This is a genomic window from Bordetella genomosp. 11, assembly GCF_002261215.1.
In the GTDB taxonomy this organism is placed as follows: domain Bacteria; phylum Pseudomonadota; class Gammaproteobacteria; order Burkholderiales; family Burkholderiaceae_B; genus Bordetella_C.
The window spans coordinates 114813-169689 of record NZ_NEVS01000001.1 but is presented as its reverse complement, the minus strand read 5'-3'; the positions used below and the strand labels follow the sequence as shown (position 1 = coordinate 169689).

General features: G+C 66.2%; 58 protein-coding genes and 1 tRNA gene (2 of these 59 only partly in view). 37 read left to right on the top strand and 22 right to left on the bottom strand.

Annotated features, from left to right (window positions below):
- The 12 genes from hisC to CAL28_RS00725 all read left to right on the top strand — a co-directional run.
- Window positions 1-725 carry the 3' portion of a histidinol-phosphate transaminase gene (hisC, locus tag CAL28_RS00780; protein ID WP_094839527.1) on the top strand. 406 nt of this gene lie to the left of the window's left edge, so only the last 725 of its 1131 coding nucleotides appear in the window; its start codon lies beyond the left edge, outside the window; its stop codon occupies window positions 723-725.
- An 81-nt stretch (window positions 726-806) separates the two neighbouring features.
- Window positions 807-1394 carry an imidazoleglycerol-phosphate dehydratase HisB gene (gene hisB / locus CAL28_RS00775; RefSeq protein ID WP_094839526.1) on the top strand — a complete coding sequence of 196 codons (588 nt, stop codon included), beginning with the start codon at window positions 807-809 and terminating at the stop codon, window positions 1392-1394.
- 34 nt (window positions 1395-1428) lie between these two features.
- Window positions 1429-2103, top strand: coding sequence for an imidazole glycerol phosphate synthase subunit HisH (gene hisH / locus CAL28_RS00770; RefSeq protein WP_094839525.1), 675 nt, complete (start codon window positions 1429-1431; stop codon window positions 2101-2103).
- A 90-nt stretch (window positions 2104-2193) separates the two neighbouring features.
- The gene (gene hisA / locus CAL28_RS00765; protein ID WP_094839524.1) at window positions 2194-2937 is read left to right on the top strand and encodes a 1-(5-phosphoribosyl)-5-[(5-phosphoribosylamino)methylideneamino]imidazole-4-carboxamide isomerase; all 744 of its coding nucleotides are present in this window, start codon (window positions 2194-2196) and stop codon (window positions 2935-2937) included.
- The gene (gene hisF / locus CAL28_RS00760; RefSeq protein WP_094839523.1) at window positions 2934-3737 is read left to right on the top strand and encodes an imidazole glycerol phosphate synthase subunit HisF; all 804 of its coding nucleotides are present in this window, start codon (window positions 2934-2936) and stop codon (window positions 3735-3737) included. The genes hisA and hisF overlap by 4 nt, the downstream gene beginning before the upstream one ends.
- Window positions 3738-4113: 376 nt before the next feature.
- Window positions 4114-4518 carry a phosphoribosyl-AMP cyclohydrolase gene (gene hisI, locus CAL28_RS00755; RefSeq protein ID WP_094839522.1) on the top strand — a complete coding sequence of 135 codons (405 nt, stop codon included), beginning with the start codon at window positions 4114-4116 and terminating at the stop codon, window positions 4516-4518.
- On the top strand, window positions 4515-4865 hold the full coding sequence (locus CAL28_RS00750; protein WP_094839521.1) for a phosphoribosyl-ATP diphosphatase: 351 nt from the start codon (window positions 4515-4517) through the stop codon (window positions 4863-4865). Before hisI ends, CAL28_RS00750 begins: the two co-directional genes overlap by 4 nt.
- A 32-nt stretch (window positions 4866-4897) precedes the next feature.
- On the top strand, window positions 4898-5266 hold the full coding sequence (locus tag CAL28_RS00745) for a histidine triad nucleotide-binding protein (RefSeq protein WP_094839520.1): 369 nt from the start codon (window positions 4898-4900) through the stop codon (window positions 5264-5266).
- Between the two features lie 15 nt (window positions 5267-5281).
- Window positions 5282-5515, top strand: coding sequence for a Sec-independent protein translocase subunit TatA (tatA, locus tag CAL28_RS00740; protein WP_094839519.1), 234 nt, complete (start codon window positions 5282-5284; stop codon window positions 5513-5515).
- A 119-nt stretch (window positions 5516-5634) separates the two neighbouring features.
- Window positions 5635-6375 carry a Sec-independent protein translocase protein TatB gene (gene tatB / locus CAL28_RS30255; RefSeq protein ID WP_094839518.1) on the top strand — a complete coding sequence of 247 codons (741 nt, stop codon included), beginning with the start codon at window positions 5635-5637 and terminating at the stop codon, window positions 6373-6375.
- A gap of 44 nt (window positions 6376-6419) precedes the next feature.
- Window positions 6420-7160 (top strand): twin-arginine translocase subunit TatC, encoded by a 741-nt coding sequence (gene tatC, locus CAL28_RS00730; protein WP_440588357.1) that lies wholly within the window; start codon window positions 6420-6422, stop codon window positions 7158-7160.
- A gap of 70 nt (window positions 7161-7230) precedes the next feature.
- Window positions 7231-7650, top strand: a complete 420-nt coding sequence (locus tag CAL28_RS00725; protein WP_094839516.1) for a helix-turn-helix domain-containing protein — start codon at window positions 7231-7233, stop codon at window positions 7648-7650.
- Here the strand turns inward: CAL28_RS00725 and CAL28_RS00720 are convergent.
- Complete coding sequence (locus CAL28_RS00720) at window positions 7616-8782, bottom strand: S1C family serine protease (protein ID WP_094839515.1); 1167 nt, start codon at window positions 8780-8782, stop codon at window positions 7616-7618. The genes CAL28_RS00725 and CAL28_RS00720 overlap by 35 nt on opposite strands.
- An 18-nt stretch (window positions 8783-8800) precedes the next feature.
- Between CAL28_RS00720 and CAL28_RS00715 the strand changes: the two genes are divergently transcribed.
- Window positions 8801-9577 (top strand): Nif3-like dinuclear metal center hexameric protein, encoded by a 777-nt coding sequence (locus tag CAL28_RS00715; RefSeq protein ID WP_094839514.1) that lies wholly within the window; start codon window positions 8801-8803, stop codon window positions 9575-9577.
- Window positions 9578-9612: 35 nt separating this feature from the next.
- Here the strand turns inward: CAL28_RS00715 and mscL are convergent, their stop codons facing one another.
- Window positions 9613-10071, bottom strand: coding sequence for a large conductance mechanosensitive channel protein MscL (gene mscL / locus CAL28_RS00710; RefSeq protein ID WP_094839513.1), 459 nt, complete (start codon window positions 10069-10071; stop codon window positions 9613-9615).
- Window positions 10072-10309: 238 nt separating this feature from the next.
- Between mscL and petA the strand changes: the two genes are divergently transcribed.
- From petA to CAL28_RS00680, 6 genes are all read left to right on the top strand, one after another.
- Complete coding sequence (gene petA / locus CAL28_RS00705; RefSeq protein WP_094839512.1) at window positions 10310-10930, top strand: ubiquinol-cytochrome c reductase iron-sulfur subunit; 621 nt, start codon at window positions 10310-10312, stop codon at window positions 10928-10930.
- Between the two features lie 60 nt (window positions 10931-10990).
- The gene (locus CAL28_RS00700; protein WP_094839511.1) at window positions 10991-12379 is read left to right on the top strand and encodes a cytochrome b; all 1389 of its coding nucleotides are present in this window, start codon (window positions 10991-10993) and stop codon (window positions 12377-12379) included.
- A gap of 19 nt (window positions 12380-12398) precedes the next feature.
- Window positions 12399-13253 carry a cytochrome c1 gene (locus CAL28_RS00695; RefSeq protein WP_176463828.1) on the top strand — a complete coding sequence of 285 codons (855 nt, stop codon included), beginning with the start codon at window positions 12399-12401 and terminating at the stop codon, window positions 13251-13253.
- Between the two features lie 128 nt (window positions 13254-13381).
- Window positions 13382-13993 (top strand): glutathione S-transferase N-terminal domain-containing protein, encoded by a 612-nt coding sequence (locus tag CAL28_RS00690; RefSeq protein ID WP_066342981.1) that lies wholly within the window; start codon window positions 13382-13384, stop codon window positions 13991-13993.
- A 10-nt stretch (window positions 13994-14003) separates the two neighbouring features.
- Window positions 14004-14465 (top strand): ClpXP protease specificity-enhancing factor, encoded by a 462-nt coding sequence (locus tag CAL28_RS00685; protein WP_094840544.1) that lies wholly within the window; start codon window positions 14004-14006, stop codon window positions 14463-14465.
- Window positions 14466-14581: 116 nt separating this feature from the next.
- Window positions 14582-14657: transfer RNA gene (locus CAL28_RS00680), tRNA-Thr, on the top strand.
- A gap of 307 nt (window positions 14658-14964) precedes the next feature.
- Here the strand turns inward: CAL28_RS00680 and CAL28_RS00675 are convergent.
- Window positions 14965-15738 (bottom strand): SDR family oxidoreductase, encoded by a 774-nt coding sequence (locus tag CAL28_RS00675; protein ID WP_094839509.1) that lies wholly within the window; start codon window positions 15736-15738, stop codon window positions 14965-14967.
- A 266-nt stretch (window positions 15739-16004) separates the two neighbouring features.
- On the opposite strand from CAL28_RS00675, the gene CAL28_RS00670 reads away from it, so the two are divergent.
- Window positions 16005-16886: a LysR family transcriptional regulator gene (locus CAL28_RS00670; RefSeq protein ID WP_094839508.1), complete on the top strand. Its 882-nt coding sequence runs from the start codon at window positions 16005-16007 to the stop codon at window positions 16884-16886.
- Window positions 16887-16955: 69 nt separating this feature from the next.
- Here the strand turns inward: CAL28_RS00670 and CAL28_RS00665 are convergent, their stop codons facing one another.
- Both CAL28_RS00665 and CAL28_RS00660 read right to left on the bottom strand, forming a co-directional pair.
- Complete coding sequence (locus CAL28_RS00665) at window positions 16956-18179, bottom strand: hypothetical protein (RefSeq protein WP_094839507.1); 1224 nt, start codon at window positions 18177-18179, stop codon at window positions 16956-16958.
- Between the two features lie 255 nt (window positions 18180-18434).
- Window positions 18435-18749, bottom strand: a complete 315-nt coding sequence (locus CAL28_RS00660) for a hypothetical protein (protein ID WP_094839506.1) — start codon at window positions 18747-18749, stop codon at window positions 18435-18437.
- Window positions 18750-19455: 706 nt separating this feature from the next.
- Here CAL28_RS00660 and CAL28_RS00655 point away from each other — a divergent pair.
- From CAL28_RS00655 to CAL28_RS00625, 7 genes are all read left to right on the top strand, one after another.
- A complete protein-coding gene (locus CAL28_RS00655) occupies window positions 19456-19824 on the top strand; it encodes a YkvA family protein (RefSeq protein ID WP_094840543.1) in 369 nt (122 codons plus the stop codon).
- Window positions 19824-21362, top strand: coding sequence for a DUF2868 domain-containing protein (locus CAL28_RS00650; RefSeq protein ID WP_094839505.1), 1539 nt, complete (start codon window positions 19824-19826; stop codon window positions 21360-21362). Before CAL28_RS00655 ends, CAL28_RS00650 begins: the two co-directional genes overlap by 1 nt.
- Window positions 21355-22716 (top strand): GTPase/DUF3482 domain-containing protein, encoded by a 1362-nt coding sequence (locus tag CAL28_RS00645; RefSeq protein WP_094839504.1) that lies wholly within the window; start codon window positions 21355-21357, stop codon window positions 22714-22716. The genes CAL28_RS00650 and CAL28_RS00645 overlap by 8 nt, the downstream gene beginning before the upstream one ends.
- A 176-nt stretch (window positions 22717-22892) precedes the next feature.
- Window positions 22893-24497, top strand: coding sequence for an ABC transporter substrate-binding protein (locus tag CAL28_RS00640; protein WP_094839503.1), 1605 nt, complete (start codon window positions 22893-22895; stop codon window positions 24495-24497).
- A gap of 13 nt (window positions 24498-24510) precedes the next feature.
- Complete coding sequence (locus tag CAL28_RS00635; protein WP_094839502.1) at window positions 24511-25482, top strand: ABC transporter permease; 972 nt, start codon at window positions 24511-24513, stop codon at window positions 25480-25482.
- A gap of 97 nt (window positions 25483-25579) precedes the next feature.
- Window positions 25580-26494, top strand: coding sequence for an ABC transporter permease (locus CAL28_RS00630; RefSeq protein ID WP_094840542.1), 915 nt, complete (start codon window positions 25580-25582; stop codon window positions 26492-26494).
- Window positions 26495-26505: 11 nt separating this feature from the next.
- Window positions 26506-28263, top strand: a complete 1758-nt coding sequence (locus tag CAL28_RS00625; RefSeq protein ID WP_094839501.1) for a dipeptide ABC transporter ATP-binding protein — start codon at window positions 26506-26508, stop codon at window positions 28261-28263.
- Here the strand turns inward: CAL28_RS00625 and CAL28_RS00620 are convergent.
- A complete protein-coding gene (locus tag CAL28_RS00620) occupies window positions 28260-29858 on the bottom strand; it encodes a YdgA family protein (protein WP_094839500.1) in 1599 nt (532 codons plus the stop codon). The two genes, CAL28_RS00625 and CAL28_RS00620, sit on opposite strands and share 4 nt — an antisense overlap.
- 294 nt (window positions 29859-30152) lie before the next feature.
- Here CAL28_RS00620 and CAL28_RS00615 point away from each other — a divergent pair, with 294 nt between their 5' ends.
- From CAL28_RS00615 to CAL28_RS00600, 4 genes are all read left to right on the top strand, one after another.
- Complete coding sequence (locus CAL28_RS00615) at window positions 30153-31727, top strand: DEAD/DEAH box helicase (RefSeq protein ID WP_176463827.1); 1575 nt, start codon at window positions 30153-30155, stop codon at window positions 31725-31727.
- Between the two features lie 102 nt (window positions 31728-31829).
- A complete protein-coding gene (locus CAL28_RS00610) occupies window positions 31830-32459 on the top strand; it encodes a LysE family transporter (RefSeq protein ID WP_094839499.1) in 630 nt (209 codons plus the stop codon).
- A gap of 39 nt (window positions 32460-32498) precedes the next feature.
- The gene (locus tag CAL28_RS00605) at window positions 32499-34112 is read left to right on the top strand and encodes a peptide chain release factor 3 (RefSeq protein WP_094839498.1); all 1614 of its coding nucleotides are present in this window, start codon (window positions 32499-32501) and stop codon (window positions 34110-34112) included.
- 11 nt (window positions 34113-34123) lie between these two features.
- Window positions 34124-34813 carry a hypothetical protein gene (locus CAL28_RS00600; RefSeq protein ID WP_094839497.1) on the top strand — a complete coding sequence of 230 codons (690 nt, stop codon included), beginning with the start codon at window positions 34124-34126 and terminating at the stop codon, window positions 34811-34813.
- A gap of 4 nt (window positions 34814-34817) precedes the next feature.
- On the opposite strand, the gene bfr is transcribed toward CAL28_RS00600, so the two are convergent.
- On the bottom strand, window positions 34818-35294 hold the full coding sequence (gene bfr, locus CAL28_RS00595; protein ID WP_094839496.1) for a bacterioferritin: 477 nt from the start codon (window positions 35292-35294) through the stop codon (window positions 34818-34820).
- Window positions 35295-35482: 188 nt separating this feature from the next.
- Complete coding sequence (locus CAL28_RS00590) at window positions 35483-36397, bottom strand: DMT family transporter (RefSeq protein ID WP_094839495.1); 915 nt, start codon at window positions 36395-36397, stop codon at window positions 35483-35485.
- Window positions 36398-36522: 125 nt separating this feature from the next.
- Here CAL28_RS00590 and CAL28_RS00585 point away from each other — a divergent pair, with 125 nt between their 5' ends.
- A complete protein-coding gene (locus CAL28_RS00585; RefSeq protein ID WP_094839494.1) occupies window positions 36523-37434 on the top strand; it encodes a LysR substrate-binding domain-containing protein in 912 nt (303 codons plus the stop codon).
- Here CAL28_RS00585 and CAL28_RS00580 read toward each other — a convergent pair.
- Both CAL28_RS00580 and rpoN read right to left on the bottom strand, forming a co-directional pair.
- Window positions 37380-37652 (bottom strand): (2Fe-2S)-binding protein, encoded by a 273-nt coding sequence (locus CAL28_RS00580; RefSeq protein ID WP_094839493.1) that lies wholly within the window; start codon window positions 37650-37652, stop codon window positions 37380-37382. The two genes, CAL28_RS00585 and CAL28_RS00580, sit on opposite strands and share 55 nt — an antisense overlap.
- 98 nt (window positions 37653-37750) lie before the next feature.
- Window positions 37751-39172 carry an RNA polymerase factor sigma-54 gene (rpoN, locus tag CAL28_RS00575; protein ID WP_440588343.1) on the bottom strand — a complete coding sequence of 474 codons (1422 nt, stop codon included), beginning with the start codon at window positions 39170-39172 and terminating at the stop codon, window positions 37751-37753.
- A 16-nt stretch (window positions 39173-39188) separates the two neighbouring features.
- On the opposite strand from rpoN, the gene CAL28_RS00570 reads away from it, so the two are divergent.
- The 3 genes from CAL28_RS00570 (at window position 39189) to leuA (ending at window position 42071) form a co-directional block, all read left to right on the top strand.
- The gene (locus CAL28_RS00570; RefSeq protein WP_094839491.1) at window positions 39189-39893 is read left to right on the top strand and encodes a hypothetical protein; all 705 of its coding nucleotides are present in this window, start codon (window positions 39189-39191) and stop codon (window positions 39891-39893) included.
- A gap of 38 nt (window positions 39894-39931) precedes the next feature.
- Window positions 39932-40150 (top strand): hypothetical protein, encoded by a 219-nt coding sequence (locus tag CAL28_RS00565; RefSeq protein WP_094839490.1) that lies wholly within the window; start codon window positions 39932-39934, stop codon window positions 40148-40150.
- 205 nt (window positions 40151-40355) lie between these two features.
- Window positions 40356-42071, top strand: coding sequence for a 2-isopropylmalate synthase (leuA, locus tag CAL28_RS00560; RefSeq protein ID WP_094839489.1), 1716 nt, complete (start codon window positions 40356-40358; stop codon window positions 42069-42071).
- 97 nt (window positions 42072-42168) lie between these two features.
- Here the strand turns inward: leuA and CAL28_RS00555 are convergent, their stop codons facing one another.
- The 10 genes from CAL28_RS00555 to CAL28_RS00510 form a co-directional block, all read right to left on the bottom strand.
- Entirely contained in the window at window positions 42169-42984 is an 816-nt protein-coding gene (locus CAL28_RS00555) for a carbohydrate ABC transporter permease (protein WP_440588356.1), read from the bottom strand.
- A gap of 71 nt (window positions 42985-43055) precedes the next feature.
- Entirely contained in the window at window positions 43056-43919 is an 864-nt protein-coding gene (locus CAL28_RS00550) for a carbohydrate ABC transporter permease (protein ID WP_094840539.1), read from the bottom strand.
- A 20-nt stretch (window positions 43920-43939) separates the two neighbouring features.
- On the bottom strand, window positions 43940-45232 hold the full coding sequence (locus CAL28_RS00545) for an ABC transporter substrate-binding protein (protein ID WP_094840538.1): 1293 nt from the start codon (window positions 45230-45232) through the stop codon (window positions 43940-43942).
- 53 nt (window positions 45233-45285) lie between these two features.
- Window positions 45286-46335, bottom strand: a complete 1050-nt coding sequence (locus CAL28_RS00540; protein WP_094839488.1) for an ABC transporter ATP-binding protein — start codon at window positions 46333-46335, stop codon at window positions 45286-45288.
- A 95-nt stretch (window positions 46336-46430) separates the two neighbouring features.
- Window positions 46431-47252 (bottom strand): phosphodiesterase, encoded by an 822-nt coding sequence (locus tag CAL28_RS00535; RefSeq protein ID WP_094839487.1) that lies wholly within the window; start codon window positions 47250-47252, stop codon window positions 46431-46433.
- Window positions 47253-47343: 91 nt separating this feature from the next.
- On the bottom strand, window positions 47344-48336 hold the full coding sequence (locus CAL28_RS00530) for an ABC transporter ATP-binding protein (RefSeq protein ID WP_094840537.1): 993 nt from the start codon (window positions 48334-48336) through the stop codon (window positions 47344-47346).
- Window positions 48337-48413: 77 nt separating this feature from the next.
- The gene (locus tag CAL28_RS00525) at window positions 48414-49265 is read right to left on the bottom strand and encodes an ABC transporter permease (RefSeq protein WP_094839486.1); all 852 of its coding nucleotides are present in this window, start codon (window positions 49263-49265) and stop codon (window positions 48414-48416) included.
- Window positions 49266-49267: 2 nt separating this feature from the next.
- The gene (locus tag CAL28_RS00520) at window positions 49268-50083 is read right to left on the bottom strand and encodes an ABC transporter permease (RefSeq protein ID WP_094839485.1); all 816 of its coding nucleotides are present in this window, start codon (window positions 50081-50083) and stop codon (window positions 49268-49270) included.
- Window positions 50084-50153: 70 nt separating this feature from the next.
- On the bottom strand, window positions 50154-51164 hold the full coding sequence (locus CAL28_RS00515; RefSeq protein WP_094839484.1) for an ABC transporter substrate-binding protein: 1011 nt from the start codon (window positions 51162-51164) through the stop codon (window positions 50154-50156).
- 11 nt (window positions 51165-51175) lie between these two features.
- Window positions 51176-52201 carry a LacI family DNA-binding transcriptional regulator gene (locus CAL28_RS00510; protein ID WP_094839483.1) on the bottom strand — a complete coding sequence of 342 codons (1026 nt, stop codon included), beginning with the start codon at window positions 52199-52201 and terminating at the stop codon, window positions 51176-51178.
- Window positions 52202-52488: 287 nt separating this feature from the next.
- Between CAL28_RS00510 and CAL28_RS00505 the strand changes: the two genes are divergently transcribed.
- Complete coding sequence (locus CAL28_RS00505) at window positions 52489-53772, top strand: amidase (RefSeq protein ID WP_094839482.1); 1284 nt, start codon at window positions 52489-52491, stop codon at window positions 53770-53772.
- A 45-nt stretch (window positions 53773-53817) separates the two neighbouring features.
- Here CAL28_RS00505 and CAL28_RS00500 read toward each other — a convergent pair whose 3' ends face one another.
- Both CAL28_RS00500 and CAL28_RS00495 read right to left on the bottom strand, forming a co-directional pair.
- The gene (locus tag CAL28_RS00500) at window positions 53818-54135 is read right to left on the bottom strand and encodes a hypothetical protein (protein WP_094839481.1); all 318 of its coding nucleotides are present in this window, start codon (window positions 54133-54135) and stop codon (window positions 53818-53820) included.
- Between the two features lie 87 nt (window positions 54136-54222).
- A complete protein-coding gene (locus CAL28_RS00495) occupies window positions 54223-54567 on the bottom strand; it encodes a DUF1840 domain-containing protein (RefSeq protein WP_094839480.1) in 345 nt (114 codons plus the stop codon).
- 177 nt (window positions 54568-54744) lie between these two features.
- On the opposite strand from CAL28_RS00495, the gene CAL28_RS00490 reads away from it, so the two are divergent.
- Window positions 54745-54877, top strand: partial view of a DUF6531 domain-containing protein gene (locus tag CAL28_RS00490; protein ID WP_094839479.1) — the 5' portion only. It continues 3803 nt past the right edge of the window; only the first 133 of its 3936 coding nucleotides appear in the window; the start codon lies at window positions 54745-54747; its stop codon lies off the right edge, out of view.

Here is a 54877-nt window from a genome sequence, read left to right as displayed (position 1 = left end):
ACATGTCGGCGCGCTTTCACCATGCCCGCTTCGTGGGCGTGCCGCTGACGGCGGCGTTCGAACTCGACCTGCCGGCCATGCTGGCGGCCATCCGTGCGCACCGGCCCAAGGTGGTCTTCCTGGCCGTTCCGAACAATCCCACGGGGGGACGCTGGGCGGACGACGCCATCGAGGCCATCCTCGCCGCGGCCCCCGGGCTGGTGGTGATCGACGAAGCCTACCAACCCTTCGCCGACGGCACCTGGATGCCGCGCGCCGCCGGGTTGGCCAATGCGGTGGTGCTGCGCACCGTCTCCAAGATCGGGCTGGCGGGCCTGCGCTTCGGCTACCTGGCCGGCCCCGCCCCCTGGATCGCCGAAATCGACAAGCTGCGCCCACCCTACAATGTCGACGTACTGACGGAAGCCGTCATGCTGGCCGTGCTGCGCCACAAGGCCGTGCTGGATGAGCAGGCCGCCCGCCTGCGCGCTTCGCGCGATGGCCTGGCCCGCGAACTTGCCGCACTGCCCGGCGTGACCGTCCATCCGTCCTCCGCCAACTTCCTTCTTGCGCGCTTTTCCGGCAAGATGGGCGGCAACGCCGTGCATCAAGCCCTGAAAACGCGCAAAATACGGGTTCGCGCCTTCCCTGGCGATCCCGCGCTGCGCGACTGCCTGCGCATCTCGCTGGGCACGCCCGACGAACACGCCGCCCTGATCGCGGCCTTGCGCGACATCCTGGGCTGACGCCCGCCTTTTTTTGCTTACACCAACCGCGCCGGACCCTAACGCCTTACCCCAAGCCACCGACGCAACAGACAGACCACCATGCGCACCGCAGACATCACCCGCAACACCAACGAAACCCGCATCCGCGTGGCGGTCAACCTGGACGGCACGGGCCGCCAGTCCATCGATACCGGCGTGCCCTTCCTGGACCACATGCTGGACCAGATCGCGCGCCACGGGCTGATCGACCTGGACATCAAGGCCGAAGGGGATCTGCACATCGACGCGCACCACACGGTGGAAGATGTCGGCATCACGCTGGGGCAGGCCATCGCCGCGGCCATCGGCGACAAAAAGGGCATCCTGCGCTACGGCCACGCCTACGTCCCGCTGGACGAAGCGCTGTCGCGGGTGGTGGTCGATTTCTCCGGCCGGCCCGGCCTGGAATTCAATGTGCCGTTCACGCGCGCCCGCATCGGCGAATTCGACGTCGACCTGACGCGCGAATTCTTCCAGGGCCTGGTCAATCACGCCCTGGTCACCATGCATATCGACAACCTGCGCGGCCGCAACGCCCATCACCAGTGCGAGACCATCTTCAAGGCCTGTGGCCGCGCGCTGCGCATGGCGATGGAGCGCGATCCGCGCAGCCAGGGCGTCGTTCCTTCCACCAAAGGCGTGCTGTAATCGGCGATCCTACGAATACGCAGGCAGACATCTCGTGACTTCCATCGCTATCGTCGACTACGGCATGGGCAACTTCCACTCCGTGGCGCGCGCGTTGGCCGCCGCCGCCCCGGACGCCGACATCCGTATTTCCAACACCGTGGCCGACATCGACGCGGCGGACCGCGTGGTCTTTCCCGGCCAGGGCGCGATGGCGGACTGCATGCGCACGCTGAACGAATCCGGCCTGCGCGAAGCGGTGGTGCGCGCCGCGCGCACCAAGCCCCTGCTGGGCGTATGCGTGGGCGAACAGATGCTGTTCGACACCAGCGAAGAAGGCCCGACCATCTGCCTGGGCATCTTTCCCGGCGTGGTCCATCGCTTCAGCGGCGCCCAGTACGCCCCGCCGATCGGCGCCTACGAAGACCCCGCCACGACCGCGGCCGCCGACGAACGCCTGAAAGTTCCGCACATGGGCTGGAACAAAGTACGCCAAACACGCTCTCATCCAATCTGGGAAGGCATTCCGGACGGCACGCATTTCTATTTCGTTCATAGTTACTACGCCGTACCGGCCGACCCCGCCCTGACCGTTGGGGAAACCGATTACGGCGGTTCCTTTACCTGCGCGGTGGCGGCAGCTAACATTTTCGCGGTGCAGTTCCACCCGGAAAAGAGCGCCGAACACGGCCTGCGCCTGTACAGGAATTTTGTCGATTGGCGCCCCTGACCTGATTCCCGGCACCCGGTGCGAACCCAACCGTCGCGCCGGTTTGCCCGACCCGTTCCAACAACCGACTTACCAACGCGCGTTATCACTATGCTGCTGATCCCCGCCATCGACCTCAAAGACGGGCGTTGCGTCCGCTTGCGCCAGGGAGACCTGGACGATGCAACGGTGTTCTCCGAAGACCCGGCCGCCATGGCCACCCACTGGCTGGAACAGGGCGCACGCCGTCTGCATCTGGTCGACCTGAACGGAGCCGTCGCCGGCAAACCGCGCAACGAAGCCAGCATCAAGGCCATCGTCGATGCGGTCGGCGACGACATTCCCGTCCAGATCGGCGGGGGCATCCGCGACCTCGACACCATCGAGCGCTATCTCGACAACGGCATTTCCTATGTGATCATCGGTACCGCCGCGGTCAAGAACCCCGGGTTCCTGCACGACGCCTGCGGCGCCTTCCCCGGCAGCATCATCGTCGGCCTGGACGCCCGCGACGGCAAGGTGGCGACCGACGGCTGGAGCAAGCTGACGCGCCATGACGTCCTGGACCTGGCCAGCAAGTTCGAGGACTATGGCTGCGAGGCCATCATCTACACCGACATCGGCCGCGACGGCATGCTCTCCGGCGTCAACGTCGACGCCACCGTGCGGCTGGCGCAGCATGTCCGCATCCCGATCTTCGCCTCGGGCGGCATCGCGGGCATCCAGGATATCGAAGCGCTGTGCGCGGTCGAAGAGGAAGGTATCGAAGGTGCCATCCTTGGCCGCAGCATCTACGAGGGCGCCTTGAATTTCCAGGACGCGCAAACCCGCGCGGACGAATTGGCGAAGCCATGAACAGTATCGCCCAGAGCGCCTGCGCCAATACGCTGACGCGGCGCATCATTCCCTGCCTGGATGTGACGGCCGGCCGCGTCGTCAAGGGCGTGAACTTCGTCAACCTGATCGATGCCGGCGATCCCGTGGAGATCGCGCGCCGGTACAACGAACAGGGTGCCGACGAACTCACCTTCCTGGACATCACCGCCACCAGCGACGGCCGCGACCTGATCCTGCCCATCATCGAGCAGGTCGCCTCGCAGGTCTTCATTCCCCTGACGGTGGGCGGCGGCGTGCGCCAGGTCTCCGATATCCAGCGCCTGCTGAACGCCGGCGCCGACAAGGTCAGCATCAACAGCGCGGCCGTCGCGGAGCCCGAACTGGTGCGCGCGGCCGCGGATTATCACGGCTCGCAGTGCATCGTGGTCGCGATCGACGCGCGCCGCGTCAGCACGGAAGACGGCACCGATCGCTGGGAAGTGTTCACGCACGGCGGCCGCAAGGCCACCGGGCTGGACGCCATCGAATGGGCGCGCCGCATGGCCGAATATGGCGCCGGCGAAATCCTGCTGACCAGCATGGACAAGGACGGCACGAAATCCGGCTTCGACCTGGCCCTGACGCGGGCGGTATCCGATGCCGTGCCGGTGCCCGTCATCGCTTCGGGCGGTGTCGGTTCGCTGCGGCACATGGCCGAAGGCGTCACCCTGGGCCGTGCCAACGCCGTCCTGGCCGCCAGCATTTTCCACTACGGCCAGCACACGGTTCAGGAATGCAAGCGCTACATGGCCGGCCTGGGCATCGAAGTGAGGGTATGAGGCCCACCCCCGAAGCGCTGCGCGCTTCCCCCTCAAGGGGGCGACGCTGGAGGACCGGAGGGAAGGCCCACCCCCGAAAGCGCTGCGCGCTTTCCCCCTCAAGGGGGCGACGCCAGAGGACCGGCGGAGCCGGATCCTCGGCGTCCCGGGTCGGCTGCACCCGTTTTTTGCGTGAGGGAAGGCCCACCCCCGAAGCGCTGCGCGCTTCCCCCTCAAGGGGGCGACGCCAGAGGACCGGCGGAGCCGGATCCTCGGCGTCCCCGATTGGCGGCACCTGTTTTTTGCGTGGCGGTGTGGTGGGTTGTTCCACCCCCGACGCGCTGCGCTACCGTCACGAGCGGGCGACTTGTGGCGTGCTTGGATGGATAATGGATTTATGAGCAACGAACCCGCTTGGCTGGCTGACGTCGTTTTCGACGCGCAGGGCCTGATACCCGCCATTGCCCAGGATGCCCAGACAGGGCAGATCCTGATGGTCGCCTGGATGAACCGCGAATCGCTGGCCGAAACCGCCGCCACCGGGCGCGCGGTCTATTGGTCGCGCTCGCGCCAGCGCCTGTGGCGCAAGGGCGAGGAATCCGGGCACGCGCAGCAGGTGAAGGAATTGCGCCTGGACTGCGATGGCGACGTGGTGCTGCTCAAGGTGGACCAGCAAGGCGGCATCGCCTGCCATACCGGCCGCGCCAGCTGCTTCTTCCGCCGGCTGGACGGGCAGGGCGGCGAACGCCACTGGGAAACCACCGACCCGGTCCTGAAGGACCCGGAGCTGATCTACAAATGAGCGACATCGATCCGCGCAGTACGGCGGTATTGGCGCGCATCGCCGATACCCTGGCTACGCGCCGTCCCGACCGGGGCGGCGATCCGGCCACGTCCTACGCCGCCAAGCTGCTGGCCAAGGCACCCGACGCCTTCCTGAAAAAGATCGGCGAAGAAGCCACGGAACTGGTCATGGCCGCCAAGGACGGCGTGCCCGAACGCATCGTCAGCGAGACGGCCGATCTCTGGTTTCATTGCCTTGTAGCCCTGACTCATTACAATCTGCGCCCGGAGGACGTCCTGGCGGAACTCGCGCGACGCGAAGGCCTGTCGGGACTGGCGGAGAAAGCCGCCCGGCCCGCCGACTGACGGCGCCGCCACGGATATACGGAGCGAGACCCATGAGCGACAACTGTATCTTCTGCAAAATCAGCCGCGGCGAGATCCCCTCGAAGAAGGTCTACGAGGACGATGAATTCGTGGCCTTCCACGACATCAATCCCGCCGCGCCGGTCCACCTGCTGCTCATCACTCGCCGCCATATCGCGTCCATGCAGGACATAACCGCGGAGGACGCCGGCTGGTTGGGTAGAATGGTGGCATTGGCCCCGCGTCTGGCGCTGGAAAACGGCTGCAACCCGGGGGAACAAGGCGGCTTCCGCCTCCTTGCCAATTCCGGCGCGGAAGGCGGACAGGAAGTCCCCCACCTGCATTTCCACATTATTGGCGGTTCGCGTCCTTGGAAAGGCCGCGTAGCCCCGAACGCATGAACACGGAGAACCGTCATGGGCAGTTTTAGCATCTGGCATTGGCTGATCGTTCTGGTCATCGTGGCACTGATCTTCGGCACCAAGAAGCTGCGCAACTTCGGCAGCGACCTGGGCGGCGCCGTCAAGGGCTTCAAGGAAGGCATGCGGGACGCCAATGGCGACCCGGCCGATCCGGTGGATCCGGCCCACCAACAACGCGTTTCCGGCGAAACCATCGACGTCCAGGCCAAGGAAAAAACGCATTCGTGATCCCGGCTCGCGGCGAGGCGGCGGCTTAGGCGGCCGCCCTGCCTGCGCCCGACGCCCGCTGCCCGCCGCCGTGCCATACCGGGACGGAAAGGGCATCTCCTCTCTTTCATGGCCGTCGTATGTTTGATGTCAGTTTCACAGAACTGATGGTGATCGGCGTCATCGCGCTGATCGTCATAGGACCGGAACGCCTCCCCAAGGTCGCACGCACGGTAGGACATCTGCTGGGGCGCGCGCAGCGCTACGTCAACGACGTGAAGAGCGATATCCGGCGCGAAATCGAGCTGGACGAGCTGCGCAAGTTCAAGACCGACATGGAAACGGCCGCGCAGTCGGTGCAGACTTCGCTGCGCGATGCCGAAACTTCCCTGCGCGAACCCGCGCAGGCGCTGCGGCAGGAGTTGGACGAAGCCGCCAAGGCGGCCACCAGCGCGGTTTCGATGCAGGGCACACCCGCCGCGGCATTGACCGAGCCGGCGGCCCAGGCCGATACGCCCTCGACGGCCGATGCCGCGCCAGCGGCGCCCGCCATCGAAACGAACGCCACCCCTGCGGCTTCCCCGGCGATAGCGGCGGAACCCGCCCCCCACAGTGCCACACCGGGCAGCGCTCCGTCGGCACCGGCGGCGGCATCCCCGGCCACGCCGGCGCCGCCAGCATCGCCTTCGGCCACATCGACCGGAACCACGTCGGCTGCGACACCATCCGCATCGCCGACGGCCGCCTCCGCCACCCCCGCCTCGTCGGCGACGGCATCACCGGCTCACACACCGGCGCCGCCGGCATCGACCCCGCCGTCGTCGCCCGCCGCCAGCGACGCGACGCCCAAATCACAAACGCCTACCGGTAGCACAACGTGAGCCAGGAACTGCCACAAGAAGAAGAGCTGCAGGAAGACAGCTTCATGTCTCACCTGATCGAGCTGCGCACGCGACTGCTGCGTGCGGTAGCCGTCATAGGCGTTATTTTCGTCATCCTGTTCTTTTTCCCCGGTGCGGCCAAGATCTACGATCTGCTCGCCCGGCCCATGCTGGCGTCGCTGCCCCAAGGCACCCGCATGATCGCGACCGGCGTCATCACGCCGTTCATGGTGCCCGTCAAAGTCACGCTGATGGCGGCCTTCGTCCTATCCCTGCCCGTGGTGCTGTGGCAGGCCTGGGCCTTCGTCGCGCCCGGGCTCTACCGCCACGAGAAGCGCCTGGCGCTGCCGCTCATCGTTTCCAGCACCTTCCTGTTCCTGGCGGGAATGGCATTCTGCTATTTCGTCGTCTTCAGGACTGTCTTTCACTTCATCGCGACCTTCGCGCCGCAGTCCATCACGCCGGCCCCGGATATCGAAGCCTACCTGAGCTTCGTCATGACCATGTTCCTGGCTTTCGGCATCACCTTCGAGGTCCCCGTCGCCGTGGTCCTGCTGGTCAAGGCAGGCATCGTCGACGTCAAGAAACTCAGTAGCGCGCGTGGCTATGTCGTCGTCGGCGCTTTCATCATCGCCGCCGTCGTGACGCCGCCGGACGTGGTCAGCCAATTCATGCTGGCCGTTCCCTTGTGCCTGCTGTTCGAGATCGGACTCATCTGCGCGCGCATGATCACCAAGCCCGACAAGGACAAGGAAAGCGAGAACGCGCTCACCGAGCGGCAGTAAACGCCAGGAACCGCCAGAAACGAGACCGATTCACCTTGAGTCATCAGAACCGCAATCGTACATTGCGTGGATGACCATGGCGGACCGCTTGCGAACTCTCATGCGTTGGCGCGGCATCCGCAGCCAACGGCAACTGGCACGCTTGTCCGGCGTGCCGCAAACCTCCATCCACCGCATCCTGACACGCGACCCCGGCTACCTGCCGGCCCTGGGCACGCTGACTCGCCTTGCGCGTACGCTGGATACCACCGTCCTGTGGCTGAGCGAAGGCGAAGCTGGCCTGCACGCCACCGTGCTCGCCGCCCGGCAGCCGCGGCCGCAGGAGTGCGGCACGATACATCCTCACCATCAGCAGGGCGGCGGCGATGCCGCCGAACTTCACATGCTGATGGCCAAGCTGTCCGATGCCGAGCGGCGCCACGTGGTCGCCCTGGTGCGCATGCTGGCGGATCGGCCTAGCGGGGCCGCTGGGGACGCACGCCGACCTTGACCTTCAGTTCCCTCTCGCGGCCACCGCGCAACACGGACAAGGTCACCTCCTGCCCCGGCGGCAGCAGGGCGATCATCGCCAGCATCGAAGACGTATTGCGCACATCGTTGCCGTCGATGCTCAACACGATGTCGCCCACACGCAGGCCGCCGCGCCCGGCAGGGCCGTCGCGCATCACGCCCGCGATGATCACGCCGCGCGAATTGCCCAGCTTGAAGGCGCGCGCCAGGTCCGGCGTCAGGTCCTGAGGCTCCACGCCCAGCCAGCCACGCTGCACGTAGCCGGTGCGGATGATTTCCTCCATCACCGAGCGCGCCGTGTCGATCGGCACGGCGAAACCGATGCCCAGCGAGCCGCCGGACTGCGAATAGATCGCGGTGTTGATCCCCACCACATTGCCATGCTGGTCGATCAGGGCGCCGCCCGAATTCCCCGGATTGATCGCCGCGTCGGTCTGGATGAAGTTCTCGTAGGTGTTCAGCCCCAGGCTGCTGCGCCCCAGGGCGGAGACGATGCCTTGCGTCGTCGTCTGCCCGACGCCGAAGGGGTTGCCGATGGCCAGTACGACATCGCCGACTTTCAGCGAACCGTCGCTGCCTAGCGTGGCTACCGGCACGGTCCCGATGTGCTCCGGCAACTTCAGGACCGCCAGATCGGTTTCCGGGTCCGCCCCCACCACCTGGGCACGGGTTTCGCGGCCATCCGCCAGCGCGACCTCGATCGCATCGGCGGCCTCGACCACGTGGTAGTTGGTCAGGACATAGCGCTCCTGCACGATGACACCCGAACCCAGGCTGGTGGATTCATGCCGGCGGCTGACGCTGGGCAATTGGCCGAGAAGCTCCCGTATGACGGGATCGTCGGGCAAGGGGATCAGCGGCACGTCGACATGCTTGGCGGTGTAGACGTTCACCACGGCGGGAGCGGCGCGCGCGACCGCCGGGGCGAAGGTCAGCTCGCCCTGGCGCGGGACAACGGGTGCCGTGGCGACGTCCGGCCCCGGCGTTCCGGGCGGCGGAGACCGACCGGGGCCGGACAAGCGCAGCCAATCGGGGCGCAGCGTAGTGACCACGAATAGAATGGCTAGACTGACCGTGACGGCTTGGGCGAATATCAGCCAGAGTCGACGCATGATTTCTTAGGCAAAGCAATGAACAGTATCGATACGCGTGAACTGGCCGCTTGGCTGGACCAGACCCTGCAGCCAGGCCGGTTCCGGGACTACAGTCCCAATGGGCTGCAAGTGGAAGGCAAGGCGTCGATCGGCCATATTATCGCCGGGGTGACGGCATCCGAGGCCTTGCTGCGCGCGGCCATCGACCGCGGCGCCGATGCCGTGCTGGTGCACCACGGCTGGTTCTGGAAAAACGAAGACCCGCGGGTGCGAGGACCGCGCCGCACCCGGCTGGCGCTGGCCCTGGCCCACGACCTGAATCTGTTCGCCTATCACCTGCCGCTGGATGCCCACCCGAAACTGGGCAACAACGCGCAGCTGGCGCGCGTCCTGGGCCTGGTGCCCGAGCAGGACGAGGCGGGGCTGCCGCGCACCTGCGGGCCGGACAACCTGGTGTGGCTGGGCACCGCGCCCGGCATCGAGCACTTCGGCCAGCTGGCCGCGCGCGCGGCCGAACGCCTGGGGCGCGCGCCGCAAGCCATCGGCGACGCGCAACGCCCCATCCGCCGCGTGGCCTGGTGCACCGGCGGCGCACAGGGCATGCTGGCCGATGCGGTGGACGCGGGCGTCGATGCCTACATCACCGGCGAGATCTCCGAGCCGACCGTGCATCTGTCGCGGGAAACCGGCGTGGCTTTCCTGGCGGCCGGGCACCACGCCACCGAACGCTATGGCGTCCAGGCGCTGGGCCAGGCCATCGCGGACCGGTTCGGCATCCGCGTGGATTTCGTCGATATCGATAACCCGGTGTGATCGTCGCCCGCGGTGGGGGAAACCGCCGCGGGCGTTCAGGCGACCGGACCGCGCTGTTGCTGTTTCAACAGATCGCGGATTTCCTGCAGCAGCTGCACATCCGCCGGCGGAGCCGCGGCCGGGGTGTCGTGCGTGGTTTCGAAGCTGGCGCGGGCGCGCGCGACCGCCTTCACCATCCAGAAAATGATGAATGCCAGAAGGATGAAGTTGATGACGATGGTGATGAAATTGCCCCAGGCAAGCACGTTGGCGCCCGCCTTGGTCAGGTCGGCGTAGGTCATGGGCCCGTTGTAGTTCGGCGGCATCGACAGCACGATGAATTTATTGGAGAAATCCACTGCGCCGCCCAGGATGAAGTTGATGATCGGCATGACGACGTCCTTCACCAGGGAATCGACGATCCTGCCGAACGCCGCGCCGATGATGACCCCCACGGCGAGGTCAACGGCATTGCCCTTGACGGCGAAACTACGGAAATCTTTCAGAAAACTCATAGCTGCTCCTCTATGATTCGCCCGTCATTGGGCTAAGGCTATAATACGCGGTTGCGAAGACGTTACGTATCATCAAGCATTAACCGCAGAGGCATGCCGCTGCGGGAAAGACACCTCCGGTTTGCCGGGGGGCGAAAAAGGCCAGATACAGGGCCCGGTGCTTAATCCACATCCCCTGGAGGGGGGACGCTACACGGCCCAGGTATGACCCGCAGTAGCCGCATAACAAGGATGGATGATGAGTCAGACTACGATGTATCACGATGACGAAGGCGCAGCACCTATCGACCTGCCCCCTGACCCATCGCGACGTTTCTGGGTAACTACGGCCTGTGCCCTGGGTGGCGTGGCCGGTGTAGCAACCGCCGTACCTTTCGTCGGCACATTCGCGCCTTCCGCCAAGGCCCGCGCCGCCGGCGCTCCGGTGGAAGCGGATGTCAGCCAGCTGCAGCCCGGCCAGATGATGACGGTGGAATGGCGCGGCAAGCCCGTCTGGATCCTGCGCCGCACGCCGGAGCAGCTCGAAGAGCTGAAGAAAGATCCCTCCCTGTTGGCCGATCCCGATTCCAAGCGCCCCGGCTACACGCCGGCATTCGCCGAGAACGGCTACCGCTCGCGCAAACCGGACCTGTTCGTCTGCGTCGGCATCTGCACCCACCTGGGTTGCTCGCCGAATCGCCAGGACGACGTCGCTCCCGGTGTCGACGGCTTCCTCTGCCCCTGCCACGGTTCGCGTTTCGACCTGGCCGGCCGCGTATTCAAGAACGTGCCCGCGCCCGACAACCTCGAAGTGCCGCCATACTCGTACCAATCGGACACCCGCATCATTGTCGGGGTCGACGAAAACAACAAGGCCTGACAGGGCGTCGCCACGCGCGCGCATAGACAGATACGCCACGACTAGCAAAGGAGCTGCTTCATGGATGGCGACAAGACCGTCGAATCGACTGGTTTCATGGGATGGGTGGACAAGCGCTTTCCCGCCACCGCGACATGGAAAGCCCATGTCTCCGAGTACTACGCACCCAAGAATTTCAATTTCTGGTACTTCTTCGGATCCCTGGCGCTGTTGGTGCTGGTTCTGCAGATCGTGACCGGCATCTTCCTGGTGATGCACTACAAGCCCGATGCGGAACGCGCGTTCCAATCGGTGGAATACATCATGCGCGAAGTGCCCGGCGGGTGGCTGATCCGCTACATGCACTCCACCGGGGCCTCGATGTTCTTCGTCGTGGTGTACCTGCACATGCTGCGCGGGCTGCTTTACGGCTCTTACCGCAAGCCGCGCGAACTGGTGTGGGTGTTCGGCGTCGCGATCTTCCTCTGCCTGATGGGCGAGGCCTTCTTCGGCTACCTGCTGCCGTGGGGCCAGATGTCGTACTGGGGCGCCCAGGTCATCGTGAACCTGTTCTCGGCGATCCCCTTCATCGGGCCGGACCTGGCGATCTGGATCCGCGGCGACTATGTGGTGTCCGACGCCACGCTGAACCGTTTCTTTGCCTTCCACGTGATCGCCATCCCGCTGGTCCTGATCGGGCTGGTGGCGGCGCACCTGGTGGCGCTGCATGAAGTCGGCTCGAACAACCCCGACGGCGTGGAAATCAAGCAGGGCCCGAAGGATCGTTATGGCCGACCGCTGGACGGCGTGCCGTTCCATCCGTACTACACGGTGCACGACATCGTGGGGGTCGCGGGCTTTCTGATCGTCTTCGCGGCCATCGTGTTCTTCGGCCCGGAAATGGGCGGCTTCTTCCTGGAATACAACAACTTCATCCCGGCCGATTCCCTGAAGACGCCGCCGCACATCGCCCCGGTCTGGTACTTCACCCCGTTCTATTCCATGCTGCGGGCCACGACCGACGACTTCACCTGGGTACTGTCCGGTGCCGCCGTGCTGGGCGCGCTGGCCCTGCTGTTCAAGGGCAAGGGCCGCGGTATCGCCCGCATCGTGCTGCCGGTCATCCTGGTCGTCGTCGCCGTGCTGCTGCGCGTGCTGGACGCCAAGTTCTGGGGCGTGGTCACGATGGGCGGCACGGTGGTGATCCTGTTCTTCCTGCCATGGCTGGACCAATCGCCGGTCAAGTCGATCCGCTACCGTCCGGACTGGCACAAGGTGGTCTACGGGATCTTCATCGTCGACTTCCTGGTGCTGGGCTATATCGGCACCCAGCCGCCCAATCCGGCGCTGAACCTGACCTCGCAGATCGGCACGCTGTATTACCTGGCGTTTTTCTTCCTGATGCCCGTGTGGAGCCGGCTGGGCAGCTTCAAGCCCGTGCCTGAACGCGTCGTCTATCACGCCCATTGAGCCCTGCACACATAACGGAATGACCATGATCAAGAAGCTGATGGGTGCCGTGACGTTGATGCTCACGTGCGCCGCCGCCTTGGCCTCGGAAGGCGGATACCCCCTGGACGCCGCGCCCAACCGGGTCAACGACGTGGCGGCGCTGCAAAATGGCGCCAAGTTGTTCGTCAACTACTGTCTTAACTGCCATGCCGCCGGGTCGATGCGGTACAACAAGCTGACCGAAATCGGCCTGACGGATGAGCAGATCAAGAAAAACCTGCTGTTTACCGGGCAGAAGGTCGGCGACCTGATGACCGTGGCGATGCCGCCCAAGGACGCCAAAAAATGGTTCGGCGTGGCGCCTCCGGACCTGTCCGTCATCGCCCGCGCCAAGTCCCAGACTGCAGGCGCCCCCGGAATCGACTACATTTACACCTATCTGCGTTCGTTCTACCGCGACACCAGCCGGCCCACGGGCTGGAACAACCTGGTATTTCCCAATGTGGGCATGCCCCATGTCCTGTGGGAACGCCAAGGTCCGCGGGAGCTGACCACCGTCGCCATGCATCATGCCGAAGGCAAGGGCGAGGAAGGCGGCTGGGAACGCGTAACCACCGTGTACGACCCGCAGGGCTACGCGACCGTCAAGAAGGATGAAGTGGCCGGGTACCACGGCAACGAAAGTTTCACGGCCACCTTCAAGGCAGCGAACGCGGCGCAATCGGCCCAGTTCGACAATGACGTCGCCGACCTGACGGCCTTCCTGGGCTGGATGTCCGAACCGGTGGCCCAGTTCCGCAAGGAGCTCGGCGTCTGGGTACTGCTCTTCCTGGGCCTGTTCCTGGTCGTCGCGTTGCGGCTGAACGCTTCCTATTGGAAACACGTGAGGTAATCGGCACAACCCAACAGGGGCCGGGGTCGCGTACGCCCCCGGCGTAACCGCCCCCCCTGGCAATTGGGGCCAGCGCCTGCTAGATTGGCGGCGCTGGCCTTTCGCTTTTCATACAAGGACTTACCGCCATGATGGTGCTTTATTCCGGAACCACGTGCCCGTTTTCGCAGCGCTGCCGTTTTGTATTGTTCGAAAAAGGCATGGACTTTGAAATCCGGGACATCGACCTGTACAACAAGCCGGAAGACATTTCGGTGATGAACCCGTACGGACAAGTGCCCATCCTGGTCGAGCGCGACCTGGTGCTGTACGAGTCCAACATCATCAACGAATACATCGACGAACGCTTCCCGCATCCGCAGCTGATGCCGGCGGATCCGGTCATGCGCGCGCGCACCCGCCTGTTCCTGTACAACTTCGAAAAAGAACTCTTCGTGCACGTGTCGGTCCTGGAAGACCGCAACGCCAAGCCCGACGAGAAGCGCCTGGATCGCGCACGCCAGAATATCCGCGACCGCCTGGCCCAGTTGGCCCCCATGCTGTTGAAGAACAAGTACATGCTGGGCGACGAGTTTTCCATGCTGGACGTGGCGGTGGCCCCGCTACTGTGGCGCCTGGACCATTACGGCATCGAACTGCCGAAGAATGCCGCGCCGCTGCAAAAGTACGCCGAACGCATCTTCTCGCGGCCGGCGTATATCGAAGCGCTCACGCCTTCCGAAAAGGTGATGCGTCGCTAGGATGGCATCCATGGGTGAATCATCAACCAAACCGTATCTGATCCGCGCGCTGCACGAGTGGTGCACGGATAACGGCTACACGCCGTACGTCGTGGTGCAGGTGAACGATCGCACCATGGTTCCGCCCGCCCACGTACGGGATGGCCAGATCACGCTCAATATCGGCAATCTGGCGACGAACAAGCTGTCGCTCGGCAACGAGTACATCGAGTTCCAGGCACGGTTCAATGGTGTGGTCGAAATGGTTTCCGTGCCGGTCGGCGCGGTCAGCGCCATCTATGCCCGCGAAACCGGCGCCGGGATGGGCTTCGAAGTGCAGGACGACGAAGAAGCCGCGACACCCAGGCATGGGCGCGACGGCATGGCGGCAGGCGACGATGCCGCCGGCCAGGGCGCGCAGTCGGATAAAGCCGACGGCAGCAAGGACGACGAACCGCCGCCGCCACGTCCGCATCTGACCATCGTGAAATAGGCCGCGGCCGGCGGTATCCCGCCCGGCCGGCGCCCATCTGACGCGGCGCATCGCCGCGTATACAATGCACGTCTTCGCGACATCCCCCGCCCCCGCGGCGCCAGGATGCCGCCTTCGCCGGCTTAGCTCAGTTGGTAGAGCAGCGCACTTGTAATGCGAAGGTCGGGGGTTCGATTCCTCTAGCCGGCACCAGTTACCCATCAAAGGTAATCCTCGGCAATCCAGAAACCCGTGTCAGCACAAGGGCTTCACGGGTTTTTTATTCCAGCGCTTTCCGGGGCTGCCCGTCTGAATCCGGCGGCATATGGGGCCCTCCGGGGAATCTTCGCAGTCCGGCAAATGCCCCGGGAAAGGTGTCCCTCGCGCCGTAAGGTGGATGCCTTATGCCGTCCGGCCAACAACAGGCATCGCCGAATGACAGCTTCCGACCCGCCCGGCGTCGTGCCAGTGGCCGGACTGCGTGATCGCATGGTCGGTCGCGCTCAATCCCGCCGCAGTTTCAGGAGACGCTCGGAACCAGGTTCTCTCCGCCGGAAACCTCGATCACGGCTCCTGTCACGTAGGGATTGGTCATGAGGAACAGCGCCGCGTGGCCGATGTCTTGCGCTTTCCCGACGCGCCGCGACGGAAATGTATCCTCCACCTTCTTGCGCAAGCCGTCGCGATGCTCGGCCGGCAGGAAGCTCCACATATCTGTGTCGATGAAGCCCGGACGAATCGTGTTGACCCGGGTCGGCGCAAGTTCGAGCGCGAGCGAACCCGATAGCGCTTCCACGGCGGCGAACGTCGAGGTGACCGCGGCGAAACCGATTTTCGGCCGAGCGGCCATGCCGCCCGTGAGGAAGGTTATGGAGCCACCCGACCGCAGACGCGGCGCGGCATGACGAGCGCAGGCCCAGCTACCCAGGAACTTTCCTTCCACATAGCTTCGCACGCCATGCATGTCTGCATCCATGAAGGCACCCCAGGTTCCAAGGTCGGGTGCCGCGGTGACAACCAGGTGATCCAGCGATCCGATTTTTTCGAACGCCTTTTGTACGGCCGACTCATCGCGCATGTCCAGGGAGACCTGCTGGAAGTCGGCGAGGTCCGGACGCTCTTCAAGCGACGAAACGCGGCGGCTGGCAACGACCACGTGCGCGCCCGCTGCGCGTGCGGCGTGCGCCACACCCAGGCCGATGCCGGTCTTGCCACCTACGACGACGACCGATTTACCCGCAAGGCTCAACGGCGAGGCCAACGAGGCTTCTTGCCGATTTGCTGCTGTGGTCATGATTTTTCCTTTGTCCAGTGATCAAGGGGCGCAAAAGCCATGGCACCGGGCCCCGTCCGTATTGCCACGCCGCCCGGAGTCACAGCAATCGCTCCCTTCGGGTTCCTGCTTGCGACGGTGGACGATGTGGGACTTATCGTAATTGCATCGATATTCGGCGATAATTGGCTTTAATTGAATGAATTCAATTCCAATCTGGAATAAACGAACAAGCTGGACCTTTCCGCGTCCAGCCACTGGCCAGGCAGCCCAGACGGGAAATCAACATGGATCGATTTCAGGAGTTGATGGCGTTCACGGCGGTCGTGGAGGCGGGTGGCTTTACCGCCGCCGCTCGACGTACCGGTGATTCCCAATCGGCCATCAGCAAATGCGTGAGCGCGCTCGAGAAGCGCCTCGGCGTGCAGTTGCTCAATCGGAGCACGCGCAGTGTCACGTTGACCGATCATGGAAGGAAATACTACGAGCGGACCAAGCCTCTCCTCGACGAAATGGCGCAGGCGGACGGCGAGCTCATGAACAGCACGCTCGAGCTCTCAGGGCTCGTCAGGATTGCGACTCCGGCGACGTTCGGCCGACTGCACATCCTTCCTCTTATCCCGAAGTTGTTGGCGCTACATCCGAAATTGAGACTGGATCTCAATCTCGCGGACGGTGTGCAGGACCTGCTAGCAGAAGGCATCGATCTGGCTATTCGGATCAGCCCCGTCTATAGCCCCGACGCTGTGGTGAAGCGCGTGACGAACTCCTCATTGGTCTGTGTGGGGTCTCGCCGCTACTTCGAACAGCATGGAACGCCAACGACGCCGGAAGACCTGGCCGGGCACAACTGCATCATTTTCAACGGCGTCGATAACTGGGCGTTCGAGGGACCGCACGGAAAATTCAGCGTACGGGTAAGCGGGAACCTATCGTCCAATACCGTCGAAACAGTCCTGTCGGCCGTGGCGGCCGGCATCGGCATCGGGATGTTTCATCGCGCCTCCTTAGCCGGTGTATTGCCTAAGGCAGATGTCGTGACCGTGCTCGATGACTTCATCCAGGAAACCAGAGATATCAGCCTGGTCTGGCCGAATCGGAAATTCATTTCGGCAAGGGTGCGGCAGGTGACCGAGTTTTTCGCGTCGGCGCTGGCAGAACGCATCTGAATGTCGGTTTGTTTGGCTACGGTAAGCAAATCGTAGATAGGCGGCAAGCTGGCGCAGCCGGATGGGAGCTCAGGTACCGCCAGGCATGGCGGGCGTATCGGACGCGGGCCTGGGCGGTGGAATGCCTGCCTTGGCTTCCACGATGCGCAGCAGTTCATCCCGGAAAGCCTGATAGGCGCCCCCGCACGCCAGATCCGCGGACAAGGTCGCGTGCAGCCGCACCAACGTGCGGTGGGGCAGGCGGCCGACCGCGCTGGCCAGCCATTCCCGGGGTTGCATGACCCCGGCGGCGGCCTCGCGCGCGAACACCGTTTCAAGGATCCGGCCGATTGTTTCGCACGCCGCGTCTTCGGCGACATCGGCGGCGGCCAGGCAACGCAGCGCGTGGCCATACAGCGCGATACCGGTCGCCATGCGTGACTCCACCACCAGCAGGATGCCGTCCGCACGGTGAAATTCGTCCGTCCCGACAACGTCGTATAACAATTCTTCGCGGTGAAACGACAGGATCTTGTCCCTGACTTGTCGGCGCGCGCCCGCGGTGCGGTCGGCAGCATCGAGGAGCACGCGCGCGCTTTCGTCGCTGATGCCGGAATCCACGCCCATGCGCCGGTCCAGGCGCCGGACCTGCCTGCGCAATTCGGCAAAATGCCGGAGTAGCGGCTCATCGGACTGAATCGCGTTCAGGAACACATAGGTTGCGCCCACGACTTTCTCGCGGGTGTGCGCCATGCGCAACGCCTTGCGGTGTTCTCCCGGCGCCGCCAGGTAGCGAAACCGATACGCAATCGCCGAGCATAGGCGCTGGGGCCAGGATGCCGCGCGCCGACCGGACCAGGGCGCATCGCGCGCGGGGGCGATAGACGCCGCATTGTCGGACACCTGGGCATCAGGCAGGACGGCCGGCGGAAACACCGTGTCATTCATCAGCGGCAGGAAACGCAAAGGCAGTGGAATCGCGGGCGCGGCGTCGGACGACCCGGCGGCCCCACGGATCGAGCCTTCCCGGGATAGCGCCTGCGATGTCGCGTCGTCGCGGGCAGCCCGGCGGACCGCGGGCTGCGCCTCCCGGGGGCCGCGCAGGCCCAGGCCGAAGCGAAGTAGATCGAAGGGGCCGCAGCGCGCCACGCCGACGCGGGCACGCGCCTGCGATGCGCCGTATATGTCTGGATGGTCCGCCGCCTGCGGTTTGAACGCGTGCCCGTTTTGGGTGACGCCCAAGGCGGCTTCGGGGGACGATGCCGTACGAACAACGTATGAGGGGTCGGTTCCGTCGGGTTTGCCGGCGAACATATTCGCGTCTCCTGGTCTGGATGGGACGCGGCCTCATGGTGCGATGGCGTCCCTTGCATGACGCCACGAGGGATCGGGCGGCCCAGAGCGCGGCGGCGGTTGAGCCGCGTGCGCAAGGCCTTTCGGTCTCTGCGCCTGAGGGCAGGTTCCGGCCGGAGGGGAGAAACGGACGAACTAACCGACCCGCGCGACCGCGGACGGAGCACTAGGGCACGAGCATGGTGGCCGGACCGGCCGCCCGTCGCGCGAAGCGTGCTAGCGGGCGGACGCCTGCACCGCCGTGCCTTGCGCGGGTGCGCGCACGCGGCCGCACACCGGCTCGATGCCATGCACGTGTTCGTGGCGGAACCGGAAGCGCAGCTTCAGCATGCGGCCGTTGTCGGCGGCGCGCGTCACCACATCGGTGGTGTAGGTCGTGGCGCCGTTCAGCGGCGCGTTATAGATGACACGCGCCTTGATGACGGAACCGTCGGCGGGGCGCAGATGCACGATGTCGCCGACGTGGATGGGCGTGCCGTCCAGCGCATGATCGACGCGGGGCACGAGAGTGGGTTGAGTCGTAATCGTCATTGTGATTATTTTCCAAAGCAATTAATAAGCATGCCGCCAAGGACGGAGCCACGGGCTTGCGGCCCTGGAACGGACATGCTGCACACAGCGGGAACCGGCCATGGGCGCGATATGACATCGTGGCCCAAACTGATGACCGAATCATTGCTGCATAAGGTTCAGATGTACTCAGTCGTATGGACGAGAACATCGAGGCCGTGGCCGAGAGCAAAAAGCGGGCCTGGGCCCGGCACACCACGGAAAGTGTTCGCCAAGCCGGATTACCAGGGTTCGGTTGGACTGGTTTTAGCCTGGTAACTGGCGAAGCTGCTAAGAAACGAACCGCGCACCCGCGGAACCAGCCGTGGGCAAACAGTACGGGCGAAGCGCAGGGTCTATGCGAACCTGAGGCAGCGGGCAAGGTTGCCGACCAACGCTATATACCGTAGCGGCATAGGGCGCAATGGAACCAGGCTTGCCAGGGGTTTGTGCAGGAAGAACTACGGGAAAGAAACTTGGGAGGAGACTTCCGGGAGGACTTCTGGAAGGATTACTGCGCGAACAGCAATGGAATTATGCGCCATCTTCAGGCAAAAAGCAACATTTTCATTGAGTTACCCCCGTAGCGAGGCCGCGCGCCCCGGTCCGCCTGCGCCCGTGGCCGCTACAATGACCGGTCTACCCGCCGCGCCCGGCGCGGCGTATTGCAAAGGACATCGTGGTGGAAATGCACTCCGCTTATGAAGCCGCCTACAGCCCGCCACGCTTTTGGCGCAAGCTGGCCCGCCACGCGAAGGGGGCGGGACGCCAGGCCGTGGAAAAAGCCCTGTGGCTTTTCTATGCGCTGCAGGCGCCCGGCACGCCCAAATGGGCGAAGCGGGTGATCTACGGCGCACTGGGCTATTTCGTATTCCCGCTGGACGCCATTCCCGACCTGGCACCGTTGGCGGGCTATACGGACGACCTGGCCGTCATGGCCGCTGCCCTGGCCACGGTCGCCGTGTACATCACCGATGACGTCAAGCGCCAGGCAGCGGACAGGCTGCATCAATGGTTCGGTGCCGACGGCCCGACGTCGGACGCCTTGCGGGAGTGATGGCGGCAACCGATTCCGCCACGCCCCGCCCGGGCGCCGTGGCGACACCCGGACGGGCCGGCTTCGCCGACCTGTGGCTGGCCGAAACGGTGCGCCTGCGGGAAGAACACTGGGGTCCGCTGGAAGACCAGGATGCCGTGCGCCAGGCGCGGCAGGCCGATGGGCCCATCGAACATCGCGTACTGCTGCGCGCGCGGGCGATCGCGCGCCGCGAACACCTGGATGAACGCGTGGCCGCGTGGCGCCGCGGCGCGGGCATCGCCGCGGTCCTGCTATTGGCGCTGGCCGTGCTGGCTGGCGTGGGTACCGCATGGAGCGCCCTGGGCGATGGCACGCGCGTCGTCAACATCGTATGGGCGGCCGTTGCCATGCTGGGCCTGCACGCGCTGACCTTCCTGTTCTGGCTGTCCAGCTTCGCCGTGCGTGCCGGCGCGGCAGGGGCCGGCCTGGGCGGCGCCTGGCTGTGGCTGACCCGCAAACTGGCGCGCGGGCCGGATGCGGCCCTGCCGCCGCAGGCCTTGATGGCCTTGCTGGCGCGGGCGGGCGCGGCCCGCTGGCTGTTCGGCGCCATCAGCCATCTGTTATGGCTTGCCGCGCTGGCCGCCGCGCTGGCCACTTCCCTGGCGGTGCTGTCGACCGCCCGCTATCGTTTCGCCTGGGCCACCACGCTGTTGTCGCCCGATGCCTTCGTCGGCCTGACGCAGGCACTGGGGTGGCTGCCCGCGCGGCTCGGTTTCGCGCTGCCCGATGCCGCCATCGTGCGCCTGAGCGACGGCATGCACGACCTGCCCGCCGCGGCGCAGGCGCAATGGGCCTGGTGGCTGGTCGGGCTGGTGGTTGTCTATGGCATCCTTCCCAGGCTGCTCGCCTGGCTGGTCAGCGTCGCCCGCCTGCGCGGTGCCTTGCGCGGACTGTCCATCGATATGGCGTTGCCGGGCTACGCCGCGCTGCGCTCGCGCCTGCTGCCGCCCGCGGATCCTCCTGGCCAGGACGGCCCGGCGCCATGGATCCATGCGCCCCGCATCGCACCCACGATCCTGCCCCCGACGGGCGGGCAGGCGGTACTGGCGGGACTGGAGTTGCCGGACGACATCGTCTGGCCTCCGCCGGACCTGCCAACGACAATACGCGCGGCAGGCAATCTGGACAGCCGCGAACAACGCCACGCCTTGCTGGATGCCCTGGCGCAAGCACCCGCGCGGCGCCTGCTGCTGGCGTGCGACACGCGCCAGACGCCGGATCGCGGCACGCTGGCCCTGATCGCCGACCTGGCGGGCAAGGCCGCCGAAACCCGCGTCTGGCTGCTGGCGGCAACGGCGGCGGGCCCGAACGGTGACCGAAGCGCCGACGAAACCGAAAACAAAACCGGCAAGCAGGGCTGCGACAACACCCGCGAACTGAAGGCCGGGGACGCGCAGGCCTGGACGGACCGGACGTCCGCGTGGCGCAGCCGCCTGCTGGAAGCGGGCATGCCCGCCGAGGCCATCGTGGACAACCGGGACCAGCCGCTGCGCTGGCTGGAAGGCGACCATGGCTGACCTGCTGCAGATCGCCGTGGTGGGCCACACGAACACGGGCAAGACCTCGCTGCTGCGTACCCTGACGCGCGATCCCGCCTTCGGCGACGTCGCCGACAGTCCGGGCACCACGCGGCGGGTGCAAGGCGCGCGATTGCGGCTGGAAGGGCAGCCGGTGCTGGCATGGTTCGATACGCCGGGCATGGAGGACAGCATCGCGCTACTCGAGTACATCGAACACTTGTGCGGCGACCGTCGCCTGGATGGCCCCGACCGCATACGTTTGTTCCTGGATTCCCCGGAGGCGCGGCGGCGCTTCGAACAGGAGGCCCGCGTACTGGAGAAAATGCTGGAGTGCGATGCCGCGCTATACGTGATCGATGCGCGCGATCCGGTGCTGGGCAAGCATCGCGACGAACTGGCGCTGCTCGCCGCCTGCGGCAGGCCGCTGCTGCCGGTGCTGAATTTCGTGCACGCGCCCTCGCACCGGGCCATGCAGTGGCGCGACGCAATGGCGCGGCTGGGCCTGCATGCGCTGCTGGAGTTCGATACGGTGGCGCCTCCGCTGGATGGCGAAAAGCAGCTCTACGACCGCCTGTCGATCCTGCTCGATCGTCATGCAGACATCCTGGTCCGGCTGTCGGATGCACTCGCCCGCGAACGCCGCGAACGCCACGAAGCGGCCCTGCGCCTGATCGCCGAGCTGCTGGTGGACGTGGCCGCCCTGCGCCTGTCCTGCGATGCCGGCGAGGCCGCGTTGCGCGATGCCACGCAACGGCTGCGCGACCTTGCGCGCCGGCGCGAGCAGGCCTGCGTCGATGCGCTGCTGGCGCTGTACAACTTCCGCCAGGACGACTATGCGCGCGACCCCCTGCCATTGGAAGGCGAACGCTGGGGCATGGACCTTTTCCATCCGCGCGCACTGAAGGATGCCGGCATCGAAGTCGGCATCGGCATGGCCACCGGCGCGATGGCGGGCGCCGCGGTGGACCTGATGCTCGCGGGCATCAGCCTGGGCACGGCGGCCTTGATAGGCGCCGCGGCCGGCGGCATGTGGCAAGGCATCGAGCGCTTCGGCAAGCGACTGGGCGGCAAGCTGCGTGGACGCCGCGAGCTGAGCGTCGACGACGCAGTGCTGCGCCTGCTGGCCGTGCGGCAGCGCGCGCTGGTGCAGGCGCTGGAGCGTCGCGGCCATGCCGCGCGCGAACCCGTGCGCCTGGATGGTGCAGGCAACGATCCCTGGCGCGATGCCGGCCTGCCCGACGAAATCAGGGAAGCCCGCAGCAACCCGCAATGGTGCGGCATCACCGAAGGCTATCGGGATAGCGCGCGGCGCACCGCCGTGGTGAACGCTTTGGTGCACCAGCTCGCCTGACGCGGCACCGGTCCGCCGCGCGCGGGACCATGGCCCAAGCCATCCCGTCATGCAAGCACGTGTATACCCCAAGGTAAATCGCCACGGGCTTACGGTAGGATCGGCCTGCTTATCGATGCTGTCTCTCTCAATGATGTCCGCCGCGCTTGATCAGCGCCTGCAGGAGCCGGAGAAACATGGGACTTGTCACCTACACCAGACAAATCGTCTTGGCATCACTGCTCGCCATCGCGGCAGGCACTTCCGTCGCGCACGCGCGCACCTTGCACTGGGCCTACCAGGGCGATGCGCAGTCGCTGGACCCGATGGCCCTGAACGAGACCTTCACGCTGGGTTTCCAGGGCAACTTCTACGAACCCCTGGTCGGCTACGACGGCGACCTCAAGCTGGTTCCCATGCTGGCGGAAAGCTGGCAGAACACCGAGCCCACCAAATGGGTGTTCAAGCTGCGCAAGGGCGTGAAGTTCCACAATGGCGAGGACTTCACCGCCGATGATGTGATCTTCTCCTGGAAACGCAGCCTGACACCCGGCTCCGACATGAAGGGCTACGGCGCCAAGGCAAGCGACATCCGCAAGATCGACGACTACACCGTCGAAGTCACCACGCCCAGCCCCAATCCCATCCTGCCGCGCGAATGGACGCAGCTCTACATGATGAGCAAGTCCTGGTCGGAGCAGAACAAGACGACCGAGGCGACCAACGTCAAGGGGGACAACCAGGGCAACTATGCCAACATGCACGAAGACGGCACGGGCCCCTTCGTGGTGGTGGAACGGCAGCCCGACGTGCGCACGCATCTCAAGCGCTTCGCCGGCTACTGGAACAAACAGGTTCCGACCAATATCGACGAAGTGGAGTTCCGCCCCATCACGCAGGAATCGACGCGTGTCGCCGCGTTGATCTCCGGCGAGATGGACATCGTGCAGCCGGTTCCCGTACAGGATTGGCCACGGCTGGAGGAATCCAAGGGCGTCAAGCCGCTGACCGGCGCGGAGGCGCGCGCCATCTTCATCGGCATGGACCAGGCACGCGACGAGCTGCTGTTTTCCGACGTCAAGGGCAAGAATCCGTTCAAGGATCCGCGCGTGCGCGAGGCGGTGGTGCTGGCGGTCGATACCGGCGCGATCAACCAGAAGATCATGCGCGGTGCCGCCAAGCCGCTGGGCTCTCTGATCGCGACCGCCATCAACGGCTATGACGACAGCTTCGGCGCGCCCATCAAGCCGGACCCCGCGCGCGCGAAGAAGCTGCTGGCCGAAGCCGGCTATCCCAACGGTTTCCGCACCACCCTGGATTGTCCCAACGACAGGTACGTCAACGACGAAAAGGTATGCCAGGCCGTGGCCGGCATGCTGGCGCGGGTAGGCATCAAGATCGATCTGCTGGCACAGACCAAGTCCAAGTACTTCGGCAAGATCCTGCTGCAGGCGGGCAACCAGACCAGCATGTACATGCTGGGATGGACGCCGACCTCCATCGACGCGCACAACGCGCTATTGAACCTGGTGGGATGCCGCGACGCCAAGACGGCGTCCGGGCAATTCAACCTGGGCGGCTACTGCAACAAGGAAGTGGATGGCCTCATCGCCCGGATCGGCTCGGAGACCGACCAGGCCAAGCGCAACGCGATGATCAAGCAGGCCTTCGAGATCGTACGCAAGGACTGGGGCTATCTGCCGCTGCACCAGCAGCCCATGTCGTGGGGCGTGAAGGACAACATCAAGGTGGTGCAACGCGCCGACGACGTCCTGGACCTGCGCAACGTGGTCATGCCGTAGGCCCTGTCGACGCATGCTGGGTTTCATCGCGCGCCGCCTGATGCAATCGCTGCTGGTCATGCTGGCGGTGGCGCTGATCGCCTTCTCGATGTTCCGCTACGTGGGCGACCCCATCACCAACCTGGTGGGACAGGATACGACGCCGGAACAGCGCGCCGCCCTGCGGGCAAGCCTGGGACTGGACGATCCTTTCGTCGTCCAGTACGCGCGCTTTGTCGCCGATGCCGCGCACGGCGACTTCGGCGTGTCCTACCGCCAGCGCCGTCCGGTCAGCGAGTTGCTGGAAGAACGCCTGCCCGCCACGCTGGAGCTGTCCTTCGTGTCCGCGCTGATGGCGCTGGCCTTCGGCATACCCATGGGCATTTATACGGCGCTGAAGCGGCGCAGCCTGCTGTCGCGGGCCTTCATGGCGGTCTCGCTGGCCGGCATCTCGCTGCCCACCTTCCTGATCGGCATGCTGTTGATCCTGTTCTTCGGCGTGCAGCTGCGCTGGCTGCCCAGCTTCGGGCGCGGCGACGTGGTGGCGATCGGCGGGTGGACGACAGGGCTGCTGACGCGCAGCGGACTGGCCGCGCTGATCCTGCCGTCCATTACCCTGGCGCTGTTCCAGATGACGCTGATCATGCGCCTGGTACGGGCCGAGATGCTGGAAGTCCTGCAAGCCGATTTCATCACCTTCGCCCGCGCACGCGGCCTGCCCGATCGACTGATCCACTTCCGCCATGCATTGAAGAACACGCTGGTACCGGTGATCACGATCACCGGTCTGCAGCTCGGATCGATCATCGCGTTCTCCATCATCACCGAAACCGTATTCCAGTGGCCGGGCATGGGCCTGTTGTTCATCCAGGCAGTCGGCATGGTCGACATCCCGGTGATGGCCGCCTACCTGGTGCTGATCGCCCTGGTCTTCGTGCTGATCAACCTGGCGGTGGACTTGCTGTACTTCGCGGTCGACCCGCGGCTGCGCGTACAGCGCGCCTGAGCCGCCGAGTGAAATACGCGGGACGTACCGCCGGATGGACCAAGGATATGCACATCGCATGAGCGCACAGACAGAATCCACTGACGACAAGCCGGGCATGGCGGTGCTGTGGGCGCGCATCGCGGACAGTGACCTGTGGTACAGCTTTCGCCATTCGCCGGGCGCCATGCTCTCGGCCGCCGTGACCCTGCTGATCGTCGCCGCGGCGCTGCTGGCGCCGCTGCTGGCGCCCCACAATCCTTTCGACCTGGCCTCGCTGGACATCATGGACGCGAACACGCCGCCCATGTGGCAGGACGGCGGCAGCGCGTCCTTCGTCCTGGGCACCGACGACCAGGGCCGCGACATTCTCTCGGCCATTCTCTACGGCGCGCGCGTCTCGCTGACGGTCGGCGTCGCCTCGGTCCTGTTCTCGATGGTGCTGGGCGTATCGCTGGGCCTGGTCAGCGGCTATGCCGGCGGCCGCGTGGACAGCGTGATCATGCGCATCGCCGATATCCAGCTGTCCTTTCCGGCCATCCTGGTCGCGCTGCTGGTCGACGGCGTGGCGCGGGGCGTACTGCCGCGCGATATGCACGACGAACTGGCGCTTTACGTATTGATCTTCTCGATCGGCATATCCGGCTGGGTGCAGTATGCGCGCACGGTGCGCGGCGCGACGCTGGTGGAGCGCAACAAGGAATACGTCCAGGCCGCGCGCCTGATCGGCATCGGTCCGTTCGCCATCCTGCGGCGGCATATCCTGCCCAACGTGCTGGGGCCCGTGCTGGTCATCGCCACCATCCACCTGGCGGTGGCCATCATCACCGAAGCCACGCTGTCCTTCCTGGGCGTGGGCATCCCGCCGACCGCCCCTTCGCTGGGCACGCTGATCCGCATCGGCAACAGCTATCTGTTTTCCGGCATGTGGTGGATCTCTATTTTCCCGGGCATCGCGCTGGTGGCGCTGGTGCTGTCGGTCAACCTGCTGGGCGATTGGCTGCGCGACGCGCTCAATCCCAGGCTGCGCTAAGGAAGCCTGCCATGGCCTTGCTCGACATCGACGACCTGCGCATCGAATTCGCCGGCCGGCGGGGTACCCGCGTGGCGGTGCAGGACATCACGCTGCGGCTGGAGAAGGGCGAGATCCTGGGGGTGGTCGGTGAATCCGGCGCCGGCAAGTCGACCATCGGCAATGCCGTCATCGGCTTGCTGGAACCGCCCGGCCGCATGGCGGGCGGACGCATCAGCCTGGACGGCGAGCGCATCGACAACCAGCCCGAATCGGCGCGCCGCAAATTGCGCGGCCGCCGTATCGGCATGATCTTCCAGGACCCGCTGACGTCGCTGGACCCTCTGCAAACGGTGGAAACGCAGTTGGTCGAGACCATCCGGGTGCACCTGGCGCTGAGCGCCGCGGCGGCCCGCGATCGTGCCGTCGACCTGCTGCGCCTGGTGGGTATCCCGCAGCCGGAGGTCCGGCTGGGCCAGTATCCCCACCAGTTTTCAGGCGGCATGCGGCAACGCGTGGTGATCGCGCTGGCGCTGTGCTGCGAACCCGAAGTGATCGTCGCCGACGAGCCGACGACGGCGCTGGATGTGTCCATACAAGCCCAGATATTGACCCTGCTGCGCCGCCTGTGCGCGGAGAAACAGGTCGGCATGATCCTGATCACGCACGACATGGGCGTCATCGCCGACGTCACGGACCGCGTGGCCGTGCTGTACCGCGGCCGGCTGGTCGAGCACGGACCGACGGCGAAGGTACTGGGCGACCCCGATCATCCCTATACGCGCAGCCTGATCGCCGCCGTGCCCCGGCCCGACGTCAAGCTGAGCCGCTTCCCCCGGGTCAGCTACAACGAGAACGCTGGCGCGCCGCAGGCCACGTCGGTGCTGGACGTCCATACCCACTGGCTGGGCCAACAGCGCGATTTCGGCGAGCGGGGCGTGCATCCGCTGGTGGAAACGCGCGGCTTGGGCATGCGCTTCGTGCTGAAGCCCGCTTTGCTGGCGCGCAATCGCCGCACGCTGGATGCCGTGCGGGACGTATCGCTGACGATACGCGAAGGCGAGGTCTTCGGGCTGGTGGGCGAATCCGGGTCGGGAAAGTCCACCGTCGCGCGGCTGATCGCCGGCCTGTACACGCCGACCGCGGGGAGCATCCGGTTCGCCGGCGCGGACCTGGCCACCCTGCGGGGGGAAAAGGCGCTGAACCCGATCCGGCGCCAGATGCAGATGGTGTTCCAGGATCCCTATTCGTCGCTGAACCCGCGCATGCGGGTTCTGGATGCGGTGGCCGAGCCGATCCGCTTTCATGGCCTGGCATCCGGCGAAGCGCACACGCGGCGTATCGTGGAGGATCTGCTGGAGGTCGTCGGCCTGGGCGCGGACGCGGCGGCACGCTACCCGCATGAGTTCTCCGGAGGCCAGCGCCAGCGCATCTGCATCGCGCGGGCGCTGGCCACGCGGCCCCGCTTTCTTATCTGCGACGAACCCACTTCGGCCCTGGATGTGTCCATCCAGGCGCAGATCCTGAACCTGCTGAAAGACCTGCAGGAAAAACTGGGGCTGACGATGCTGTTCATCAGCCACGACCTGCCGGTGATCCGGCAGATGTGCGACCGCGTGGGTGTCATGCGCCACGGCGAACTGCTGGAGGTGGCCGAGACGGAGACCTTGTTCGAAACGCCACGGCATCCGTACACCCGCCAGTTGCTGGAGCTGATGCCGCGCCTGCGCGGCCTGCGCGAGCCCGCGGAAAGCCCCGCGGCGCGGGGCGCGCTGGCCTTGTCCGGTTAGCGGGGCTGGACCGAACCGGGCACGGGGGCCTGGTCCTGCTCCGGCTCATCCGGCTCGTCCGGTTCATCCGCGCCCGGTTGGTCCTGGTCGGGTTCATCCATGCCGGGCTGGCCCATCATCCCCATGGCCCCTTGCAGCACCAGGCCCGCGAACTGGTCGAGCGGCATCTTGGTGCCATTCAGGTCCACCGTACGATCGGCATAATGCAGCGTCGATACGACGTCGGTGCCCTGCACGGTGGCAAAGCCCGACGACGCCGCCGCCTTGCCCATCATCGCCGCCAGGGCCTGCGCCTGGGCCTGGGCCGCCGCCGCGTCCATGCCGTCGCGTTGCATATTGTCCGCCAGCAGGTCGGCCACCATGGGTTGCGCGACCGAAACCCGCGCGTCCAGCTTGCGCAGCGTTTGCGCGATGCGCTCGTCGATGGGCAGATCCGCCTTGTCCGGTTTGGCCAGGTCCAGATTCAGTGTGAACCGGGCTTCACCGTGCGGCGTCTTGAGCAGGATGGGGTCGATGTAGACGTTGGGATTGGCCGCCAGCAGCGCGTCGCGCGCCGACAGGGCCAGTGCGCGTTCGTCCGGGCTGAGCTCCGGTTGGACGGGTACGCTTTGCGCCGCGCCGCCAGCCTGCGTGCGCTCCATCGCGCGCGACCACAGCCGGCCATACAAGGTGGCCAGCGACTTGAGCGCGTCGGGCGCCACGTTCTTCGCGCCGAGCGACACCTGGGCCGTGCCGATATCCGTTCCGCCCACGCTCACCATGTCGGCGTCGTAGGTCGCGTGCATGGCCAACAGCCCTTTGTCCTCGGTGACCTCGGTACGTTGCGCGTAGCCCGTCAGTACGACGGGCGCGGTGCTCGGCGGCGACAAAGCGATCCGCTTGACCCTCAAGGCCGTTGTGCCCAACTGCAGGTCGGCGGGGCCGGGGCGCATCTCCGACGTACCGGTCACACCGGTGAGTTCCGCCTGCCCCGGCGCCTGGCCCTTCATGGTCTTGAACAGGAGATGGTCGACCGCCACGTCCGCCTGGCCGTGCTTGGCGGCATCCTGGCTGTAGTTCATGACCAGGCCGGAGAAATCCAGGGTCGCGTCAGCGCGCGCCAGTTTGACCGGCTCCGCCCGAACGGTACCGGAAACGGCCTGCGTATACGAGATCACGGCGGTGCCGGAAACCGGCGGCACGCCGTTCGTCAGCGCGAACCACGGGTGGACGGTGTCGTTGTCGCGCAGGCTGAAGTCGCCCGCCGCCATGACCGGCAGCAAGCGCAATTGCGCCAGGCGCCGTAGCGGGAAGGGGCCATGCCCGATGTGGCCGGCGATGTCGATCACGTCCTCGCGGGACGGCGGCTGGCCGGCGGCGCCCTGTACCCGCACCCGTAACGTCAGGTCGGTCGAAAAGAGGCGCCGGTGCAGGCTGTCCAGCGCCAGCGTCACATTGCCGCCGGGAAACAGCGTCTGCAGGCGCGCATTGGCGTCGGCCACCTGCTGGCGGACGATGTCTTCCACACGCTTTCCGGTGTACCAGGCGCCCGCGGTCCACACTACGCCGACCGCCACCACCACGCCTGCCACCCCGCCGATCGCTTTTCTTTTCATGATGCCGGTTCTTCTCGCTGGACAAAGGCGGGATTATAGGTAGGAGCCTTGCCATCCCCGCCATGGCGCCGCCACTTCCCACGGAAAAAGCGTTACAGGACTATACCGGCCCGGTTTCGCGAGTGAGGTACAATGCGTTGAGTGTGCAGTGCCAATCCGCACACCGCGCCATGCGGCATTCGCCGACGTGCTGCGCCCCTGGGACCGTCCCACGGGCCGCTTCCTTTTCCTCCCTTTCGTCCGCCTGGATTGGAGTCACTCAACTTGAGCGACAGGCTGCCGCTGGAGTTGTACTTGACTGTCAAATCATCCTTCGCCGACCTCGGGTTGGCAGATTCCCTGTTGCGCGCGATCGCCGAGACCGGCTACACCGCCCCGACGCCCATCCAGGCCCAGGCCATTCCGCTGGTGCTGCAAGGCGGAGACCTGCTCGCCGCCGCACAGACCGGCACCGGCAAGACCGCCGGCTTCACGCTGCCGATCCTGCACCTGCTGATGCAGAACAAGCCCGCGCTGCGCAAGCCCGGCCGGCCGCGTTGCCTGATCCTGACACCCACGCGCGAGCTCACCGCGCAGGTCGAAGAATCGGTGCAGACCTACGGCAAGCACACGCCCCTGACGTCCATGGTGATGTTCGGCGGGGTCAACATCAATCCGCAGATCAGCGCGCTGAAAAAGCCGCTCGATATCCTGGTGGCCACGCCCGGGCGCCTGCTGGACCACGCGGGCCAGAAAACCGTGGACCTCTCCGGCGTGGAAATCCTCGTCCTGGACGAAGCCGACCGCATGCTGGACATGGGTTTCATCCGCGACATCCGCAAGGTGCTGGCGCTGTTGCCGCGACAACGGCAGAACCTGCTGTTTTCCGCGACGTTCTCCGACGAGATCCGCACCCTGGCGCGTGGCGTGCTGAACAATCCCGGCGAAGTATCGGTAACGCCGCGCAATACCGCCACCGAGCTGGTGACCCAGACTATGCATCTGGTGGAGCAGCATCACAAGCGCGATCTGATCAGCCACATCATCCGCGAAAGCGGCTGGCATCAGGTCCTGGTGTTCACGCGCACCAAGCACGGCGCGAACCGCCTGGCGGAAAAGCTCGTCAAGGACGGGCTGAGCGCCGCGGCCATCCACGGCAACAAAAGCCAGGCGGCGCGCACGCGCGCGCTGGCGGGCTTCAAGTCGGGCAACGTCAGCGTGCTGGTCGCCACCGACATCGCCGCGCGCGGGCTGGATATCGACCAGTTGCCGCAGGTGGTGAACTTCGAACTGCCCAATGTGCCGGAAGACTACGTCCACCGCATCGGCCGCACCGGCCGCGCGGGCGCCACGGGCGCCGCGATCTCGTTGGTCGACCCCAGCGAAATCAAGCTGCTGAAAGCCATCGAAAAATTGATCCGCAAGCCCATCGACCGCATCGAGGTGAAAGGCTGGACGCCGTCGCCCAACGCCGTGCGCGAGCGCGACGATGAAGACGACGAGCGCGAATCGCGCGGCCCGCGTGGCGGCGGCCGTGGCCGTGCGCCGGCGCGGTCCGGCAACGGCGCCGCGGCCAATGGCGGCGCGCGCCGCAACGGCGCGGCGGGTACTGCCTCGACGGGTAGCCGTGACGGCGGCCGGGCCAATGGCGATCGCGCGGCTGGCCACAACGGCCGTCCCGCCGCCGCCGGCAACGCATCCGGCGCGGATGCCCGCGGCAGCCGCAACGGCAATGGCGGCAACGGCGGCCAACGCTCCGCCAATGGCAACCGCGGCGCCAACGGCGATCGCCATGCCACGGGCAGCGGCCATCGTGGCGCGCCGGCGCCGGCGCCCCGCGCCGCGGGCGGCCAGGGTGCCGCGCGCCGCCCCGCGCTGCTGTCGAAATAAAATCGGCACCAGGCACCGCGCCCCCTTACGGGTGGCGCGGGCCCGGGTCCCGCGAAAACCGGCGCACCGCTTCCCTGAACAAGGAACCCCAAAGGAATACCCGTGCTCCTTTCCACCTGGCTGACCTTCATGCTGGCGTCTTGGGCGATTTCGTTTTCGCCGGGCGCGGGCGCGCTTTCCGCCATGACCTCGGGCCTGCGGCATGGATTTGCGCGAGGCTACTGGAATACCGCCGGGCTGATCCTGGGCATCATGTTCCAGCTGGCAGTGGTAGGCATCGGCCTGGGCACGCTGCTGGCCGCCTCGGAAACCGCGTTTGCCGTGGTGAAGTACCTGGGCGTCGCCTACCTGATCTACCTCGGCTGGCGCCAGTTCCGCGCGCAGGCCGCGCCGATCACCTTCGAAGGCGGCCAGTCGCGCGATGAATCGCGCCGCGCGCTGATCCTGCGCGGCTTCCTCATCAACGCCAGCAATCCCAAGGGCACGGTATTCCTGCTGGCCGTGGTCCCGCAGTTCATCGACGCCGCCCAGCCGCTCGCCCAGCAATACCTGGCGATCGCCGCCACCATGGCCTTGACCGACACGGTCGCCATGGCTTTCTACACGCTGCTGGCCGCCAAGGTGCTGCGCCTGTTGCGCAGCCCCGGCCATATCCGGTGGATGAACCGTGCCTTCGGCTCGCTGTTCATGGCCGCCGGCCTGCTGCTGGCGTGCTTCCGGCGCGCACAGTAAGAAACGCGACGTGGCGTCCGCCTGTAAAATTTCCCGCCTATGAATATCGCTCAAGAAGTCGAGCGGCGACGCACGTTCGCCATCATCTCGCACCCGGACGCGGGCAAGACCACGCTGACCGAAAAACTCCTGCTGTTCGCCGGCGCGATCCAGATCGCCGGCAGCGTGAAAGCGCGCAAGGCCAGCCGGCACGCGTCTTCCGACTGGATGGAAATCGAAAAGCAGCGCGGCATTTCCGTGGCATCGTCCGTCATGCAGATGGAATATCGCGACAGCGTCATCAACCTGCTGGACACCCCCGGGCACCAGGACTTCTCCGAAGATACCTACCGCGTGCTGACGGCCGTCGACGCGGCGCTGATGGTGATCGACGCCGCCAACGGCGTGGAACCCCAAACCAAGCGCCTGCTGCAGGTCTGCCGCGCGCGCAACACGCCCATCATCACCTTCATCAACAAAATGGACCGCGAAGTCCGCGAGCCCCTGGACCTGCTGGCCGAGATCGAGTCGCACCTGGGCATGGACGCGGTACCGTTCTCATGGCCGGTCGGCATGGGCAAGTCCTTCGGCGGCGTGTTCGACATCCGCCAGGACCGCATGCGCATCTTTCGCGCGGGCCAGGAACGGCGCGGCGACGACAACGAATTCATCGAAGGCCTGGATAATCCGGAAATCGCCCGCCGCTTCAGCAGCGCTTTCCAGCAGGCGCATGGGGAAATCGCCCTGATCAACGAAGCCGCGCCGGCGTTCGACGAACAGGCCTTCCTGGCCGGCAAGCAGACACCGGTGTTCTTCGGTTCGGCGATCAACAACTTCGGCGTGCAGGAAGTCCTGGATGCGCTGGTGGAACTGGCGCCCCGGCCCGGGCCGCGCCCGGCCTTGCAGCGCGTGGTGCAGCCGGACGAGCCGCGCTTCACCGGCGTGGTGTTCAAGGTACAGGCCAATATGGACCCCGCGCACCGTGACCGCGTGGCCTTCGTGCGCGTCAGCTCCGGCCGCTTCGAACGGGGCATGCGCCTGAAGGTTTGCCGCACCAACAAGGAAATGCGGCCCAACAACGTGGTTTCCTTTTTGTCGCAGCGGCGCGAGCTGCTGGACGAAGCCTACGCCGGCGATGTCATCGGCATACCCAACCACGGCGTGTTGCAGCTGGGCGACGTGCTTACCGAGGGCGAATTTTTGCAATTCACGGGGCTGCCCTTCTTCGCGCCGGAACTCTTCCAGGCGGTGGAAGTGAAAGACCCGCTGCGAACCAAGCAGTTACGTACCGGTTTGGCGCAGCTCGGCGAAGAAGGCGCGATCCAGGTGTTCCGCCCGGTCGCGGCCGGCGGTGCCATGCTGCTGGGGGCGGTCGGGCAGCTGCAGTTCGAAGTGGTGCAGCATCGGCTGAAAACGGAGTACGGCGTCGACGCCAGATTGATGCCTTCGCGTTACACCATGGCACGATGGATTACGTCGGCGGACCCCAAGGCGCTGCGCAAGTTCATGGATGCCAATGCCGCGCATATCGCCTATGATGTGGTGGACGCGGCCGCGTTTTTGATCGGCTCGCCCGCGCAATTGCGTGTCGCGGAAGAACTGTATCCAGATGTCAAGTTCCACGCGATGCGCGAGCATGGCGGACGAGTGTTCGGCGACAAGGCCCAGGCTTAAGAGGTTCAGGAATGTCTTGGCGAGTATTGTTCGCAACACTGCTGGTGGTGCTGGCCGCCTCCGCGTGGGGCGGCATCCAATTCGGCGATTGGCTGGTGGCGCATGCGCCCGCCGCCACGCGCGCACCCAACGAAACCGATGCGAACCAGGAACCGATACTGGATGCGGACGGCCGGCCCTACACGGCCCAGCCGCCGCAACCCCGCATCGACGGCACGCTGGGCGTGCCGGACCGTCCCACCGGCACCAGTTGGACGGTGGGCACGGTGTCGCTGTTCGACACGGTGAAAGACCCGTCCGTCATGATTTCGCGCGACAGTATTTCGATGGACCAGGCCAGGCAGATCGCCGCCGCCACGCAGTCGGCGCTGCCTTCCGGCCCCAACGACGTATCGACGCTGGATCTGGCGACCCAGCAGGCGCAGACCGCGCAATCGGCGCAGCAGTACGCCCAGATCCAGGCGTCGCGTAACGTCAGCCAGCAGCCGATCATCCAATCGGTGGATATGCCGCCGCCGCAGCAGCAGGCATCGGCCGGGGCCGGGCAGAAGGGCTGGCAGGATGCCCTGCGCCGCGAACTGGCGCAATGCGCCGATGCGGGCTTCTTCCAGCGTCCCACCTGCGCGTGGAATGCGCGCAATAAATACTGCGCGCCGAATCAGGCATGGGGCACGATTCCCGAATGCCCGCATCGCCCCTGAAGGTTTATTCCGACACTTCCATCTGGCTCTGCAGATAGTTCTGCAAGCCCACCTGGTCCACCAGGCCGATCTGCGTTTCCAGGTAGTCGATGTGTTCCTCGGTATCGTCCAGGATGTCCTGGAACAGATCGCGGGACACATAATCGCGCACCGATTCGCAGTGCGCGATGGCGTCCTTCAACGTGACCTGCGCGGCCTGCTCCAGCTTCAGGTCGCAAGACAGGAGCTCGGGCACGTCTTCGCCGATCAGCAGCTTGTGCAAGTCCTGCAGGTTCGGCAAACCATCCAGCATGAATATGCGTTCGATCAGGCGATCGGCGTGCTTCATTTCGCCGATGGACTCTTCATATTCGTGTTTGCCCAGTTTGTTCAGCCCCCAGTGGCGCAACATGCGCGCATGAAGGAAGTACTGGTTGATCGCCGTCAACTCGTTGGTCAGTTGCTGGTTCAAGAATTGGATGACGGTTTTATCGCCTTGCATGATGGACTCCTTGCTGAATCCTCGGAGACTACCATCCGTTTCCGCGCCAGCATACCCCTGGCGCGCATGTGGTAAATCGCGCTGCGAGCGTTATCCAAAAGTGTACGCAGCAACGCAATGAGAATGAGTCCGCATACATCGCCGCGCGAAACGCGCTGGCGCCGCGTCGCGCGGCGCGTCCCGCGCCTTCAGGCAGAACGCGGTGGCCGGGTGGCCATCCAGATCCCCAGGGCGATGGGAACGATGCCGACCAGGTCCATCACGGCGACCGGCTCGGCCAGGACCAGCCAGCCGAACAGCAGGCCCAGCGGAGGCATCAGGAAATGCAAGGCGCTGGCCGCCGTCGCGCTGGACCGGGCCAGGATCAGAAACCACAAGCCGAATCCGCCAATGGAGACGGCGACGATCATATAGGCCATGCTCCAGAACAGCGACGCAGTGAAGGTGACCGGCAGGTGCGCCTCGTAGACCCAGGCAAAGGGCAGCAGGGCCAGGCCGCCGAACAGGGATTGCAGGCCGGTGGCCAGCCAGATATTGCTGTCCGGCGTGTGGCGCTTGTACAGGAGCGTGCCCCCCACCAGCGCGGCCAGTGCCGCGACTACCAGTAGCGTGCCGTGCAGATCCTCGTGCCCGCCCGTCAGCCGCGAGCGCAGCACCAGCGCGACGCCGGCCAGGCCCAGGCACAGGCCGGCGACCTTGCGCCAGCCGACGCGCTCGCCCAGCAGCGGCCCCGCCAGCGCGCCGATCAGCAAAGGATTGGTGCTGACGATGACGGCGGCGAATGCCGAGGACACCGTCATCATGCCGGTCCAGCTCAAGCCCAGGTAGACGCCGTTGTTCAGTACGCCCAACGCGGCCAGCATGCCCCATTGGCGCAGCGCCAGTCGGCGCAGCCCGCCGGTCAGCCAGGCCAGACCGATCATCAGCGCCGCGGCGATGAAGAAGCGGACCGTCAGCAAGGTCAGGGGCGGACAGTCCCGCAGCGCGATCTTCGCGGCGGCGAACGCGGAGCTCCACAGCAGGCAAAACAGGGCGATAGGCGCCCACGCCACGGGAGGCGGCGAGGCGGCGGGAACGGCGGAGGCCGCATGGAGGGTTTTCATCTTGGATCCGTGACTTATCAGACACCGACTTCGGAACGGCTGCGGCGATTGTGTTGCGCCTTTCATCCATTGACAAATTCGTTATTCGCATCGAAAGTATTTGAAAATTCAATGGGAAAATTCCGGTGCCGGATCTCGATCTGTTGCGCAGCTTCGTCTCGGTCGTGGAGGCTGGCGGCTTCACCCGGGCCGGCGAGCGCGTGCACCGCACCCAGTCGACCGTCAGCCAGCAGATCCGCAGGCTGGAGGAAAAGCTGGGATGCGCCCTGTTTCGGCGCGAAGGCCGCAGGGCCCCGCTGACGGAGGATGGCGAACGGCTGCTGGGCTACGCCCGGCGCATGCTGGCGCTATCGGCCGAATTGCATGACACGGTGGGCAAGGCCGCGCGGGTGGAGGTGGTGCGCCTGGGGCTGCCCGATGACTTCGCGATACCTGCACTGACGGAAATCGTCAGCGCCTTCACGCGCTCGCACCCCGATGTCAGGCTGTCGGTCTGCTGCGACCTGAGCGTCCGCCTGGGACAGGCCCTGGCGCAGGGCGAGCTGGATGTCGCCCTGCTCAAGCGCGAACCCGGCAGCGGGCCCTGCATCGCAGCATGGCCGGAACGCCTTCATTGGACGGGAGACCCTGCCGTGCTGCCCGCCGGCGAGGAAACGGTACCGCTGGTGCTTCGTCCCGCCGGCTGCCTGTATCGCGAACGCGCGATACATGCGCTGGAACGGGCGGGGCGGCGCTGGCGCGTCGTCTATGAAAGCCCCAATCTGCCCGGCATCCAGGCGGCGCTGCGCGGCGGCCTGGGTATCTCGCTGCTGGACGAACAGGGCCTGGACGACGGATCCCCGATATTGGACGACACCTGCCCGCCGGTCACGCACACGGAGTTGGCCCTGATCCTGCGCCCGGGCGCACCGGACGACGCGCGTGAAATGGCGGGCATGCTGCGCGAGTTCTGCGACAGGCAGCGCATGCGGGCGCCGGCGCGTCAGGCGGCGGCGACGATGGGGATGGGAAAGCCGTTGGCGGCCGAGCCGCTTTGATCCGCGATCGGAACCGCCGCGGCGTGCGTCATGGAACGCACTTCGCAGACGCTGGAGCAGCGTCCTCCGGGCAGGTATTCGACCGCGGTCGCGGCGCATGTCCCGCAGCAGGTGGCCACGCCCAGCTCGAACTGGAGATCGTCGAGCGTGGCGGCGCCCCCGTCCACGGCGGCGCGGACCTGGCGTTCGGTGATGGCGTTGCAGACACAAACGTACATGAGAATAATTATCGAAAATTATTCGCATTCAGGCAACTAGAAAAAGCGGGGACGCCAGACGGCCACCCGGCCCTTTTTTCGGCGGCGCGACGCCGGCTCTAGCGCATCGCCGCCTGGGCCTTGCGCACTGAAGCCGGGGCGATGCGCATGGCTTCGCGGTATTTGGCCACGGTGCGGCGGGCGATGACGATGCCCTGTTCGGCCAGCTTGAGCATGAGCTGATTGTCCGACAGGGGCTTGGCACGGTTTTCCTCGGCAACCAGGCGCTTGATATGCGCCTGCACCGCCGTGGCGGAGGCGCTGTCGCCGGTATCGGTCGCCACCCCTGCGCCGAAGAAATCCTTGAGCTCCATCGTGCCGAACGGAGTGAGCATGTACTTCTGCGTTGTGGCCCGTGAAATCGTGGATTCATGCAACCCCAATTCCCCGGCGATATCCTTGAGGATCAGCGGCCGCATGGCCGAGGGCCCCTGGCTGAAGAAGGCCGACTGGTGGTCGACGATAGCCTGCGCCACGCGCAGGATGGTATCGAAGCGCTGCTCCACGTTGCGGATCATCCATCGGGCCTGCTGCAACTGCGCGTGCAGGGCCGAATGGCTGGCGTCGCGCTGGTTCGCCAGCATCTGCGCATAGACGCTATTGATGCGCAGGCGCGGCATCGCCGCGCTGTTCAGCACCACCCGCCAGCCCTTGCGCCCTTTCCGGACGATGACGTCGGGAATGGCGTAGTCGGCGGCCGGCACCGTCCAGCGCCGGCCCGGCCGTGGATCGAGCTTCAGGATCAAGGCGCGCGCGGCCCGGACCATGGCATCGTCGCATTGCAGGGCCTCGCGCAGGCGCGCCGGATTCACGCCAGCCAAGAGTGGCAGGTGGCCGGCGCAGATGCGCAGGGCGCAGGCCAGGACCGCGGGGTCGGCCGCCTCGGGCAAGGTGGCGATGTTGGGTTCGCGCAACTGCAGCGCCAGGCATTCGGCCATATCGCGCGCGCCGATGCCGGGCGGATCGAAGGATTGGAGCAACCGCAGGGCGGCGCGCAATTCGTCGATGTCGGCTTCGACCTCCGCGGGCAGCCATCCCAGGATCTCTTCCAGCGGCGACCCCAGATAGCCGTTGTCGTCCAACTCGTCGATCAGCAGGGCCACCAGCGTCGCGTCGCGATGGCTCGCACGCGTGAGCGCCAACTGGGCCAGCAGATGCTCGCGCAAGGTTTCGCCGCGAGCGGCTTCCGGCATGTCGTTGTCGTCGTCGGAATGAACGCCCTTGGAGCCCGGCATTTCGTCCACACCGGTTTCGCGTTCCGGCGTAGGATCGTCGTCATGCGCCGATTCTTCGCGATTGGAATCGATGTCTTCCGCCGCGGGGTCCTCGTCACGCTCCAGCAGCGGGTTTTCGTCCAGCGCCTGCGAGATTTCCGCCTCGAGGGCGAGCGTCGACAGTTGCAGCATCCGGATGGATTGCTGCAACTGCGGGGTCAGGGCCAGGTGCTGCCCGGGCCGGAGTTCGAGGGCGTGACGCGTCATAGGTACAATATTTTGCATGATGAATCCGACTTCGCCCGAACGCGTACGCCAGGATAGCCGGCTGATCCGCCAGACACTGCTGAAACTGTCCTCCTCACGGCTGGCCGTCCGCGCGATCGTCATCGCCGTGGCCGTGGTGATCTGGTTGCTGGTGGCCCAGCGCATCCTGGCCTTCGGCGCCACCCTGGATTATCAGTTCCTGCACCCGCTGGGCGCTTCGACCATCGAATTGCTGAATCGCATCAACCCCTATCTGTGGTGGGCGGTAGCCGCCATATGGTCATTGATCGTGTTCTTCGCCGTGCGGGGATGGCTGCGCGGCAATATGGAGGCCGAACGGCTGCGGACCGTGCCGGCGGACACCTTTGCCGACCTGGCGGCCGAGCTTGGCGATGAAGCCCTGGGTGTGATGCGCTGGAGCTGGGGCAGCCGCGACGAACCCTTTACCGTTGGCGATCTGCAACGCACGTTGTGGGAAATCCGCCACGGACGCATCGCCAAGATCGCCATGGTACGCGAACAGGAGGCCATGCTGGGTATTCCGCAAGGCGTGCCGGGGCGGATCGACCGCGGCGACCGCGCCGCCCGCCCGGATCGCGCAGAGCGGGCCGAGCGCCCGCTGGCCTCCGGCCGCGAACTGCCTGGCGAACGCCGCCGCCCCTTGCGGGCCGGTATCGAAGCCGAAGGCCCGATCGAGCCGCGCATCGGCCCCATTAAGTAGGGGCCGGCGAACACGCCAAGATTGCATCATCCACCGAAATGTGGTTGACTTATGGCTTGCCCATCATCACACCCATGGCCGCTAACCGCACCTTCCTCGCGATAACCACCGGACGCTTCGGCGCGCCGATGGGCGGCCTGCGTTCCGCGCAAGGCGGGCATGCAGGGGTGTCGACCGTGGCGGACGCCGGGCAGGCCATCGCCGCCGCCGGCTCGCTGGCGCTATCGCTACAACTACCGATCGGTTGCCGGGCCTAGCGTCCCGTGGCAGTTCGGCAGCCGTTGCGCCACACCGTCTTTCCCTTTTAAAACACGAATCTCCCGCCGGCCCGGCCAGGCAAGACCTATCCGGGTTCATCGCCCCGACGCGGCGCGCGATGCGCCGGCAGGCCAGGTGAATCAGCGGCATCGCCATACAGGCGCCGCGCACCGGGATTCATGGACATGCCCCGAGGTAACCCTGATGATGCTCGCCAACCCCGCACAGAAATACCGCCCCTTCGCGCCCTTCGCGCAGGACTATGCCGAACGCACCTGGCCCAGCCGGCGCATTACCCAGCCGCCGATCTGGATGAGCACGGACCTGCGCGACGGCAACCAATCGCTGATCGAGCCGATGAGCATCGAGCGCAAGCTCAGGTTCTTCGAACAGCTGGTGAAGATCGGCTTCAAGGAAATCGAAGTCGGTTTCCCGTCGGCCTCGCAGACCGACTTCGATTTCGTGCGCAAGCTGATCGATGAAGGGCGCATCCCGGAGGACGTCGTCATCATCGTGCTGACCCAGTCGCGCGAAGACCTGATCGCGCGCACCGTGGAAGCGGCCGCGGGCGCCCGCCGGGCCATCGTGCACCTGTACAACGCCGTCGCGCCGGCCTTCCGCAAAATCGTCTTCAACATGAGCAAGGACGACATCCGGAAGATCGCCACCACCGGCACGGAGATGGTCAAGGCCGCCATCGCGCGCCATCCGGAAACCAAATGGGGCTACGAGTATTCGCCGGAAGTCTTCAGCACGACGGAGCCGGAGTTCGCGCTCGACGTGGTGAACGCGGTCTCGGCCGTGTGGCAGCCGACGCCCACGGACAAGATGATCGTCAACCTGCCGGCCACGATCGAGGCGACCACCCCCAACCTGTATGCGGACCAGATCGAGTGGATGCACCGCAACCTGGCGCGCCGCGACAGCATCGTGCTGAGCGTGCATCCCCATAACGACCGCGGTACCGCCGTGGCGGCCGCCGAATTCGCCGTGATGGCGGGCGCCGACCGCATCGAAGGCTGCCTGTTCGGCAGCGGCGAACGCACCGGCAACGTCGACCTGGTGACGCTGGCGTTGAACCTGTACACCCAGGGCGTGCATCCCGGCCTGGATTTCTCCGACATCGATGAAGTGCGCCGTTGCGCGGAATACTGCAACCAGTTGCCCGTGCACCCGCGCCACCCGTACGCGGGCGACCTCGTGTTCACCGCGTTTTCGGGTTCGCACCAGGACGCCATCAAGAAGGGCTTCGCGCGCCAGCAGGCCGATGCGCCGTGGGAAGTGCCCTACCTGCCCATCGATCCGGCCGATCTGGGCCGCAGCTACGACGCCGTGATCCGCGTCAACAGCCAATCCGGCAAGGGCGGCGTGTCCTATCTGCTGGAACAGGAACACGGACTGGTCCTGCCGCGCCGCCTGCAGATCGAGTTCAGCCGCGCGATCCAGCGCGTGACCGACGAAACGGGCCGCGAAGTCACCGCCACCGACGTGTACGACATTTTCAAGAAGGAATACCTGGACCAGCACGCGCCCTGGAAACTCATCCGCCACCGCATCACCGGCGATCCGGCCGCGGCGGAGTCCAAGCATTTCCGCGTGGAAGCGGACGTCGAGGTCGACGGCCAGCGGCGCACGATCACCGGGGAAGGCAACGGCGCGATCTCGGCCTTCGTGGCGGCGCTGGGCATGCCGGCACGCGTCATGGACTATCACGAACATGCGATCGGCGCCGGCTCGGACACGCGGGCGGCCAGCTATATCGAAGTACGCGTGGGCGATTCCGCGACGGGCTTCGGCGTGGGCGTGGACCGCGATATCGTGACCGCGTCGTTCCAGGCCGTGCTGTGCGCCATCAACCGGCACGTGAAGGACAATGCGGGTGCGCGGGACACGGCGCAGGCGGAGGCCGTCACGGCCTGAGGCCGGCCTCGCCACCGATCGAACGCCGGGGCCGCGATACCGCCGCACCGGCGGGCCAAGCCAGAACCGCCAGCGCGACATGCTGGCGGTTTTTTTTTCAGCGGATACCGGCGCGCAGGAAGGATTGCACGAACTGCCGCTGGAACAACAGGAAAGCGATCAGCAGCGGCGCGGCGGACAGCAGCGTCGCCGCGGTAATGACCGACCAATCTATGCCCTGGTCGGAAGAGGAAAACACCTGCAGACCGACCGTCAGCGGACGGGTGTTGACGGAATTCGTGATGATCAGCGGCCACAGGAAATTGTTCCAGTGGTAGCTCACCGATACCAGCCCGTAGGCGATGTACGTGGGCCGGGCCAGCGGCACATACACCTTCATCAGGATCTGCCAACCGTTGGCGCCCTCCACGCGCGCGGCCTCTTCCAGTTCGCGCGGAATGGTCTTGAAAGTCTGCCGCAAGAGGAAGATGCCGAATGCCGACGCGAAGTACGGCAGGCCGATGGCGAACACGGTATCGCGTATGCCCAGCCACGTCATGGTGCGGTAGTTTTCGACGATCAGCACATCGGGCATGACCATCAACTGCAGCAGGACCAGCATGAAGACGAAGTCGCGGCCGCGGAAATCGAAACGGGCGAAGGCATAGCCGGCCATGGTGGACAGCACGAGTTGCGCCGCCAACACCATGGTGACCAGGAAGAAGGTGTTCAAAAAGTAGCGCGGAAACGGCGCGGCGTCCCAGGCGCGCGCGAAGTTCTCCAGCGTCAGCGGCGCGAACAGATCGAAGCGGGTGGCATAGGCGGGTGGATGGATCGCGGCCCAGACCGCATAGAGCAACGGCAGGATCCAAAGTATGCCCAGCAGCCACGCACCCGCCGTGTCCAGCACGGTGCCCAGCCGGGGGGGCCGCATCGCCGCCGGCCGGGTGCGTTCACCCGGCGTGGCGGCCCGGATTTTCCTGATCGGGGGAGCAGGAGCGACCTTCATTGGTAGTGCGTCCTCTTGTCCAACCAACGGAATTTCAGCAATGCCGCCAGGCCCAGCACGGCCAGCAGGACGACGGTCAGGGTGGCGGCATAGGCGGTATCCCAGAAGCTGAAGCCCACCTGGAAGATATAGAACAGCAGCAGCGTGCTGGCATTGTCGGGACCGCCGCGCGTCATCACCACGACATGGTCGACCAGGCGGAAGGCGTTGATCAAGGCGTTGATCAGTACGAACAGCGTGGTGGGCATGAGCAGCGGCCATAGCACGCGGCTGAAGTACTGCCAGCGCGATGCGCCCTCCAGCATGGCGGCCTCGCGCAGCGAGGGTGAAACGCCTTGCAGCGCGGCCAGGTAGAAGATCATGAAGAAGCCCGCCTCCTTCCAGACCGACACCACCATCAAGGCGGGCAAGGCGGTTTCGCGCGAGCCCAGCCAGTTGACGCCCGGCAGGCCGAATACCTGGAGGACTTGCGCGATCAGGCCGTACTGCGGGGTGTAGAAGAACAGCCAGATATTCGCCACGGCGACCATGGGCAGCACCGTGGGCGTGAAATAGGACAGCCGAAGAAAGCCGCGCCCGGCCAGGTTTCGATTGACCCACAGCGCCATCGCCAAGGCCAGCGCCACCGACGTCGGAATGGTGCCGAGCGCGAACCACAGATTGTTCCACAGGGCCTGCCAGAACACCGGGTCCTCGCGCATCGCCTGGTAGTTGTCCAGGCCCACGAAGACCGCGGGACGACGGCCCTTGGGCGTGGAAAAGAAGCTGTGCCACAGCGTCGCGACCGCGGGATAGTGGGTAAAGGCGGCCAGCAGCACCAGGGCCGGCAACAGCAGCAGCCAGCCGTATACCGCCTTCATCCCGGGCGCGACGCGCGGATTCATCGATAGGGCCGCAGGATGCGGTCCGCCTCGCGCTGCGCGTCGCTCAAGGCCTGCTGCGCCGGCTTCGCGCCGGTCAGGACGGCCTGCAGCGCGTCGTTCAGCACTTTGGTGACGCGCTGGTTCTCATGGGTGGAAAACTCCGCCACGCTGACCGCCAGCTGGTCGCGCGCCACCGCGGCGGCGGGCACCTGCTGCGCGTACTGCTTCATCTTGGGCGTTTCCCAGGCCGCCGGCGTCACCGCGACATAGCCGGTGGCGATGCTCCATTCGGCCGCGCGTTCCGGCGAGGTCGCCCACTGCGCGAACTTCAGCGCGGCCTTCTGCTGGGCCGGCGTACCGCTCTTGAAGATGTAGAAGTTGCCGCCGCCGGTGGGGCTGCCGCCGCGCACCTTCTTGGGCATCATGGCCACGCCGAACGGGAAGGTGGCGTTGGCCCGGATGTTGGTCAGGTTACCCGTCGTGGTCCATATGATGGCCGCTTTCTTCTCCAGGAAGTCCTTGGGCGTGGTGCCCCAGTCGATGGTGCCCGAGGGCATCGCCCCATGCTTGGCGGACAGATCGCGCCAGAACTGCGCGGCCTCCACGACGGCGGGCTTGTCCAGCATGACCTGGTTGCCGGCCTCGTTCATCAGGATCGCATTGTTGGGCGTGGTCAGCGCCTGGAACAGCCAATAGGCGAAAGCGCCGCCGGACGGAATTTCCAGGCCCCATTGCGTGACGTTGCCGGACGCGTCCTTCCTGGTGAGCTTGACCGAAGCATCCACCAGTTCCTGCCAGGTCGCCGGCGGGTGCTCGGGATCCAGGCCCGCGGCCTTGAACAGATCCTTGTTGTAGTACATGACGATGGTGGAGCGCTGGAACGGCACGCCCCACACGTGGCCGCCGCTACGGCTGTTCTGCATGAAGGCGTCATAGAAGCCGCCCAGCCATGCCTTGCCGGCCGCATCGCCCACCAGCCCGTCGATGGGCACGATGGCGTCCTCGTCGATCAGGGTGAACATATCGGTGGACAGCAGCACCGCAAGCTGCGGCGGCTGGCCGCCCTTCATCGCGGTCAGCACCTTGGCGATGGAGTCCTGGTAGGTGCCGGCGTAGACGGGCTTGATGTTGATGTCGGGATTTTCCTTGTGGAAGTCCGCCACCATGCCGTCGATGATCTTGGTGATGGGGCCGCCTACCGCCACCGGGTAATAGAACTCCACGTCCACCGGCTGCTGGGCGTGGACGGGCAGGGCAAACAGCGCGCCGGCCATGACGGCGGCAAGGCTTTTCAATACGGTGCGTCGCATAGTGGCTTCCTGGAAAGGAACATGGGAAAAACGGGGAACATCCTGCCGCGCGATCATGACGGCCGTAGGGCGGCGCCCTTCGCATCGAAGAAATGCTGGTGTTGCGGCGCCCAATCCAGCCTGACGGCATCGCCCGCGGCCGCCGTGGCGTGCCCGGTCAGGCGCACGGCAATACCGGCGCTGGCGCCCACGGCGCAGGTAACGATGGAGTCGGCGCCGAAGTACTCGACGCCTTGCACGACGGCGGGACGGCCCTGGTCGGACAGGCGGATATGCTCCGGCCGCACCCCCAGGCGGGCGGCGTTGGCGGGCGCGCCGGCAACCGCCGGCCCGCCGGTGCCTGCCAGCACGCGGACGCCGTTCAGGTTGTCCAGCATCAGCAGGTTCATGGGCGGCGTGCCGATGAAGCGGGCGGCGAACTCCGTGGCGGGGCGCGCGTACAGGCCATCCGGGGTGTCGCGCTGTTCCACCGCGCCGTTGCTCAGCAGGACGATCTGGTCGGCCATGCTCATGGCCTCGGTCTGGTCGTGCGTGACGTAGACCATGGTGATGCCCAGCTGCCGCTGCAGCGAACGGATCTCGCGGCGCATATCGTGGCGCAGCTGCGCGTCCAGGTTGGACAGCGGTTCGTCCATCAGGCATACCGGCGCCTCGGAAATCACCGCCCGGCCGAGCGCGACGCGCTGCTGCTGTCCGCCGGACAGTTGCGCGGGCTTGCGGCCCAGCAGTTTTTCCAGGCCCAGCAGGTCCGCCACCCGCGCCAGGCGCCTGGCGTAGTCCGCCCGCGGTTCCTTGCGCACCTTCAGGCCGAACAGGATGTTCTCGCGCACGGTCAGGTGCGGGAACAGCGCGTACGACTGGAACACCATGGCGATGCGGCGGCGCGCGGGCGGCAGGTGCGTGACGTCGTCCCCGCCGATGACGATGCGGCCGGAAGTCGGCGTATCCAGGCCGGCGATCATGCGCAGCGTGGTCGACTTGCCGCAGCCGGACGGTCCCAGCAGGACCGTGAAGCTGCCGGCCGGCACAACGATATCGATGTCGTGGATCGCGGCGGTATCCGCGTACCGCTTCGTCAACTGTTCCAGAACGATGGCTGCCATGTCCCCTCGGCGTCAGGCTGCGGCGGGCCTATTGTGACTGCAAATGAAATCCTTTTCATTGTGCAGTGCGAACATGACGGAACGATGGCACTCCATTATTCGTCGATCAGCTCCCCGCCCTCGTGAAACGGATAGGGGCCGGGATAGGGGCCGATGTAGGCCACGTGGCTGACCAGGGCGCCGTCGCGCCACTCATGCAGCATGTAGGCCGGCGGTTCCATCATGAATGCCGAGGGCGCGTCCGGACGCAAGTCCAGCGCCACCTGGTGCGCGGGGCTGGGGCAGGTCGATGCGATCGTTCCCGCGAAGCGGCGATGGATGCTGCGGTGCAGATGGCCGCACAGGATTCTTTCGATATTGCCGTGCCTGCCGACGATGCGCGCCAGCGCTTCCGCGCCTTGCAGCAGACCGATCGCATCCATATGCCCGATGCCGGTATCGAAGGGCGGATGATGCATGACCAGCACCGTCGGCCGCGCCGGTTGCTCGGCCAGGCGGCCGGCCAGCCAGGACAGGCGCCGCTCGCACAGGATGCCGTGGCTATGGCCGGGGACGACGGTGTCCAGCACGACGATGCGCACGGGATAGTCGTCCACGACGTACTGGGCATAGCCGTCGCAGCCGCGCAGCGAGGGATGGCCGACGAAGACGTTCGCCAGCGTGTCGCGATCGTCGTGGTTGCCGGGCAGCAGCAGGTAGGGCATGTCCAGCTCGTCGAGCATGCCCTTCAGGTGGGCGTACTCGGCGGGACGGCCGAAGTCCGTGAGGTCGCCGGAAATGATGACGACATCCGGCCTGGGCCGCTGGGCGTTGATGGCGGCGATGGCCGGCGGCAGGAAGGTATCGGTGGCGACCACGCGATAGGCCTTCTGGCCGGGCAGGCGGATATGGAGATCGCTGAGCTGGGCAATAAGCATGTCGTGTCGAATGTGCGGTGTGGCGGTGTGGCGGTGTGGCGGTGTGGCGGAGTAACGAGGCGGCGATGTGGCCGAAAGGAATGGCGGCGTCTCACCCCGCCAGCGGGCGCGCCAGACGGACGGCGACGCGGTCGCCGACGGCATGCGCGCTGTCGGCGGGCGCCACCACCGAAAAACCTTGCCCGTCGTCCAACAGGACTTCCAGGCGGATGGACGCGCCCAGGAAGAAGCGCGCGACGATGCGGGCGCCCAGGGCGCTATCGCGCGCGGGCAGCAGTTGGGCTTCGTGCGGACGGAAGGCGATGTCGGCGCCGCCCGCGATCAGAAAACCTTCGGCGGTCGCCGCCTTGACGCGGCATAGCGTGCCCAGGAAGCCGCCGACGAAGGCAGTGGCGGGCGCGCGATACAGCGCTTCCGCCGTACCGGTCTGCTCGAGCCGGCCCTCCGACATCACGGCGATGCGGTCGCCCAGCATCATGGCCTCTTCCTGGTCGTGCGTGACGATGACCGTGGTGATCGCCAGCTCGCGCAACAGTTGCGCCAGCTCGACACGCAGCTGCTCGCGCAGTTTGGCGTCCAGCGCGGTCAGGGGCTCATCCAGCAGAAGAACGCGCGGCTGGATGGCCAGCGCGCGCGCCAGGGCAACGCGCTGGCGCTGTCCTCCGGACAGCTGGCCGATGCGGCGATCGGCGTAGTCCCCCAGCCGAACCAGGTCCAGCATTTGCCGTACGCGGACATCGCGGGCCGCGGACGCCATGCCGCGCACGCGCAGGCCGTAGCCCACGTTGCCGGCCACGGTCATGTTGGGAAACAGGGCATAGTTCTGGAAGACGACGCCGACGCCGCGCGCCTGCGGCGGCTGCGCCGTGACATCTTCGTCATCGAAGCGGATACTGCCACCCGCGTCGGGCGCTTCCAGTCCGCACATCATGCGCAACAACGTCGTCTTGCCGCAGCCCGATGGCCCCAGCAAGGCCAGCGTGCTGCCGCCTTCGACACGCAGGTCGATGGGATACAGGGCACGCGTGCCATCCGGCCAGGTCTTCGCGCACTGGCTCAGGGTGATGGCGACGGGCGGCGCCATCGCGGGTACCTTGTGCGCGGCGGCCGCAACGTGCGCGCGTTCCGCCATGACCGCGGCGGCTTTCTTTTCCGATGCGATCATGGCGCCTCCCTGGCCTGGAGAGCGGGCGAAACGGCCGGTGCGCGGCGCGGGTCCGCATTGCCGTTGGCGGTGGCGCGGCCCGCGAACCATTGCAGGCCAAGCAGCAGGGGCATGATCATCAGCAGGAATACCAGCGTATAGGCCGAGCCCACCTCCAGGCGCATCGACGCGTAGCTGTCGGCAAGGCCGACGGGCAGGGTCTTGGTCAGGGGGGTATGCAGCAACCAGGTCAGATTGAATTCGCCGACCGATAAGGTCAGCACGGTCAGCGCGCCGGTCAGGATGCCGGGCATGGCGTTGGGTACGACGATGTCGAAAAAGCGGCGCGCGCGCGAGGCGCCGAGCGTGGCGGCGGCCTCGTCCAGCGTGGCCAGGCCGGCCAGCGCCATGCTGGCCTTGGCCGCGCGCACCATGAAGGGCAGCGTGAACAGCACATGTCCGATCACGATGAACGCGACGCTGCCACGCAGGCCGCCGACGCTGCCCCACGACACGATCAGCGCGAGCGCGGTGGCCAATCCGGGCACGGCCACGGGCAAGGTCAGCAGCGATTCGAAAACACCGGCCAGGCGTCCGCGATGCGTGGCCAGGGCCCAGGCCGCCGGCACGCCGACCACCAGGCATACGGCCAGCGTGGCCAGCGCCACCGCCAGCGAGCGCCACACCGTATCCGAATACAGGTCCCATACCTGCGCCACCCAGCGCAACGTCAGGCCGCTGGACACGCCGATGAAGGCATTGCGCGTCAGTCCCGCGAGCATCGACATAATGACCGGCCCGATAAGGAAAGCGGCCACGACCAGTGTCGCGGACAGGCCCAGGCGGAATTCCACGGCGGAGGATCGCATGCTTACGCTCCCGCGCCGGCGCGCTCGCCGGAGACGCTGTGCGCCACGTACAGGATGGCCCATGTCACACCGCCCAACACGATGGACAAGGCGGCCGCCACGGGGATGTTGGCGTAGTTGGTGAACTCGTTGTAGATGGTCACGGGCAGCACGTCGATCTGCGTACCGAGCGTGAACACGGTACCGAACGCGCCCATGCTGGTGGCGAAGCACATGGCCCCCGCGGCGGCCAGGGCCGGCCGCAAGGCAGGCAGCTCCACGTCCGCGAACCGCCGCCAGCCGCCGGCGCCGAGGGTCGCGGCGGCCTCGCGCATGGCGGGGTCGATCTGCGACGCGGCGGCCGCCACCATGCCGATGGTGCGCGGCAGGGAAAAGTACAGATAACCCAGGAACAGGCCGGCCATGCCATAGGCGAAGACCAGCGGCTGGCCGGTCAGCCAGCGCGAAACCGTGCTGGCCAGGCCCTGGCGCCCCGCCAGGAGGATGATCAGGAAGCCCACGACCACGCCGGGAAAAGCCAGCGGAAACGTCAGCATCCCCATCAGGGCGCCACGCCCCGCGAAGCGCGGATGGGCGGCCAGGAAGCGCCCGACGGGCAAGGCGATGGCCAGCGTGGCCAGCGACGCGGCCAGCGACAGCGCCGCCGTGTTGAACAGGCTGCGCCAGTACTGCGCGTGCGTAATCACCGTCCAGTACGCGCTGGCGCCGTCGCGCACCGCGAAGCCCGTGGCCGCCAGGCGCGCCATGGGCAACAGCCAGAACGCCAGGAACAGCGCCGCGGCCGGCGCGGCAAACATCATGCCGTCACGCCGTGCCATCTCGACCTTCCATTGCGCAATGCCGCCCGCATGACACCGTCATGGATCGATCAGGGATGCCGCGGACCATCTAGTTCACTTCCTTGGCGTAGCGTTCCGAAAACGCGCGTTGCACCGCCGCCATCTTGCCGTAGTCGACGGTCCCGGCACGCGCGTAATCCGACGCCGGCAGGAACTTCTTCTGCGCCTCCGGCGATACCGCGCTCGGGCGCACCGGGCGCAGATAGGCGTTGGCCCAGATGGCCTGGCCTTCGTCGGACAGGGTGAAATCCAGGACCTTGCGGCCGTTGTCCGCATGCGGCGCATTGGCGACCAGGCTCATCACATAGGGCACCGCGATCGTCCCTTCCTTGGGAATGACGAACTGCACGTGCGCGCCATCCTTGTACCTGGCGCGATAGGCATTGAAGTCGTAGTCGACCAGGATGGGAATTTCGCCGGACAACACGCGCGCATAGGCGGTCTGCTTGGGCACGATGGGATCGTTGGCCCGCATCTTCCTGAACCACTCGATGGCCGGACCGAAGTCGTCCAGGCTGCCTCCCATCGCGCGGTTCACCGCCACCGCGCCGACGTAGCCGACGAAGGCGGAGGCCGGATCCAGATAACCCACCATGCCGCGGTACTCCGGCTTGAGCAGGTCCTGCCAGGACTGCGGCACCGGCTTGCCGTTGAGGGCGTCGACGTTGACCATGAAGCCCAGCGTGCCCGAATGGATGGCAAACCATTTGCCATCCGGATCCTTCATGCCGGCGGGGATGTCGTCCCAATGGGAGGGCTTGTAGCCTTGCACGAGCTTGTCCTGCGCGGCCTGGATGCCGAAGGTCACGCCCAGGTAGGCGACGTCGGCGACCGGATTGGCGCGCTCGGCCGCCATCGACGCCAGCGCCTGGCCCGAATTCTTATTGTCCGCGGGCACCACGATGCCGGTCTTTTCCTTGATCGCCTTGAGCTCGGCGGCCCAGTCCGCCCATTCGGGCGGGCAGTTGTAGCAGACGGCATTCTGCGCATGCGCGGCCGCCCCCATCAGCCCCAGGGCCAGGGCGGCGGCGCGCAGCGCCTTGTTCAGCAATTGCGGCATTTCAATGTTCCTTATTCGGCAGGATAGGAAGAAGCGGCCGCCACGGTGCGGCCGGTAATCAATCGATGCGGCAGGCGCGACGAAACCGGGGATTCGCCGTGCAACAGCGCCAGCAGCTGCGCGCAGGCGGTGGCGCCGATGTCCCGGCTGGGCTGTTCCACGGTGGTCAGCGGCGGCACCATCAGGGCGGCGAAATGCATGCCGTCGAATCCGCATACCGACAGGTCGTCCGGCACGCGCAGGCCGAGCGCGCGCAGTTCGGCGATGACCGACGCGGCCAGCAGATCGTTGGAGCAGAACAAGGCCGTGGGCGCGAGGCGTTCGCCCAGGGCCTGGCGCAGCAGGCCGGCGTCCGCGGCCGTGTGCGACGGCATGCACAGATGCACGGGCGGCGGCAGGCCCAGTTCCCGGGCGCAGGCGCGCGCCCCTTGCAGGCGGCGGCGCGCGCGATCCGACGCGGCCAGAGGACCGGTCACCAGCGCGATGCGGGTATGGCCCTCGCTCGCCAGCCAGCGCACCATATCGCGCGCGGCGGCCATGTTGTCCACCGATACGCAGGGATGCGACGGCGATTCGTTGTAGACCAGGACATAAGGCAGACCTTCATGCGCGAGCTCGCGCAAGGTCGCGCTGCGCGCGGCGTTGGCCACGGCCAGCAGCACGCCTTCCACCTGGTGGTCGAGCAGGCTGCGCACCGCGGCTGCTTCGCGCGGCAGGTCATACCCCGTCGTGGTGACCATGATGCTGTAGCCGTGATCGTGGGCCCAGGCCTCCGCGCCTTCGAAGCACTCCGCGAAGACGGGATTGCACAGCGTGGGCAGCGCCATGCCGATGGTGCGCGTGCTGCCCGAGCGCAGGCTGCTGCCGACGCGGTTGGGACGAAAGCCGGATTCCCGCGCGACCCGTTCGATGCGCTGCAAGGTGTCCGGACGCAGCAGCCCGGGCCGGTTGAAAGCGCGCGATACCGTGGCGGGTGACACACCGGCGTCACGCGCGATATCCAGAATCGAGGGCCGGTGCAGGGGTTTGCTGGGCACGGACGGCTGTCCCTGTGGTTGAAATCGTTTTCACTTTAGGCGTCGTGCATGACAACGTTATTGCAGCGCAGCGTGCCGCTGCGTGTCCGTGGCAGTTCAGTTCCGTGCAAGGTCCGTGGATTCAGACCCGGGTCCTTGGGGGAATACACGAATGGTGCCGGCACCTGGGGCTGGCACAATTGCTGCTGGGATAAGACGGCGCCGCGCGATAGCGGGGACGCGAAAAGGTTTTCGATGCCGCGCGCGCGAGCATGGGCCGCATCCGCTGGGGAAGTTATTGAATGGCTATGGTTTTGAATCGTTTATCGGCACTGGATGCCGTGCGCATGCTGCAGCGGCGCGAATTGTCCGCGGTACAGCTCATGCGGGCCTGCTTCGCGCGCATCGAACAGCGCGAGGACAGCGTGCATGCATGGGCTGCGCTGGACAAGGAGGCCGCCCTGGCCCGCGCCATGGCCCTGGATAACGGCGCCATTACCGGCCCCTTGCACGGACTGCCGTTCGGCGTGAAGGACGTGTTCGATACGCAAGACCTGCCCACGACCTACGGCTCTCCCATCTACCGCGGCCATCGCCCCGAGGCGGACGCGGGCGCGGTAGGGCGCAGCCGCCAGGCCGGCGCGCTGGTGGCAGGCAAAACGATCAGCACGGAATTCGCCACCTTCAAGGCGCCGCTCACACGCAACCCGCATAACACCGCGTATACGCCCGGCGGCTCGTCCAGCGGTTCCGCGGCGGCCGTCGCCGACTTCATGGTGCCTTTCGCGCTGGGCACGCAGACCGCCGCGTCGGTGATCCGTCCGGCCGCCTATTGCGGCGTGGTCGGCTTCAAGCCCAGCTTCGGCGCCATTCCGCGCGACGGCATCAAGCTATTGGCGCCCACGCTCGACACAGTGGGCTGTTTCACCCGGACGGTCGACGATGCGGCGTTGGTCGCATCGGTGCTGATGGACCAGCCCGGGTTGCGTCGGCTGGACTACGACGGCCCGCCGCGTGTCGGCATCTATCGGACACCGCAATGGCGCCACACGCTGCCGGAGACCCGCGAAGCGATGATGCAGGCCGCCGAAACGCTGGGACGCGCCCGCGCCGTGGTCCAGGAAGTCGATACCCCGCCGGAATACTGTGCGCTGGTGCAATTGCAGTCCGACATCATGGCCTATGAGGCGGCGCGTTCGCTGGCGGCCGAGCGGGAGCAGCATGCAAGCCAGATCAGCCCGGGGCTGCTCGCGCTGCTGCAGGGCGGGGACAAGATAGACCAGGCGCGGCACGAGGCCAATCTGCAACGGGCCTCCGACATGCACTCGCACCTGCGCGGCTGGTTCGATCGCTTCGACGTCCTGCTCACGCCCAGTGCGCCGGGCGAGGCGCCTTTCGCGGACCAGGGCACCGGCGATCCGCTGTTCGGACGCGTGTGGACCTTGTTCGGCCTGCCCTGCATACACCTGCCCTTTGCCACCGGGCCGCACGGCCTGCCGGTGGGCCTGCAGGCCGTGGGCGCCAAGGGCAACGACCATCGCCTGCTGTGCATCGCCAAATGGATGCACGACAAGCTGCGCCCGCAAGGCTGAGCACGCCTGGGCCGCGCGGGCCGGCCGGCGCGCGCGGCTTTTCGTTCAGTAGCCGACCGTCAGGCCCGGCAGGTCGACGGTAATCCGCGACCGGCCCAGCGCCAGTGCGGCCTGATGGGCAAATTCCTGCGCGCGCCGCGTGTCGGCCGCCAACAGGTCATAACCGAGCGCGTCGGCCACACCCAATATCTTGTCCAGCAGCAGGACCTTGCCGCTGGGCCGCAAGGGCTCGCAGCCGAGGGATTCCCAGTTCCGGTCGAACCATTCGCGCGCCCGCGCCGCGCCTTCGGGCGTGGGATCCACCTGGGTGACCAGGTGAACAGCCCGCCGGGCATCGTAAAGGATGGAGACATCTGCGCGCATGCCGGTTTCCTTGTGCCGCGCAACGCGGCGTAGTGGCCCGCACGGCCCGGACCGCGCGGCATCAGGTTCACGCGCTTTCGCGACGCATCACCAGGACGAAGCCGTTTCCCACGTGACGTTCACGCCCTTGGCCTGGGCTTTCTTCATCAGGTCCAGCAGCGGATATGCGCGTTGTTGCAGGCCCACCGGCCGCGCCATCGGGTGCACAGGCTGGGCATCCGGGTCTTTTTCCACGTCCTCGGAAGGGTGCGGGGCCAGCTCCACCGCCTTTTCTATGCCGGCGATGGCCTGCGGCAATTGATCCGGCGTGAACACGCCGCGTTCGGGAAACGCATCAGGCAGCGACTTGCCCGCTGCCCGCAACAACGGTGCGGCGTGATCGGAGAGCATAAGGACTTCCGAGCCGGCTTTGGAGCGGAACGAGATCAGCATGGCGTAATTCCAGGGTCTTTCATCAGGGACGAATTCATACACTACCCCAACACGGCAAGCCTGCCAATCGCACCCTAGACGCAGGACGCCGACAGGTTGCGCACGGGGCGCGGCCGCGCGCGTCCATGGAGCGGCGACGTGCGGATCGGGGCGGGATATGGAAGATGGAACGGCGTCATGGCGACGATCGCCGTTCTCGGATGCATGGCAGCGGCGGTACCGGCCGCGGCAACGGCCGAGCCGGCCGCATCGGCGCCGCGCCAGGGCGCGTGCACGGCCGGCCGCCTGGGCCAGCCTTGTCCCGCGGGCG

What these genes read in the sequence shown, in the direction of transcription:
- CAL28_RS00720 (WP_094839515.1), bottom strand. Translation starts at nt 8,782, where the DNA reads ATGCGTCGACTCTGGCTGATATTCGCCCAAGCCGTCACGGTCAGTCTA.
- hisF (WP_094839523.1), top strand. Translation starts at nt 2,934, where the DNA reads ATGAACAGTATCGCCCAGAGCGCCTGCGCCAATACGCTGACGCGGCGC.
- CAL28_RS00605 (WP_094839498.1), top strand. Translation starts at nt 32,499, where the DNA reads ATGAATATCGCTCAAGAAGTCGAGCGGCGACGCACGTTCGCCATCATC.
- CAL28_RS00725 (WP_094839516.1), top strand. Translation starts at nt 7,231, where the DNA reads ATGACCATGGCGGACCGCTTGCGAACTCTCATGCGTTGGCGCGGCATC.
- CAL28_RS00645 (WP_094839504.1), top strand. Translation starts at nt 21,355, where the DNA reads ATGGCTGACCTGCTGCAGATCGCCGTGGTGGGCCACACGAACACGGGC.
- CAL28_RS00580 (WP_094839493.1), bottom strand. Translation starts at nt 37,652, where the DNA reads ATGTACGTTTGTGTCTGCAACGCCATCACCGAACGCCAGGTCCGCGCC.
- petA (WP_094839512.1), top strand. Translation starts at nt 10,310, where the DNA reads ATGAGTCAGACTACGATGTATCACGATGACGAAGGCGCAGCACCTATC.
- CAL28_RS00630 (WP_094840542.1), top strand. Translation starts at nt 25,580, where the DNA reads ATGGCGGTGCTGTGGGCGCGCATCGCGGACAGTGACCTGTGGTACAGC.
- CAL28_RS00640 (WP_094839503.1), top strand. Translation starts at nt 22,893, where the DNA reads ATGGGACTTGTCACCTACACCAGACAAATCGTCTTGGCATCACTGCTC.
- CAL28_RS00515 (WP_094839484.1), bottom strand. Translation starts at nt 51,164, where the DNA reads ATGCCGCAATTGCTGAACAAGGCGCTGCGCGCCGCCGCCCTGGCCCTG.
- CAL28_RS00540 (WP_094839488.1), bottom strand. Translation starts at nt 46,335, where the DNA reads ATGGCAGCCATCGTTCTGGAACAGTTGACGAAGCGGTACGCGGATACC.
- CAL28_RS00500 (WP_094839481.1), bottom strand. Translation starts at nt 54,135, where the DNA reads ATGCGCGCAGATGTCTCCATCCTTTACGATGCCCGGCGGGCTGTTCAC.
- rpoN (WP_440588343.1), bottom strand. Translation starts at nt 39,172, where the DNA reads ATGACGCGTCACGCCCTCGAACTCCGGCCCGGGCAGCACCTGGCCCTG.
- CAL28_RS00590 (WP_094839495.1), bottom strand. Translation starts at nt 36,397, where the DNA reads ATGAAAACCCTCCATGCGGCCTCCGCCGTTCCCGCCGCCTCGCCGCCT.
- CAL28_RS00565 (WP_094839490.1), top strand. Translation starts at nt 39,932, where the DNA reads ATGTGGTTGACTTATGGCTTGCCCATCATCACACCCATGGCCGCTAAC.
- CAL28_RS00670 (WP_094839508.1), top strand. Translation starts at nt 16,005, where the DNA reads ATGGATCGATTTCAGGAGTTGATGGCGTTCACGGCGGTCGTGGAGGCG.
- CAL28_RS00750 (WP_094839521.1), top strand. Translation starts at nt 4,515, where the DNA reads ATGAGCGACATCGATCCGCGCAGTACGGCGGTATTGGCGCGCATCGCC.
- CAL28_RS00665 (WP_094839507.1), bottom strand. Translation starts at nt 18,179, where the DNA reads ATGTTCGCCGGCAAACCCGACGGAACCGACCCCTCATACGTTGTTCGT.
- CAL28_RS00520 (WP_094839485.1), bottom strand. Translation starts at nt 50,083, where the DNA reads ATGGCACGGCGTGACGGCATGATGTTTGCCGCGCCGGCCGCGGCGCTG.
- CAL28_RS00550 (WP_094840539.1), bottom strand. Translation starts at nt 43,919, where the DNA reads ATGAAGGCGGTATACGGCTGGCTGCTGCTGTTGCCGGCCCTGGTGCTG.
- CAL28_RS00655 (WP_094840543.1), top strand. Translation starts at nt 19,456, where the DNA reads ATGCACTCCGCTTATGAAGCCGCCTACAGCCCGCCACGCTTTTGGCGC.
- tatC (WP_440588357.1), top strand. Translation starts at nt 6,420, where the DNA reads ATGTCTCACCTGATCGAGCTGCGCACGCGACTGCTGCGTGCGGTAGCC.
- hisI (WP_094839522.1), top strand. Translation starts at nt 4,114, where the DNA reads ATGAGCAACGAACCCGCTTGGCTGGCTGACGTCGTTTTCGACGCGCAG.
- tatA (WP_094839519.1), top strand. Translation starts at nt 5,282, where the DNA reads ATGGGCAGTTTTAGCATCTGGCATTGGCTGATCGTTCTGGTCATCGTG.
- CAL28_RS00525 (WP_094839486.1), bottom strand. Translation starts at nt 49,265, where the DNA reads ATGCGATCCTCCGCCGTGGAATTCCGCCTGGGCCTGTCCGCGACACTG.
- CAL28_RS00695 (WP_176463828.1), top strand. Translation starts at nt 12,399, where the DNA reads ATGACCATGATCAAGAAGCTGATGGGTGCCGTGACGTTGATGCTCACG.
- hisA (WP_094839524.1), top strand. Translation starts at nt 2,194, where the DNA reads ATGCTGCTGATCCCCGCCATCGACCTCAAAGACGGGCGTTGCGTCCGC.
- CAL28_RS00715 (WP_094839514.1), top strand. Translation starts at nt 8,801, where the DNA reads ATGAACAGTATCGATACGCGTGAACTGGCCGCTTGGCTGGACCAGACC.
- leuA (WP_094839489.1), top strand. Translation starts at nt 40,356, where the DNA reads ATGATGCTCGCCAACCCCGCACAGAAATACCGCCCCTTCGCGCCCTTC.
- CAL28_RS00700 (WP_094839511.1), top strand. Translation starts at nt 10,991, where the DNA reads ATGGATGGCGACAAGACCGTCGAATCGACTGGTTTCATGGGATGGGTG.
- CAL28_RS00675 (WP_094839509.1), bottom strand. Translation starts at nt 15,738, where the DNA reads ATGACCACAGCAGCAAATCGGCAAGAAGCCTCGTTGGCCTCGCCGTTG.
- CAL28_RS00530 (WP_094840537.1), bottom strand. Translation starts at nt 48,336, where the DNA reads ATGGCGCCGCCCGTCGCCATCACCCTGAGCCAGTGCGCGAAGACCTGG.
- CAL28_RS00625 (WP_094839501.1), top strand. Translation starts at nt 26,506, where the DNA reads ATGGCCTTGCTCGACATCGACGACCTGCGCATCGAATTCGCCGGCCGG.
- CAL28_RS00690 (WP_066342981.1), top strand. Translation starts at nt 13,382, where the DNA reads ATGATGGTGCTTTATTCCGGAACCACGTGCCCGTTTTCGCAGCGCTGC.
- CAL28_RS00635 (WP_094839502.1), top strand. Translation starts at nt 24,511, where the DNA reads ATGCTGGGTTTCATCGCGCGCCGCCTGATGCAATCGCTGCTGGTCATG.
- CAL28_RS00505 (WP_094839482.1), top strand. Translation starts at nt 52,489, where the DNA reads ATGGTTTTGAATCGTTTATCGGCACTGGATGCCGTGCGCATGCTGCAG.
- CAL28_RS00495 (WP_094839480.1), bottom strand. Translation starts at nt 54,567, where the DNA reads ATGCTGATCTCGTTCCGCTCCAAAGCCGGCTCGGAAGTCCTTATGCTC.
- CAL28_RS00660 (WP_094839506.1), bottom strand. Translation starts at nt 18,749, where the DNA reads ATGACGATTACGACTCAACCCACTCTCGTGCCCCGCGTCGATCATGCG.
- CAL28_RS00620 (WP_094839500.1), bottom strand. Translation starts at nt 29,858, where the DNA reads ATGAAAAGAAAAGCGATCGGCGGGGTGGCAGGCGTGGTGGTGGCGGTC.
- CAL28_RS00600 (WP_094839497.1), top strand. Translation starts at nt 34,124, where the DNA reads ATGTCTTGGCGAGTATTGTTCGCAACACTGCTGGTGGTGCTGGCCGCC.
- mscL (WP_094839513.1), bottom strand. Translation starts at nt 10,071, where the DNA reads ATGAGTTTTCTGAAAGATTTCCGTAGTTTCGCCGTCAAGGGCAATGCC.
- bfr (WP_094839496.1), bottom strand. Translation starts at nt 35,294, where the DNA reads ATGCAAGGCGATAAAACCGTCATCCAATTCTTGAACCAGCAACTGACC.
- CAL28_RS00685 (WP_094840544.1), top strand. Translation starts at nt 14,004, where the DNA reads ATGGGTGAATCATCAACCAAACCGTATCTGATCCGCGCGCTGCACGAG.
- CAL28_RS00545 (WP_094840538.1), bottom strand. Translation starts at nt 45,232, where the DNA reads ATGCGACGCACCGTATTGAAAAGCCTTGCCGCCGTCATGGCCGGCGCG.
- CAL28_RS00745 (WP_094839520.1), top strand. Translation starts at nt 4,898, where the DNA reads ATGAGCGACAACTGTATCTTCTGCAAAATCAGCCGCGGCGAGATCCCC.
- tatB (WP_094839518.1), top strand. Translation starts at nt 5,635, where the DNA reads ATGTTTGATGTCAGTTTCACAGAACTGATGGTGATCGGCGTCATCGCG.
- CAL28_RS00570 (WP_094839491.1), top strand. Translation starts at nt 39,189, where the DNA reads ATGATGAATCCGACTTCGCCCGAACGCGTACGCCAGGATAGCCGGCTG.
- CAL28_RS00535 (WP_094839487.1), bottom strand. Translation starts at nt 47,252, where the DNA reads ATGCTTATTGCCCAGCTCAGCGATCTCCATATCCGCCTGCCCGGCCAG.
- CAL28_RS00555 (WP_440588356.1), bottom strand. Translation starts at nt 42,984, where the DNA reads ATGCGGCCCCCCCGGCTGGGCACCGTGCTGGACACGGCGGGTGCGTGG.
- hisB (WP_094839526.1), top strand. Translation starts at nt 807, where the DNA reads ATGCGCACCGCAGACATCACCCGCAACACCAACGAAACCCGCATCCGC.
- CAL28_RS00650 (WP_094839505.1), top strand. Translation starts at nt 19,824, where the DNA reads ATGGCGGCAACCGATTCCGCCACGCCCCGCCCGGGCGCCGTGGCGACA.